Source organism: Gordonia sp. (in: high G+C Gram-positive bacteria) (genome assembly GCF_047606305.1).
Lineage (GTDB): Bacteria > Actinomycetota > Actinomycetes > Mycobacteriales > Mycobacteriaceae > Gordonia.
Map to the genome: position 1 here is coordinate 1 of NZ_JASGER010000009.1, position 55697 is coordinate 55697.

Below are 55697 nucleotides of genomic sequence, written 5' to 3' on the forward strand. Positions count from 1 at the left end.
CCGTGGCGACCGTCCCCGAACCGGTTCCCGCGCCGCCCGCCCCGCCGGCACCCGAGCCCGTTGCCGCTCCGACGCCGCCTCCCGCTCCCGCGCCCGCCCCGGTCGCGGTGCCCGAACCGGTCGCGACGCCGGTTCCGACGGCGACCACGACCACGACTCCCTCGCCGGAGCCCGCGCGCACGGTCGCGCTGCACGCCGAGGACCTCGTCGCGGCCAAGCGCGAGGTACCGACCGGGATCGTCAAGGTCCACAAGAAGGTCGTCGTCGACAATGCGTCGCTGGACGTCGATGTCTTCGAGGAAAAACTGACCGTCAACCGCACAGAATTGAATGATGACGTGGTGGATCCCAATTACAGCTTCGAAGAAGGCGTGTTCGAGATCGAACTGCACGGCGAAGAGGTCGAGGTCGGCAAGCGCGTGCGCCGCATCGGCCAGGTCGAGTTCGGCAAGGAGCGCCAGACGCGCACGCAGCGCGTGACCGGCCAGACCCGTCGCGAGGAGCTCGAGTTCGACGAGCAGCCCTACGGCGGCGCCGCTGCCGTGTGGGTGCGCCGCGACGGCACCTCCGTCCCGCTGCCCAAGGGCGCGCACCTGCCGTTGCCGGGCAACGCCGAGCCCAAGGGCTACCCGATCAAGGGCAACGAGGACTCGGGTCTGTTCCACACCCCCGCCTCGCGCGCCTACGCGCCGACGATCGCGGAGATCTGGTTCGCGACCGAGGCCGACGCCGAGGCCGCCGGATTCCGCAAGTTCGAGTGATCGGCTGAACCTGCGACTGTGGCCCGGACCGAAAGGTCCGGGCCACAGTCATATCCGGGGTGGGACGCGCAATCCGCGCTGGGGCTGATGAGAAAATTGTGACAAAAGTGCTTGATGTTACGGCGCGCCTTCGTGCGTTGACCCCCGGTTCGACCCATGATGTGCCGTATGAAGATGCCTGCCGTACTCAGCCGCTCCCATGCGAATCTGCCTGGCACCACGGGAATCGCCAGGATCGACAAGAACACCAAGCGACTACTCGAACGCGTCGGTCCGGGTGACATCGTCATCCTCGACGAGGTCGACCTGGACCGGGTCACCGCCGATGCGCTGGTGAAGGCCGAGGTCGAGGCCGTGGTCAACGCGTCGCCGTCCATCTCCGGCCGCTACCCGAACCTCGGTCCCGAGGTGCTGGTCGCCGCCGGCATCAAGCTGCTCGACAACGTCGGCGCAGAGGTGTTCAAGAAGGTCCGCGACGGCTCCAAGGTCCGCATCTTCGACGACCGCCTCTACATCGGCGACCGGCGCGTCGCGCTCGGTGACGAGCTGATCGAGACCGATATCGCCGACCTGATGCTCGATGCCAAGACCGGTGTCGTGGACCACCTCGAGGCATTCTCGGGCAACACCATCGAGTTCCTCCGGAGCGAGTCGCCCCTGCTCATCGACGGCGTCGGCGTGCCGGACGTCGAGGTGGACCTGGACGGCATGCACGTGGTCGTGGTGGCCGACGGGCCGGAGAACGCGGCACAGCTGCGCGCACTCAAGCCCTTCATCCGCGAATACTCGCCGATCATGGTCGGTGTCGGGACCGGTGCCGACGTCCTGGTCAAGGCCGGCTACACCCCTGCGCTGATCGTCGGCGACCCCGACGAGATCTCCCGCGACACCCTGCGCAGCGGCGCCCAGCTCGTCCTGCCCGCCGATACCGACGGCCATGCCGCCGGGCTCACCCGGATCCAGGACCTGGGCGTCGGTGCGATCACCTTCCCGGCGGCCGGTTCGGCGGCCGACCTCGCGCTGCTCCTGGTCGACCACCACGGTGCCGACCTCATCGTGACCGTCGGTTTCAGCGGGGGATTGGACGACTTCTTCGACCGCTCCCGCCGCGAGAGCAACCCCTCGACCTTCCTCACCCGGCTGAAGGTCGGACCGAAGCTCGTCGACGCCCGCGCCGTGTCCTCGCTGTACCGCTCCCGGGGGACCGGCGTCGGCATCGCCCTGCTGGTGCTCGCGGCCCTCGTCGCGGTGATCGCCACGCTGATGCTCTCGGGCAGCGGCGCCGGCATCGTCGACTACCTGGTCGTGCAGTGGCACCACCTCACCGCGTGGATCTCCGGTCTGGGCAGCTGACCGTTGATCTCCCTGCGCCAACACGCCGTCTCGCTGGTGGCGGTCTTCGCCGCCCTGATCATCGGGCTGTTCCTGGGCACCGGGTTCATCGGTGACAAGGTCAACTCCCTGACCGGGACCAGCCGCGACCGCATCGGCGACCTCAACGACCAGCTCGACGAGGCCAATGCGGCCCGCAACGCCTCCGACGGCTTTGCGCACGCGGTCGCGCCGCGCCTGCTGAACGACCAGCTCAAGGATCGCAGCGTCGTGGTCGTGACCGCCCCGAACGCCGCCGAGGACGACGTGACCGCCGTCAAGGAGTCACTGTCGGCCGCGGGTGCCAAGTTCGCCGGCCAGCTCGGACTCACGACCCTGCTCCTGCAGGATCGCGAGGGGGAGAAGCTGCGGTCGATCATCGACCAGTCGATCCCACCGGGGAAGAACCTGCGCCCCGAGCTGACCGACTCCGGCGGCCGCCTCGGCGACCTGCTGGGCCTGCTGCTGCAGCAGGGCGTCGGGCGCGGCACCATCCCGGGCAACGAGTATGACGCGGCGCTCGCCTCGCTGCGCGAGGGCGGATTCATCACCTTCACCGACCGGGCGCTCAACCCCGGCCAGCTCGGCGTCGTCGTCACCGGCGGTGCCTTCCCGACCGATTCGGGTGCCCAGGGCCAGCTCGTCGGCCGATTCGCGGGCTCCTTCGCGGCCCGCGGCCTCGGCGGCGTGCTCGCCGGGCGCGTCGGCTCGGCCAAGGGCGGATCGCCGGTCGCCGTCGTGCGATCGGACCCGTCGCTGGGCAACTCGGTGGCCACCGTCGACAACGTGAACGAGCCGATCGGGCGGATCACGACCGTGCTCGCGCTGCGCGCGGCCAACCAGGGAAAGCCGGCCGCCTACGGCACCGGCGCGGGCGCCACGGCGATCACACCGCCACCCTGAGCCGCCGACACTCCGTGCGCGACGCGTGAAATGGGCGATTGGCCCGTCGAGGTGTTACCGTGAAGTCCCGTAGGTAACCGGGGTTTCGACCCCCGGATCGATACCGATCGGGAGAGTCCGCTTGCGACCACTGCGCCACGGAAGTGCTGGCACCAAACACATCTTCGTCACCGGTGGCGTCGCGTCGTCGTTGGGCAAGGGCCTGACGGCCTCGAGCCTGGGACAACTTCTCACCGCGCGCGGTCTGCACGTCACGATGCAGAAGCTCGACCCGTACCTGAACGTCGATCCCGGCACCATGGACCCGTTCCAACACGGTGAGGTCTTCGTCACCGAGGACGGCGCCGAGACCGACCTGGACGTCGGCCACTACGAGCGCTTCCTCGACGTGAACCTCTCGCAGGCCGCCAACGTCACGACCGGCCAGGTGTACTCCACGGTGATCGCCAAGGAGCGCCGCGGCGAATACCTCGGCCAGACCGTGCAGGTCATCCCGCACATCACCGACGAGATCAAGCGCCGCGTGCTGGACATGCGCGAACCGGGTGCCGACGGGGTCCGCCCCGATGTCGTCATCACCGAGATCGGCGGCACGGTCGGCGATATCGAGTCGCAGCCGTTCCTGGAGGCCGCTCGCCAGATCCGGCACGACGTCGGTCGGGACAACGTCTTCTTCCTCCACGTCTCCCTGGTGCCGTTCCTGGCGCCGTCGGGCGAGCTGAAGACCAAGCCGACCCAGCACTCGGTCGCCGCCCTGCGCAACATCGGCATCCAGCCCGACGCGCTGATCCTGCGCTGCGATCGGGAGGTCCCCGAATCGCTGAAGCAGAAGATCGCGCTCATGTGCGACGTGGACATCGAGGGCGTCATCTCGACGCCAGACGCCCCGAGCATCTACGACATCCCCAAGGTGCTGCACGCCGAGAGCCTCGATGCCTACGTCGTGCGCAAGCTGGGCCTTCCGTTCCGCGACGTCGACTGGTCCGTGTGGGGCGAGCTGCTGCGCCGCGTCCACGAGCCGCAGGAGACCGTCCGCGTGGCCCTCGTCGGCAAGTACGTCGACCTGCCCGATGCCTATCTCTCGGTGACCGAGGCGATCCGGGCCGGCGGCTTCGCCCACCGGGCCCGCACCGAGATCGTCTGGGTCCAGTCCGACGAGTGCGCCACCGACGCCGGGGCGCAGCAGGCCCTCGGCGACGTCGACGCCATCCTCGTTCCGGGCGGTTTCGGCATCCGCGGCATCGAGGGCAAGGTCGGCGCGATCCGCTACGCCCGCCGGCGCGGCATCCCACTGCTCGGCCTGTGCCTGGGCCTGCAGTGCGTGGTCATCGAGGCCGCCCGGTCGGTGGGCTTCGACGACGCGAACTCCGCCGAGTTCGAGCCGGACACCAAGCACGCCGTGATCTCGGTCATGGCCGATCAGGAGCAGGCCGTCGCCGGCGAGGCCGACCTCGGCGGCACGATGCGGCTGGGCTCCTACCCGGCGGTGCTGGGCGAGGGCACCCAGGTCGCGCAGGCCTACGGCGAGACCGAGGTCACCGAACGCCACCGCCACCGCTACGAGGTGAACAACGCCTACCGCGACAAGATCGCCGAGGCGGGCCTGGTGTTCTCTGGCACGTCCCCGGACGGCCGCCTGGTCGAGTTCGTCGAGTATCCGCGCGATCAGCACCCCTTCCTCGTCGCGACGCAGGCCCACCCGGAACTCAAGTCGCGCCCGACGCGGCCGCACCCGCTGTTCAGCAGCCTGATCGCCGCCGCCATCGAGTACAAGGCCGCCGAGCGGCTCCCGGTCGAGATCCCCATGCGCGACGACGAGCCCGTCGCCGCCTCGGAATAGCGCCATGGCGCACGAGTTCACCGTCGCCGATTCGCAGGTGCGCTACGACGGTGCGATTCTCGTGCTGCGCATCGACGAGGTGACCATGCCCGGCGGTGACACCGCGCGCCGAGAGGTCGTCGAGCATCCGGGTGCGGTGGCCGTCGTCGCCCTCGACGACGCCAATCGGGTGGCTCTCGTCGAGCAGTACCGACACCCGGTCGGGCAGCGCCTGGTGGAACTGCCGGCCGGACTCCTCGACCAGCCCGGCGAGGCGCCGGTCGACGCCGCCCGTCGTGAGCTGGCCGAAGAGGCCGACCTCGCCGCCGATCGCTGGGAGGTCCTGGTGGACCTGGCGCTGTCGCCGGGCTTCACCGACGAGGCGCTGCGGGTGTATCTGGCCCGCGGACTCCACGAACTGCCCGCCGCCGAGCGCGTCGACGAGGAGGCCGACCTGCGGTTGCGGTGGCTGCCGCTGCCGGAGGCGGTGGACCTCGCGCTGTCGGGCGGCATCGTCAACGCCACCGCCGTCGCCGGCCTCCTGGCCGCGGCCCGCGTCGTCGACGGGGCGCCTGCTCGGCCGGTGGACGCGCCGTGGCCGGGCCGGCCCACCGCCTTCGACGAGCGCAAACGGGGTGAGCGGGGCTGACCGGGGACAGTCTCGCCGAGCAGGTGGACCGCTACCTCGACCACCTGGTGGTCGAGCGGGGCGTCGCCGCGAACACCGCGGCGTCCTATCGGCGCGACCTGCGCCGCTACCGCGAGTACCTGCAGTCGCGCGGGATCGGCGACCTCCGGGACGTCGCCGAGGCGGACGTGCGGGAGTTCCTCGTCGACCTGCGCTCCGGGAGGGACGGCGCCGCGCCGCTCGCCGAGAGTTCGATCGCGCGCACCCTGGTCGCCACCCGCGGCCTGCACAAGTTCGCGGTGGCCGAGGGGATCGCCGAGGTCGATGCGGCCCACGGCGTCCGACCGCCCAAACCCGCGCAGCGGCTGCCCAAGGCGCTGACCGTCGACGAGGTGGGCGCGATCCTCGCGAACGCCGGCGGCGACGATCCGCGCGGGCTGCGCGACAGCGCCCTGCTCGAGCTGCTGTACAGCTGTGGTGCCCGCATCTCGGAGGTCACCTCGCTCGACATCGACGACCTCGACCTGGACCATCGCACGGTCCTGCTGCGCGGCAAAGGCGGCAAGCAACGACTCGTCCCCGTTGGCGGGCCGGCGGTGGAGGCGGTGCAGGCCTATCTCGTGCGCGCCCGCCCGGCGCTGGTCGGGCTGCGCAGCGGACCGGCGGTGTTCCTCAACGCCCGCGGCGGACGGTTGTCGCGGCAGAGCGCCTGGCAGATCTTGGCCGACGCCGCCGAGCGCGCCGGGGTCAGCGCGGCGGTGTCCCCGCACACCCTTCGGCACAGCTTCGCCACCCATCTTCTCGACGGCGGGGCCGACGTGCGCGTCGTGCAGGAACTCCTCGGCCACGCCTCGGTGACCACCACGCAGGTCTACACCCTCGTGACCGTGTCGACGATGCGCGAGGTCTACGCCACGGCGCACCCGCGTGCCCGCTAGGGTGGACCTCATCCATCGCGCGGAAGAGGGGAGGAGCGGTCTGTGAGCACGCCGGAGATCGACAAGTACCGGCTGTCCGTCAGCAGCCCCGGCGCTGACGAGGAGGCCGACTCCACCGTTGACGAGGGGAAGCTCGGGCCCACCGGGCGCCCGCTGCGCGCCATCCCCACGCCGAAGCCGCTCAAGTCGCACGGCCCCGCGACGATCATCGCCGTCTGCAACCAGAAGGGCGGCGTCGGCAAGACGACGTCCACGATCAACATCGGTGCCGCGCTGGCCGAGTACGGCCGCCGCGTCCTGCTCGTCGACCTCGATCCGCAGGGGGCCCTGTCCGCCGGTCTGGGCGTGGCCCACCACGAGCTCGAGGAGACGGTCCACAACCTGCTCGTGCCGCCGCTGGCGTCGATCGACGACGTGCTGCAGCGCACCCGGGTCGAGGGCATGGACCTGTTGCCCAGCAACATCGACCTCTCGGCCGCCGAGATCCAGCTGGTCAACGAGGTCGGGCGCGAACAAACGCTCGGACGTGCGCTGCACCCCGTCGTCGACCGTTACGACTACATCCTGATCGACTGCCAGCCGTCGCTGGGCCTGCTGACCGTCAACGCCCTCGCCTGCGCGGACAGCGTGCTGATCCCGATGGAGTGCGAATACTTCAGCCTGCGCGGGTTGGCGCTGCTGACCGACACGATCGACAAGGTCCGCGAGCGGCTCAACCCGAAGCTGGAGATCGGCGGCATCCTGGCGACCATGTTCGACCCGCGCACGGTGCATTCGCGCGACGTCATGGCGCGCGTGGTCGAGGTCTTCGGGGACGTCGTCTTCGACACGTCGATCAACCGGACCGTGCGGTTCCCGGAGACGAGTGTCGCCGGCGAACCGATCATCTCCTGGGCGCCCAAGTCGACCGGCGCGAAGGCCTACCGCAACGTCGCGGCCGAGGTCATCGAGCGCGACGCCGAGCGTCGATGACGGTCACGACACCGGAGGACGACGCAGACCAGGGTTTCCGCGTCCATCTGGACAATTTCGACGGCCCGTTCGACCTGCTGCTGAACCTGATCAGCCAGCACCGCCTCGACGTCACCGAGGTCGCGCTGCACGAGGTGACCGACGACTTCATCGCCTACACCCGGGACATGGGCGAGCACATGGACCTCGAGCAGACGACGGAGTTCCTCGTCGTCGCGGCGACGCTCCTGGATCTGAAAGCGGCCCGCCTGCTGCCCTCCGGCGAGGTCGACGACCCCGAGGACCTGGCGCTGCTGGAGGCGCGCGACCTCCTGTTCGCCCGGCTGCTGCAGTACCGCGCCTACAAGCAGGTGGCGGGGCTGTTCGCCGAGCTCGAGGCCTCCGCGCTCCAGCGCTATCCACGCGCGGTCGCGCTGGAGGACCACTTCGCCGAACTGTTGCCCGAGGTGACCCTCGGCGTGGACCCCCTCGGGTTCGCCGAGGTCGCCGCGACCGCGCTCACCCCCAAACCGGTCCCGACCGTCGGGCTCGACCACCTGCACATCCCGAAGGTGTCGGTGCCCGAACAGGCCAAACGGCTCTCGGTGCTGCTGCGTGACGCTCCCGAGGGCACGATGACCTTCGCCCAGCTGGTGGCCGAATGCACCAACGGGCTGGAGGTCGTGGCCCGCTTCCTGGGTCTGCTGGAGCTGTACCGCGAGCGCGCCGTCACCTTCGTGCAGGAGGAGGCGCTGGGGGAGTTGACGGTCACCTGGTCCGGTGACCGGGAACCCGAGGAGTTGAGCATGGATCGAGTGGAGGACTACGGATGAGTGACGAGGCGGCCCAGACCACCCTCGAGCACGAGGGCGCGATCGTCCTCGACGACCACGAGCTCCGCTCGGCCCTCGAAGCGGTGCTGCTCGTCGTCGACACCCCGGTGTCGGTGGAGGAGTTGGCCACCGCGACCGAACAGGACCGACTGCGGGTCAAGGAAATGCTCGCCCGCATGTCCGACGAGCTCACCGAGGCCGGCAGCGGCATCGACCTGCGGTACACGGCCGACGGGTGGCGCTACTACACCCGCGCCGAGTTCGCGCCCTACGTCGAACGGCTGCTGCTCGACGGTGCCCGCACCAAGCTGACCCGCGCCGCCCTCGAGACGCTGGCCGTCATCGCCTATCGCCAGCCGGTCAGTCGGGCCCGTGTGTCGGCTATCCGCGGCGTCAACGTCGACGGCGTCATCCGCACCCTCGTCGCGCGCGGGTTGATCAACGAGGTCGGCACCGACCCGCAGACCTCGGCCACCACCTACGGCACCACCGAACTGTTCCTGGAGCGCCTGGGGCTGGCCTCCCTCTCGGAGCTGCCCGATCTGGGGCCGCTGCTGCCCGACGTGGACCTGATCGAGGACCTGTCCGACGAGCTGACCTCCGATCCGCGATTCGCCAAACTCTCCGCCGGCCGGGCAGAATCGGACGACACGGCAGCGCCGGTCGCCGAGTCCGAATCGGCGGCCGCGACAGAAACGGACGAGTAGGGCTGACATGGCGAAACCGCGCAAACAATCGCGGGTGAACGTCGAGGCGGGCAAGGTGCGGCTCAACAACGCCAGGCCCGCCAAGGCCCAGCGCCCGCGCGAGGACGGCGAGTTCATCGGCACCACCCCCGGCGGCGACGATCCGTACGACCCGAGGGGCACCCGCCTGCAGAAGATCCTCGCCTCGGCCGGAGTGGCCTCGCGCCGCGGGGCCGAGGAGATGATCGCGGCCGGGCGCGTGAGCGTCGACGGCGTCGTGGTCACCGAACAGGGGATGCGCGTCGATCCCCACCGCGTCATCGTGCGGGTCGACGGCGTGCGGGTCCTCATCGACGAGGACATGACCTACCTCGCACTGAACAAGCCCGCTGGCTACCACTCGACGATGGCCGACGATCAGGGGCGCCCCTGCGTGGGCGATCTCGTCGCCGAGCGCGTCATGGCCGGACAGCGGCTCTTCCACGTCGGACGGCTCGACGCCGAGACCGAGGGCCTGCTGCTGCTCACCAACGACGGGGAACTCGCCCACCGGCTGATGCACCCGTCCTTCGAGGTGCCCAAGACCTACCTGGCGACGGTTCGCGGCGAGGTGCCCCGCGCACTGTCGCGCAAGGTGCGCGACGGCGTCGAACTGGACGACGGCCTGGTGCAGGCCGACGAGTTCGTGCCGCTGCAGGTCCATGACGGCGCGTCGCTGGTCCGGATCACGCTGCACGAGGGCCGCAACCGCATCGTGCGCCGCCTCATGGACCACCTGGGCTACCCGGTCACCCGACTGGTGCGGACCGACGTCGGTCCGATCGCCCTGGGCGACCAGCGCCCCGGCTCGATCCGCGTGCTCGGCAAGGACGAGATCGGCGCGCTCTACCAGGCGGTGGGCCTGTGACCGACGACGAGACGACGGTCGTGGCGATCGACGGACCGGCCGGAACCGGCAAGTCCTCGGTGTCGAGGCTGCTCGCCGACGAGGTCGGCGCCCAATACCTCGACACCGGCGCGATGTACCGTGCCGCAAGCCTGGCGGTGCTGCGCGCCGGCATCGATCCCGACGACGTCGACGCGGTTGCCGAGCTGGTGCGGGGCCTGTCCATCGACCTGCGCGACCGGGACGGCGACACCGTGGTGCTCCTGGACGACGAGGACGTGTCCACCGCGATCCGCGCCGACGACGTGACGAACGCCGTGTCGGCCGTCGCCGCCAATGCCCGCGTGCGCGAGCAGATGGTCGAGCTGCAGCGGCAGGTCGCCGCCGATCGGTTCGTCGTCGTCGAGGGACGCGACATCGGCACGGTGGTCTTCCCCGACGCCGCACTCAAGGTCTTCTTGACCGCGACCCCGCGGGCGCGGGCGGAGCGGCGGCACCGCCAGAACCTCGAGGCGGGCCGGACGAGCGACCTCGACGAGGTGCTGGCCAGCGTCAACCGGCGCGACCACCTCGACTCGACGCGTGCGGCCTCGCCGCTGCGCCGGGCCGATGACGCGGTGGAGCTCGACACCAGCGATCTGTCCCTGCCGCAGGTCCTCGCGGCGCTGACCGACCTGGTGGACCAACGGATCGGAGTGCGTCGGTGACCGACGAAGTGGTGGGAGCCGGAGCCGAGTCGCTCCCCGGCGACGGAGTGTGGACCGACGAGTCCGATTGGGAGGTCGTCGACGCGGTCGGTGATGATGCCGCGCTCGACGGCGCCGCGGCGCTGCCGTCGGTGGCGATCGTCGGCCGGCCCAACGTCGGCAAGTCCACCCTGGTCAACCGCATCCTGGGTCGACGCGAGGCCGTCGTCGAGGATCTGCCGGGCGTCACCCGCGACCGGGTCGCGTATCCGGCGAGCTGGAACGGCCGCAACTTCATGGTCGTGGACACCGGCGGCTGGGAGTCCGACGCAAAGGGCCTCCAGCAGGCGGTGGCCGATCAGGCCGAGCGGGCGATGAACGCGGTGGACGCCATCGTCCTGGTCGTCGACGCCACCGTCGGGGCGACCGCCACCGACGAGGCCGTCGCCCGGGTGCTGCGCAAGGCCACGGTGCCGGTGTTGCTGTGTGCGAACAAGGTCGACAGCGATCGGGTGGAGGCCGACGCCGCCGAACTCTGGTCGCTGGGCCTGGGGGAGCCGCATCCGGTGTCGGCGGCCCACGGCCGCGGGGCCGGTGACCTGCTCGACGAGATCTTGAAGGTCCTGCCCGAGCACACGCGTGTCGCGGCACCGTCGGGCGGACCGCGCCGTGTCGCGCTCGTCGGCAAGCCCAACGTCGGGAAGAGTTCACTGCTCAACAAGCTCGCCGGCCAGGAGCGGTCGGTCGTCGACAATGTCGCCGGCACCACCGTCGACCCGGTGGACGAACTCATCGAGCTCGACGGCAAGGTGTGGCAGTTCGTCGACACCGCCGGTCTGCGGCGCAAGGTTCGCACCGCCACCGGCCACGAGTACTACGCGTCGCTGCGGACGCGTTCGGCACTCGAGGCCGCCGAGGTCGCGATCCTGCTCATCGACGCCTCCGAGCCGCTGTCGGAACAGGATCTGCGCATCCTCGGAATGGTCGTCGAAACGGGTCGCGCACTGGTCGTCGCCTTCAACAAGTGGGACCTCGTCGACGAGGACCGGCGGTACGCGCTGGAGAAGGAGATCGACCGCGAGCTCAATCGCGCGGCGTGGGCGTCGCGGATCAACATCTCGGCGATGACCGGACGCGCGGTGCAAAAGCTCGTACCGGCACTCGAGGAGGCGCTCGAGTCGTGGGACAAGCGCATCGGGACCGGACAGCTCAACAACTGGATCAAGGAGGTCGTCGCGGCGAACCCGCCGCCGGTGCGCGGCGGGCGCCAGCCGCGCATCATGTTCGCCACCCAGGCGGCCACCCGACCGCCGACGTTCGTGCTGTTCACCACCGGCTTCCTGGAGGCCGGCTACCGCCGCTTCCTGGAGCGGCGACTGCGCGAGGATTTCGGTTTCCACGGCTCCCCGGTGCGGGTCAACGTGCGAGTGCGGGACAAGCGGGAGCAGCGCCGCAAGCGTTGAGCAATCGTTCGTCGTTAGGATGTCCTTAGCCCGACGCCGCAGCGGCGCCGGCGGAGGAAAGGAAGACTTCATGAACCGTCGCATCGCAGGCGTGCTGATCGCCCTGCTCGCCGCCCTCGGCCTGCTCGGCGCCGCCGGTTGCTCGTCGAGTGACACCCTGGAGACCGCGAAGGCGCAGGAGATCCTGCGGACCATCGTCGACCCGGCCACGACGCCGGAGGCGGCCGCTGCCCTGGTGAACTCGCCGGATCCGGCATGGGGCCCCAAGCTGCACGGTTTCGCCGAGGGCGCCGCACACGGCGGCTACACCCCGGACAAGTTCACCGTGAAGTCGGTGAAGGCCGAGGGGGACGACAAGGCCGTCGCCCAGGTCGAGGTCGCGAGCCCGCATGCCCCCGCACCGGTCACCGTTCCGTACACGTTCGCCAAGGTCGGCGACACGTGGAAGCTCGCGCCGGAGTCGGCCGATGCGCTGGTCGGCATGGGTTCGGCCCACGCCCACCACTGATCACCGGTCGAGACACATGATTGCACGACGCCGGCGCGGCATCCCCACGATGCTCGCCGGCGTCGTCGCGTCGGCGTTGGTGGCCGGGTGTACCGTCGCTCCGCTCGACGTGGGCGGCTCGTCGGTGGCCGCGGCCGTGATCCCGCCCGGCCCCCGCACGGCCACGGTTCCCGCCGATCCCACACCGGTCACCGGCGACCCCGCACCCGCACTCCCGACGACCGTTCATTCCTTCGACGGCCCGGATGTGACCGTCACCGATGTGAGCCGGATCGTCGCGCTCGACCGCTTCGGCACGTATGGGACGACCGTGTTCGCGCTGGGGCTGGGCGCCAACCTCGTCGGCCGCGACATCGCGACGAAGTTCCCGGCCGCCCAGCACATCCCGGTCCTCACGCCCGACGGCAGCAATGCCAATCTCGAGGCCATCCTCGCCCTGCGCCCGACGGTGGTCCTCGCCGACGCGTCACTACCGTCGGTCGCCACGCTGGCCGTGCGGCTGCGCGCCGCCCGCATCCCCGTCGTGCTCGGCGAGCCCGCGCGCACGATGGACAACACGGGCCAACAGCTGCGGACCACCGCCGACGCGCTCGGCGTCGCCGCCGCCGGGGAGGAGCTGGTCAAGCGCACGGATCGGCAGATCGCCGCGGCGCGGGCCGCGGTACCTCCTGTGCGGTCGAAGCCGAAGATCGGGTTCCTGTACGCGCGCGGCACGGGTCTGATGATCCTGGGCGGCCCCGGTTCGGGTGCCTCGGAGATGATCGAATTCCTCGGCGGCGTTGACGCCGGCACCGCCGCCGGGCTGAAGGAGCCGTACACCTCGCTCACCGCCGAGGGGCTGATCAAAGCGGCTCCCGACGCACTGCTCATGATGACCGACGGGCTGGCGTCCGTCGGGGGCATCGACGGACTCCTGCGCGTGCCCGGCGTCGCGCAGACGCCGGCCGGGCGGTCGCGCACCGTGATCGACATGGCCGACGGACAGATGTTGACGTTCGGCTCCCGCACCGGCGAGGTCGCGCTGGCGTTGGCCAAGGCGATCTACGGTGGGTGAGGCCGTGACAGTCGGGAAGTCGTCGGCGGGGGAGATCCGGCGCGTGCGCGCGGGCGTTGCTCTGCTGGTGTTGAGCGCCGTGACCGTGCTCATCGCGCTGTACTCGATGGCGATGGGCCAGAACCCCGTTCCTCTCGGTCAGGTCGTCGGCTCGTTGCTGCACCACGTCTCGATTCCGCTCGGCTCGCTGCCCGACCAGGCCGACGAGGACACCCTGTGGCAGGTGCGCGTGCCACGGGTCTACCTGGCGCTGGCCGTCGGGGCCGCGCTCGGGTGTGCTGGTGCGGTGCTGCAGGGCGTCTTCGCCAACCCCCTCGCAGAACCCGGTGTCATCGGCGTTTCGTCGGGTGCGGCCGCCGGTGCCGCCGCCGTGATCACCGTCGGCGGATTGGGCGCGGCGGGCTACTTCGTCGCCGGCGGCGCCTTCGCCGCAGGTCTGGTCACGACGCTCTTCGTCTACTTGGCCTCGCGGTCGGCGGGACGCACCCAGGTCGTCAGCCTGGTCCTCACCGGTATCGCCGTGAATGCCTTCGCCGGCGGCCTCATCGCCTTCTTCACCTATCGCGCCACCCCCGCCGCGCGCGACCAGATCGTGTTCTGGCAGATGGGCAGTCTCAACCGCGCGACGATGAACCAGGTGCTTCTCGTGGCCGTCCTCGTCGCGGTCGGGTTGGCCGCCTCGATGCTGTTGGCCCGCCGCATCGACCTGCTGTCCCTCGGGGAGTACACGGCCGGGCACCTCGGCGTCGACGTGGAGAAACTGCGCCGGGCGGCGGTCGTCATCGTCGCGCTGCTGACCGCGGCGGCGGTGAGCTTCTGCGGCATCATCTTGTTCGTCGGCCTGGTGGTGCCGCACTTCATGCGCCTGATCGTCGGGCCGCGCCACGCCGTGCTGATCCCCGCCAGCGCCATCGCCGGCGCGGGGCTGCTCAGCGCCGCCGACCTCGCGTCGCGCACCATCGTCCCGTACGGCGACCTGCCGCTGGGGATGATCACCAGTCTGGTCGGCGGCCCGGTCTTCCTCTGGCTTCTCCGCCGGGAGATGAAGCGCGGGGGATGGCTGTGACCGTGCTGCGGATCGATCGGTTGAGTGTCGCCCGTGGGGGCCGAACCGTGCTCGGCGACGTGTCCCTCGAACTCGCATCGCGGGAACTGCTGTGCCTGGTCGGCCCCAACGGCGCGGGCAAGTCGACGCTCCTGTCGGCGATCGCCGGCACCCTCGAGCCGACATCGGGCTCGGTGGAGTTGATGGGCGATCGGCTCGACGGGCTGTCGAAGATCGAGCAGGCCCGTCGCCGCGCGGTGCTGCCGCAGGAGCACACGATCGGGTTCTCCTTCACGTGCGCAGAGGTGGTGCAGATGGCCCGCCACGCCTGGTCGCGAACCGCGAAGCGAGACGACGACGAGCGGGCCGTCGCCGAGGCCATGGCGGTCTGCGACGTGACCGGGTTCGGGCAGCGGAGCTTCGGCAGTCTCTCCGGCGGTGAACGCGGCCGCGTCGCACTGGCCCGCGTCCTGGCGCAGGGCACCCCGATCCTGCTGCTCGACGAGCCGACCGCGGCGATGGACCCCCACTACCAGGAGCAGGTCATGGCGATTGTGCGGCGGCAGGTCGACGACGGTGCCGCCGCGCTGGTCGTCGTGCACGACCTGAATCTGGCCGCCGCCTACAGTGACCGGGTCGCGGTACTGGCACCCGACGAGCGGGGGACCGGTCGCCTCGTCGCCGTCGGAGCCCCGCGGGACACCCTGACGCAGGAACGGGTGAGCCAGGTGTACGGCTTGCCGATGCGTGCGCACGACATCGACGGTCAGCACGTGGTGCTGCCGGACCGCAAACGTCCCTAGCCGACGCGCGGCGGGCGATTGGTTCGCCCGGCCCCGGGTGCGATAAGGTGATTCTCGCTCCAACGAGCGACGGGCTGTGGCGCAGTTTGGTAGCGCACCTGACTGGGGGTCAGGTGGTCGCAGGTTCAAATCCTGTCAGCCCGACAAACAATCGAGAGCCGCCGGCCGTGCCGTGCGGCTCTTGTTGTCGGTGACGGTTGAGGAGGTCGGGGATGTCGCTCGACGCTGAGGAGACCCGACGGACCGGCGACGAGCTGCGCGCGAACATGGCGCTCAGCACCCTGAACGTCACACAGGTCGCCGACGACCTCGACTGGGACGTCGGGCGGGTGGCGGACACGTTGGCCATGTCGGGCGGTCAGGATCCCGCTGACGTGTGGGAGTTGCGCGACTACCTCGTGCAGGCGATTCGGGACCGGGGTGAGAAGCCGGTGCCGTTCACCGTGCTCACCGACCAGGGGCGGTTGCAAGCCGACCGGTGGTTCGGACTCCGTCAGGCACCGAGTCACGACTGGGATCAGCACCGCGAATGAACTGCTCTTCGGGGTCGCCGGACCCGCGTTAGGCTTCGGGCGTGACCGACACCGAGTTCCGGGACCGGTGCGTCGTCAGCGACACCGCCCGACGCGCGACGGTGACCGAGGTGCGCGGGCAGCGCCTGGTCTTGCTCGCCTCCTACGCCGCCGCGGCAATTTGCCTGGGTTTCGCGACCTCGTCGCTCGTGGCGGGCGGACCGCAAACCCGCATCGGCCTGATCAATCTGGCGATGGCGGCGGCATTCGCCTCGGTGCCGTCGTTGCGGCGCTTGGCCCCACTCGCTCCGGCGATCGGGTTCTGGCTCGTCGCGATGGTGGCGCTCTCGGTGATCACCGTGCTGCTGGGCACCTCCGCAGGCATGTCGCTCTACTTCGTGATCATCGCGGCCGGGGCGACGATGGTCGTCGGAGTCCGGCGTTGGCCCCTCATCCTGGTCGCGGTGCTCACGTCGATCGCCGCCGTGGCGATCCTGCACCTGACCGTGCCGGCGACCACCGGCCGGGTGCCCGAGTGGTTCATGAGGACGGGGTACATCGTCAACGCCGCCGGTGCCTGCCTGCTGGCGGTGGGGATCGTCGGATATGGCCTGTTGCAGATCCAGCGGGCCGAAGACGCGCTCGAGCAGGAATACGACCGGTCGGAGGCACTGCTCGACAACATCCTGCCGCGCAGTATCGCCGCGCGGCTCAAGGACCCGGCGCATGAGGACATCGCCGATGCCTACGACGATGCGTCGATCCTGTTCGCGGACATCGCCGGCTTCACGGCCATGTCGAGCAAGACGCAGCCGGCCGAGGTGGTCCGCTTCCTCAACCGGCTGTACACCGCACTGGATGCGCTGGTGGACCGGCACGGGCTGGAGAAGATCAAGACCACCGGTGATTCGTACATGGTGGTGAGCGGCGTGCCGCAACCCGATCCCGCCCACCTGGAGGCGCTGGCGCTCTTCGCCCTGGACATGCGCGCGGCGTGTGAGGCGGTGACGACCGCGGACGGTCAGCGACTGCCGATGCGCATCGGCCTCGCCTGCGGGCCGGTCGTCGCAGGCGTCGTCGGGTCGCGCAAATTCTTCTACGACGTGTGGGGTGACGCGGTGAACCTGGCCTCGCGAATGGAGTCGACGGGGATCCCTGGACGGATCCAGGTGACCGACGAGGTGCGGACACGATTGGCCGGCCGGTTCGAGCTTGAGGAACGGGGAGCCGTCGAGGTGAAGGGCAAGAGCGAGCAGCAGACCTGGTTCCTGGTGGGGCGAGCGCTCACCACACGCCCGACGGACGGAACTGAACGCTGATCCGCGGACCGGCGCCCTTCTCCTTCGGCACCGCGTGATCCCAGGTCCGCTGGCAGGAGCCGCCCATGACGAGCAGGTCACCCGAGCCGAGGGGAAAGCGCCGCGACGGACCGCCCCCGCGCGGCCGCATCATCAGCGTGCGCGGCGCACCCAAGGACACGATCGCGATCAGCGTGTCCGAGTGCTTGCCGCGGCCGATGCGGTCACCGTGCCATGCGACGCTGTCGGCGCCGTTGCGGTAGAAGCACAAGCCCGCGGTGGCGAAGCCCTCGGGCAGCTCCGGCGCGAAACGAGCGGACAACTCCTCGCGCATCTCGACCACCGTCGGATCCGGTAGCGCATCCCCTTCGGCGTAATAGGCGGCCAACCGCGGGACGTCGACGACCCGGTCGTACATCTGCCGCTGCTCGCTGCGCCACGGCACGGAATCGACCAATCGGTCGAAGAGTTGCGCGGAGCCCGCCAGCCATCCCGGCACCACGTCCACCCAGGCGCCACCGGTGAGCATGATGCGCTGCCCCCGGGCGGACCGGCTGATCGCCGGCGTCTCGTCGACGGCGCCGAACAGGGTGTCCTGGAAGCCGGTGCTCATTCGTCTAGCCTATCGCACAGAGTCGAACAATTGTGCTAACTCGTCGTCGGGGGGCTGGTAGAAAGGCATCATGACCGAACATGCGAGAGACGCGCGGTGACCGCCCGGCGCTACCGTCCGTTGGCGCCGGAGGAGGCCGCTGCGCTGGCGCCCGCGCCGTGGCACGTGGTCGACGGGCGGTTCGTCGCCGCCTTCCGGCCCGGGTCGATGGTCCGCGGCCTCGAGTTCGTCTCGCGAATCGTCGCGGCGGCCGAGGCGCTCGATCACCATCCCGATATCGACTTCCGCTATGCGACAGTCGCACTCGAGTTGAGTACCCACGCGATCGGCGGTCTCAGTGACGCCGACGTGGACCTCGCGACGACGATCAGTGGCATCGCCGACGAGTTGGGGGTCGCCCCGGCCTGAGTTGCGGGTCCGCGGCGCGCGACCGCGTTACCGTTAGCCCATGGCGCACCAACCGGTCATCGGCGTCGTCGGAGCGACGACGAACAATCTGCGCAACATCAGCGTCGAGGTGCCCAAGCTGGCGTTCACCGTCGTGACCGGGGTGTCCGGGTCGGGGAAGTCGTCGCTGGTCCTCGACACCATCGCCGCCGAAGCCGGGCGCCTGGTCAACGACTCGTACTCGGTGTTCGTCCGCAACCGACTGCCGCAGATGCCGGCGCCGGAAGTGCAGTCGATGTCGGGATTGACCTTCACCGCATTGATCGACCAGCGCCGATTCACCGGCAACGCCCGTTCGACCGTGGCCACCGCGGCCGATATCGCTCCGCTGTTGCGGCTGGTCTTCTCGCGCATCGGCGAACCGTGTGCCGGGTACTCGCCGGCGTACTCGTTCAACGACCCGGCGGGGATGTGCCCCACCTGCGAGGGGCTGGGCACCGTGGTCGACATCGACGTCGACGAACTCATCGACCCGGAGAAGAACATCGATCAGGGTCCGGTCCGCTTCAGCCAGTTCCGACCGGGCGTCTACCGGTGGAAGCGGTTCGCCTACTGCGGGCTGTTCGATCGGAGCAAGCCGCTCAAGGACTACACGCCCGAGGAGATGGATCTCTTCCTCTACGCGGACCAGCTGAAGCTGCCCGACCCCGATCCGGAGTTCCCGCAGACCGCGCGATTCGACGGCGTCGTCACCCGGATGCGCGACGTCTACGTGAAGAACCATCCGAAGACCAGTGCGTCGGTGAGTGCCGAGCTGGACCGGTTGATGACGCGTCGCGCCTGCCCGGACTGTGGCGGGGCGCGGTTGAACGCGGCCGCTCGGGCGAGCCTCATCGACGGGCGGTCCATCGTCGACTGGTCGGCGATGTCGGTGGCACGCCTGCGTGCCCTCGTCGAGGAGTTGAACGAACCGCGCGTGGCCCCGGCGCTGGAGAACATCCGCCGCACGCTCGATGCACTGCTGTCGGTGGGGCTGGGCTATCTCTCGTTGGACCGCCAGTCGGGCACGCTCTCGGGCGGTGAGGCGCAGCGGGTGAAGATCGTCCGGCATCTCGGCAGCGCGCTGACCGACGTCACCTATGTGTTCGACGAGCCGTCGACGGGGCTGCACCCGGCCGACGTCCAACGGCTCAACGCCCTGCTGCTCCGCCTGCGCGACGCCGGCAACACGGTTCTCGTCGTCGAACACCACCCGCAAGTGATCGCCGCCGCCGACCACGTCGTCGACATGGGCCCGGGGGCGGGCGCCGCCGGTGGTGAGGTGCAGTTCGAGGGCACTCCGGCCGATCTGCGGCGCAGCGACACGCTCACCGGCCGATTGTTGGCCCGACCGCTCGAGGTGAAGGCGAAGGTCCGCCGACCCACCGGGTCGGTATCGGTGATCGGCGCGACGGCGAACAACCTGACCGGCTTCGACGTCGACGTCCCGCTGGGCGTGTTGACGGCGGTCACCGGTGTGGCCGGCTCGGGCAAGTCGTCGCTGGCGACGGTCGAGCTGCCGCGCCAACACCCCGACTTCACCGTCGTCGGGCAGGACCCGTTGCACGGTGGCGTGCGCTCGACCTCGCTGAGCATCCTGGGCGTCGCCGACGAGGTGCGCTCGGTGTTCGCGAAAGCGTCGGAGCTGGAGCCGTCGTGGTTCAGCTTCAACTCCAAGGGGGGTTGCCCGGCCTGCAAGGGCAAGGGGTTCATCACCACCGAGTTGGCCTTTCTCGACGATGTGTCGACCCCCTGCGACGTCTGTGGCGGCGCCCGGTTCAACGAGACCGCACTGGCCGCGCGCCTGGACGGGAACTCAATCGCCGACGTGCTGCACATGGCGGCGCCGGAGGTCGCCGACTTGTTCGCCGATCATCGCGACATCGCCGCCGCCATGTCGTGGCTCGAGGGGGTCGGACTGGGCTATACCGCCGTCGGTCAGTCCTTGGACACCTTGTCCGGCGGCGAGAAACAACGGCTGCTGTTGGCTCGGCACCTGAGTGCCTCGCCGGAGCTGGCCGATGAACGGATCGTCCTGGACGAGCCGACCACCGGATTGCATCCGAGCGACGTCGATCGCATCAACGCGCTGTTCGACGACCTCGTCGACGGGGGAGCGACGCTCGTCGTCGTCGAACACAATCTTCGCGTCGTGGCGCGGGCCGATCATGTGATCGACATCGGGCCGGGCGCCGGTGCCGACGGTGGCCGATTGGTGTTCACCGGGGCGCCCGCCGACATCGAAGGGGATGTGAACTCGCTCACCGGCCGCGCACTGGCCATCGCGGCCGGGGTGGCGTGAGGGTCAACCAGCGTCGATGACGGCCTGCAGCCGTGGGCCGAAGGTGGCGACGAGCTCGTCGACGGTGGGGGAGGTGAACGCCGGCGCGCCGACGAGGTAGCGGAGGGTGGCCAGTCCGAACAGCATGCTGCCCGCAGCGCGCACAGTATCGATCGGGACGCCCAACTCGCGCGCCGCCAGCGGCAGCATCTCGTCGGACAGGAACTCCCCGAAACCCCGGCCGGCGGTCTCGTCGGTGGTCGCCGAACGCAGCACGCCCTGCATCGCCGTCCCGGTCGCCGGGTCGTCCCACGTGGTGAGGAAGGAACGGGCGATGCGTGTGCCGAGTTCTGCGCGTGGACCGGCGGCCGCACGGCGGATGACGTCGCCGGGGTCGACGGGGATCTCCATGGCGGCGACGAAGAGGCCGCGCTTGTTGCCGAAGTAGTAGGGGATGAGGGCGACGTCGACGCCCGCCAGGGCCGCAATCGCGCGCAGTGGCGTCGCGCCGAACCCGCGCTGGGCGAACAGCTCTCGCGCTGCGGCGATGATCTGCTCGCGAGTGTTGCTCTCGCCGACACGGCGCCCCGTCTTGTCTGCCACACAGCCAAGCGTACTGGATTTCAACGGTTGTTGACATTACCTGTGCGTGGCCTCTAGGCTCGCGCTCAACAATCGTTGAAAGGTGTCCGTCGTGTCCGACAACCTGTTTCGCAAGCTCATCGGCCTCCTCCTCGGTGCGTCCGTCCTCGTACCGCTGATCCTGCTCATGTTCATCGGCCCCGCGTCGCGGGGCGCGCCGCACGACCTGCCCATCGGGGTCGCCGGACCGGTTCCCGCGGTGGCACAGGTGTTTGCGGCCTTGGCCCAGCGTCAGCCCGGCACCGTCGAGGTGCACCGCTACGCCGACGTGCGTGAACTGGAGCAGGCGACGCGCGACCGCAAGGTCTACGGCGGGATCGCCCTCGGCCCGCAGCCGACGACGGTGATCGCCTCCGGGGCCGGTCCGGCGCCGGCGCAGCTGATCACCCAGCTCGGCGCCCAGGTCGGAGCCGCGCAGGCGCCGTCCGCCCCGCCGATCGCCCCCAAGGTCGTCGACGTGGCGCCGCTTGCCGCGGACGATTCGCGCGGAGCGGGATTCGGCGCGATGGTCATGCCGGTCTTCATGGCGGGTGCGATTCTCGGGGTGGCCATTCCGCAGCTCACACGACGCGCGAAGCTCACGGCCGCGCTGGTGCCCGTCGGTGCGGCCTTGGTCGCGGCGACCAGCGTGGGCGCTGCGATGGCGATCGGTGTGCTGCCCGGTGGCTTTTGGGCGCAGTGGCTCGCGATGGCCGCCGGAATCCTCGCGATCGGAGCGACGGTCGCCGGTCTCGTGACCCTCATCGGCGCGGGCGGAGTCGGAGTGGCGGCCCTGCTGTTCATGCTGATCGGCATGCCCCTGGCCGGGATCGGTGCACCCCCGGAGTTCCTCCCCGGCATCTGGGGCACGGTCGGTCAGTGGCTGCCGCTGGGCGCGACCGGGACGGCGTTGCGCAGCGCCGCCTACTTTGCGGACGATCGGCTCGTCGGGGCGGGCGCCGGGCACGCGTTCGGCGTGCTGGCCATGTGGATCGTCATCGGATTCGTGCTGATCGGCCTGGGCATCCTGCGGCGCCGTCACGTGGTGGCCGAGGTCGTCCGGGCGGAGGGCGTCGCCACGTAGTCGGCTCCCGTCCGCGCCCCAGCGTTTCGGCGAGGAAAACTGGTCGTTACGAAGCTGTTGAGCGCACCGATCCCGTTTGCCGCGGTCGACGTCGCACCGACAGAATCGAGGGCATGACCGACTCCGTCCGCGAGGCCGCCGTGGCCGCGATCGCCGCGGCGACCGGTCCGGACGCGTTTGTCGAGGCCGTGGATGCGGCATGTGCCGCCGTGCCGGCACACCGGATCGACGCATCGGCGGCGGCGGACTGGTGGTCGGGGATCGTCCGGGCTTCGGTCGCCGGGGCGGCACGACTGATCGGACCGCCCACCGGAGTGGACTGGCAATGGTTCGTCACCGGCAGTTGCGGCCGACGAGAAGGTCTACCCGGCGCCGATGTCGAGACCCTGGTCGTCTTCGCCGGCGACGAGGCGCACGGGCCGCAAGTGCGCACTGCCGCCGCCCACGTGCACGATCTGCTGGAGCGCGCGGGCCTGCCGCCGGACGGCAACGGGGCGATCGCCAGCCGCGCTCGTTGTTGTCGCACGGCCGAGCAGTGGTCCGCCGTCATCGACGAGTGGGCCCAGCACCCCGAGATCGACCGCGGCGTGGTCATGGCCGGGCTGACCCTGGATGCGAGTGCGGTCGACGAGGGGGGCGGTCCGGACGTCGACCTCGCCGCCGAGATGCGGGCGGCGGCAGCTGCGCACCCGCAGCTCGCGCGCGCGATGGCCCAGGACTGTTCGGCGGTCCGCGAGGCGGTGCCCGCCCGGTTGTCCGTGCTGACCCGTCGCGCCGACAGCGTCGACGTCAAGCGCGCGATCCTCGATCCGATCGTCCGGCTGGCGCGCCTACGGGCCGTGCTGGACGGGGCGGGAGTCCAATCGACCCACGGACGGCTGTCGGTCGCCGGTGCCGCACTGCCGCAGATCGATTGGGCGGCCCTCGCTCGCGCCCATGTCGAGGGCACGTCGATCCGGTGGTCGCTGCGACGCGACGGCTGGCCCGACCGCCGGCTGTCCTCGGACCTGGTCCCACTGCGCGACCTCGCCCCGCACGACCGCGCCCGGGTGCGCAGCGCCGGTCGTGAGGTTCTCGGAGCGCAACGGGTGCTGCGCTATGTCGCGCTCGAGGAGACGCGATGACCGGCACGGCGGCGATGGAGCGGGCGATCGCGGTCACCGCGTGGGCCGTCGCGGCGCAGCGCCTCGAAGGGTGGAATCCCGAGCAGGAGGAAATCGCCGCGCTCGCGATGCTGGCGACCGATCGCATCGACTTCCGCGAATACCTCGGCCGCTGTCGGCGGCGGTTCGTCGACACCGAGACGTGGCATCCGCCGGTGCTGGCCCGTCGACGCCCCTATCTGATCCGCGGCTCCGACGTTCTCGCCAACAACCTCGGGTTGCACACGGCCCCGACGTTGGCGCGCGCCGAGCACGCCATCAGTGCGGGTCGCACGGTGGGTCTCCTGCGCCGGCCGCCGCAGACGTGGACGGTGCCGGATCTGCATCGCGCGCTGTTCGCCGACGTCTACCCGTGGGCGGGCGAGCCGCGTGTCACCGAGGTGGCCAAGCCCGGCGTGCGCTTCGCCACCGTGCCCGAGATCGAGGCCGGGCTGACCCGCACCCATCGCGACGTCGATGAAGCACTCACCTGCGCCGAGGGCTACGGCACCACCGCTCTGGCCCATCGGTTGGCCCGCATCTACGTCGACTACAACCTGGTGCACCCGTTCCGCGAGGGCAACGGCCGTACCGGAACCCTGCTGATGCAGCTCATCGCACTGCGCGGCGGTCGCTGGCTGTCGCTGGACGCGGTCGGTCGACGCGAGTGGGTCGACGCCTCGCGGGCCTCGATCAACGGCACCACCGTGGCCGGCCCCGATGCCGAGCCGGTGCGTCTGCTCGTCGAGGCCGGGCTGCGCGATGCCGCCAGTGGGACCTTCGGCTTCGAGATGCCCGATCGCCCTGCGGTATGCGACATCAGGCATATGATCGGGGAATGAGCAAAGAACCGAACGGCTGCGCCAACCCGAAGTGCACCTGCGCGAACTGCACGTGCGGCCCGAACTGCACGTGCGGTTCGAACGCCAGCTGCGGCTGCGGCAAGTAGCCCACGCCCTCAATCGCGTGCGGCCAACCACCTCAGATAGGTGCTGCCGCGCGGTGATAGCTCGTATCCGACGTCGTGGCTGATCGTCAGGCCGAGCGCCTTGAGCTTGCGAATGTCGATCTTCATCGCCGCCCGATCGACGTCGCGCTGCTCGGCCAGACGCGTCGACACCACGCGCGGATTGTCACCGATCCATTCCAGGATCTCCCGCGTCCACGGACCCGACTCCCGGCGGTCCAACCTCGCGAGTCGGGCCGCGATGTCGGCGCATTCGTCGTCGGACGGCACCCGCTGTCGCAATTCGACGCGCGGATCCTCGCCGACCCACGTCACCTCGACGCGATACACCCCGTCAGCGCGCCGACTCTTGGCCAGCGCGGTGCGCAAGGCGTCGGCGTCCGCCATGCCGGCGGCCCGGGCCTGCGCGTCGGTCAGTGAGGCAAGGTCGTCGATCCGAGTGACGGCGGTGAACCGGACGACGCCGGCCGGCGTGATCTGCGTCCCTCCGACCTTCACTCGCGGTTCGTCCCAGCGCCGGTACTGGGCGGTGATGCTGCCCGCACGGATGCCCTCGGCGACGGTCCATTTGATGAGCACACACCAGATTCTGGCACCGTCTGGCGGGCGTTGTCGCCCGATGGCACCGGGCGTAGCGTGAGGTCATGTGCCGCAACATCCACACCCTGCACAATTTCGACCCGCCTGCCACGAGTGACGAGGTCACCGCTGCCGCGCTCCAGTACGTGCGCAAGATCGCCGGCACCACCTCGCCGTCGAAGGCCAACCAGGAGGCCTTCGACCGCGCGGTCGCCGAGATCTCCCACAGCACCCAGCACCTTCTCGACGCGTTGGTGACGTCGGTGCCGCCGAAGAACCGTGAGGTCGAGGCGGCCAAGAAGCGGGAACGGGCCATCGCCTCCGGACGCTATGCCGGCTGAGCTCATGCGCGCCCTCGTGGGAGGGGCAGGACCCGTCTGGGTCCACCGGGAGGTCCCGACCCCCGCGCCCGCACCCGGCCAGGTCCTCGTCCGTGTCGCCGCGATGGCGACCAACAACGCCGACCTGGGCATGCTGACCGCCGCCGACCCGACGACCGGCGGTAGCGGGGAGTCGTTCGTCGCGGGTTTCGAGTACGCGGGCGAGATCGCGGCCGTGGGTGAGGGCGTGACCGGCTGGCAGGTCGGTGACCCGGTGATGGGCACGGCACCGGAGTCCTTCGCGGAGTTCGTCCCCGTCGACCACCGATTCGTGCTGCCCCGTCGCGTGCTCGAGCCGGCGACGGCCTGCGCGCTGCCGACCGGTCTGCTCACCGAGCACGGCGCCCTCGACGCCGCGGGCTTCCAATCCGGTCAATCGGTGCTGGTGACGGGCGCCTCGACGGGCATTGGTCTGATCGGTTGCCAGGTGGCGAAGGCACTGGGCGCCTCGACGATCATCGGGACGACGCGATCGGCGGCGAAGGCCGCCGTCCTCCGCGAGGCCGGAGTCGACACCGTGGTCGTCCCGCCCGCCGCTCTCACCGACACCGTGCTCGCGGCCACCGGGGGAGAGGGTGTCGACATCGTCCTGGACCACCTGGGCGGACCGGTCTTCGCCCAGTGTCTGCCCGCGACCAGACAGTTCGGCCATGTGGTCAACATCGGCCGGTTGGCGGGCGCACCGTCGACCATCGATCTGGACTCGCTGTCCTACCGGAACCTCACCGTCCACGGCGTCTCCTTCGGGTTCAGCAGACCCGACCACATGGCCGACGTAATCGCCGCACTCCTGCCCGAGGCGTTGCCCGCCGCCGAATCGGGCGCGGTCCGCCCGGTCATCGACACGACGGTGTCGTGGACCGAGCCCGCACGCGTCGTCGAGCGGCTCGGCGCGCCCGATTTGACCGGCAAAGTCGTCATGACGCTCGACTAGCCCATAGGATCGCGGCATGAAGATGCACGAGGTGTTCGACGGCGTCGCGACCGCATTCGAGGCACTGGGCGTCCTGTCGATGATCATCGGTTTCCTCATCGCGTTCTTCCTGGCCGCCCAGCGGATGCTCGACGGCGAGACGGGGGCCTTCCAACTGCTGCGGACCTCGCTGGGCGGGGCGATCCTGCTCGGCCTGGAAATCCTGGTCGCCGCGGATTTGATCCGGACCGTCACCTCCGAGCCGTCGTTGGAGAACGTGGCCGTCCTCGGCGTCATCGTGCTGCTGCGAACGATCCTGAGCATGTCGATCCAGATCGAGATCGACGGCACGCTCCCGTGGAAGCGGGCGCTGACCGAGTCGGGGGCCTCCGTCGTCTCCAAGACTGTCACCGCCGAGCGCAACCGGCACCGCGCCGCCACCGCACGACGCGCGACGGCCAAGAAGAAGCCCGCGAAGAAGGCCGCGCCGCGCACGGCCGCCCGGGCGTCGGCGCGAAAGCCCGCGAAGAAGGGCTCGCCCCACACGACCGTGCAGGCACAGGCCGGCCACAAGTGAGGTCGACGTCGGGCTCCGGCGACGACTAGCGGCGCAACTGTTTGCCGGCGTCGAAGCGCTCCTCGCGGTGGCCGAGGTGCCAGGCGTGCCAGCGCCGCCAGCGGCGCACCTGACCGTCCTGCCACCGCCGGTCGATGGCGGGTGACAGGCGCCGGGCGAGCTCGACGACGGCGACGAGGGGCGCCCGTCCGATCAGCACGGCGAGTCCGGGCAGGCCGGACGGCAGGCGGTAGCGGCGACGGTTCCAGGGGAGCATGAACAACCGCGTATAGCCGGCCTGCAGCAGCAGGTGGTAGTTCGCCCGGAGACGGGCCGGTCCGCGCACCGAGTCGTCCGGTGCGAAAGACGGCACGAAGCCCTCGACGAGTTCGGCGCCGAGCGGGCCCGAATCGTGTTTGCGCGTCGCATCGAAGAAGTAGAGGAGTCGGACGCCGTCGGCCACTGTCGCCGGGTACATGTCGTCGACCTGACAGCCGACGAGGTGACCGAGGTAGCGGTTGAAGTGGAGTACGGCCCGCATTTCGGCAGGTGAGGTGAGAAAGCCCAGCGAGAAGAGGCCGAGCGCCGGTCCCACACTGCCGCCGAGCAGGGTGAGCATCATTTCGCTCTGGCTGATGGGCAAGCCGTGTTCGGCGGTGTTCCACTCGGGGTGTTCGGCGACGCGTGCGCGCACCGAGACGTGCATGACGCGGACTTTGAGTGACAGCTCGCGCGCTGTCGAACCGGGGGTGAGCACCGCACCGGGGCGACATACCTCCAGCCACCAGCGGCTCGTCTCGAGGTAGCGGTGTAGGGCGCTGGCGCCGGCGTAACCGCCGGACAACGACAGCGGCACCGCGAGGGAGGCCTCGGTGTAGGTGTCCATCGTCCCGGCGTTGCCGACCGCACCCAGGCTGTACGCCCACCGTCGCCAGACGGCCGCGCCGCGTTCGACGAGGTCGGGCTCCAGCCAGTCGGGGACCGACTCGAACTCGGCGAACAACGCGCGCATCGACTCCGGCGCGCCGGGGACGTTGTCGACGCCCACGCGCAGGGCTTCGTCGAGCAGCTCGCGGGACCGTTCGGGCCCCAGCTCGCCGTGATAGGTCTCGGCCACGAAGCGTTCGGCCACCGGGTCGCCGGTGGTGTGATGGTCGGCGAACGCCCGCTGCACGGCGGGAGTGGGGAGCAGGTCGAACCGAGTGACGCGGTGGAGGCGGTCGCGCAGGCGCCGGTGGGCGGGGGAGACGGCCAACTCGACCACGACGGCACCTCCGGTGGATCCGGCGGACCCACCGGGTCCGATTGCCGTCAACAGTAATCCGTCCGGCGTGCACGCGGCCGGTGGACGCCCTGCGAGAGCTCGACAGCGGAACTGATGCGCGGCTACTTGTCGCCTCCGGACACGCGCAGTGGCGACTGACATGTCCCACTGAGTCCGCGGCTTCGAACCTCGACCAGTCCTCGGGCGCGAAGAGCGGGGAGCAGCTCGTCCAGAAGGCCGGCCGCGGAGACCGACGGGTCGGCCGGACGCAGGGTCACCCCGTCGGCGACGCCCACCGCGGCGATGTCCCGCAGGAGTCCGATCGCGGTAGCCGCCGTTCCCGCGTGCAGGAGGGTCTCGCCGGTCGCCCCCGGCCGCCAGCCGGGCCGCGCTCGCCTCAAGCCGGCGAAGGCCTGCGGAACCGACTCGGCGAGGTACAACTCGATGTCGACGAAGGCCGGCCGGTCGCTGCTCGCGGTGCGCCGCGCCGCCTCGCGCAGATCCGGGGCCCGAAAGCGATGGATGTCGCCGGTGGTGCCCGCAGTCAGCTCGACCCATCCGGCATCGCCCTCGACGGCGATGTGCAAGGCGGTCATTCGTGGTCCTGGCGGTCGATGCGCCGGTAGCGACTGCGGTGGAAGACGAGTGGCTCGGCGGTCGTGGAGCCGAAGTGGTCGTCCACCTGCAGGAGGGCGATCGCGTGGTCGCCGGCGGGGATCACGCGCTGCAACCGGGTGGTGAATCCGGCGGAGGCGCCGTGGAGGTGGACGGCGCCGTCGACCGTCGAGCTCCAGCCGAGTCCGGCGAATCGCTCGGAGGCCGGCAGCCGGAACCGATCGGCGACGTCCAGTTGGTCCTCACCCAGCACGCTGATTCCCCAGTGCGGCTGGGCGCGCAGGCGCGGCAGGCTCGACGAGGAATGGGCGATGTTCACCGACACGAGGGCCGGGGCCAGCGAGACCGAGGTGAACGAGGAGACGAGCACGCCGACCGGGCCGTCGGGGCCGAGGGCGGCCACGGCGACCAGCCCGGACGGGACGTGGGCGAACGCCCGTCGCAACTCGGCCGGGTCGGTCGCGGGGCGGAGGGAATCGGTCAGCGTCGTCATGCCGACCAGTGTGATCGGGAACCGGTTGACACGGCACCGTTGGATTCACCCTGGTTCTGGCGCGGGCCTACCCGACGTCGTCGGCGCTGATGGTCCGGCGTCGCGCGGCGACGAGCTGGACCTCCGGCCGGGCGGCGGCGAAGCGCTCGACCTCGTCGAGGACGTCGACGAGATGCCGCTGATCGGGCCCGACGAGACCGACGCCGATGCCCGCGCGACGGTGCAGGTCCAGATGATCCACCTCGGCGGCACTGACCGCGAAGCGCCGCTTGAGCTCGGCGACGATCGGTTTGACCACCGAACGCTTCTGCTTGAGCGAATGCACGTCGCCGAGGAGGAAGTCGAACTCACACCAGCCGATCCACATAGCCGCTCAGACTACGGGCGGTCGACTGCGCGCGGCCAGCACATTTCACGCCAGGCGGGTGATGCGCACCGCCACGTCGAGCGCGGACTGTCCGCTGCCGGTGTAGATGCCCTTGATGGGGGTGAGATCGGCATAGTCCCGCCCGGTGCCGACCGAGACGTGATGATCGTCGATGAACTTGTTGTTCGTCGGGTCGATGCCCCACCAGCCCCCGGTCCACACCTCGATCCAGGCGTGGCTCTCGCCCTCGACCGCTTCACCGATGTCGGCGTTGTCGAGCGGGTGGAGGTATCCCGAGACGTATCTCGACGGAATGCCCAGGCTGCGCAGCATCGCCAGGGTGATGTGCGCGTAGTCCTGGCACACGCCCTTGCGGTGGTGCCACGCGTCGGCCGCCGTCGAGTGCACCTCGGTCGTGCCGCGCTCGTAGGTCATCGCGTCGTGTACGCGCGCCACCACGGTCTCGGCCGCCGCCGCCGGTTTCAGCCCGTGGGCGGCGCTCCGGGCGAAGTCGGCGAGCTCGGGGGTGTGCGGTGTGTAGACCGTCGGGCGCAGCATCTCGTCGTATTCGTCGACGACCGACCCGTGGCGCAGTTGGACCCAGTCGACGGCCGTGGTCTCGGCGGCCCGTGCCTCGTCCTCGGTCTCCACCACGGCCGTGCCCACCACTTCGAGCCGGTCGTGCGGGGAGTGCAGGTCGAACACGGTGACCGCGGTGCCCCAGTAGTCGGTGTAGCGGAACTGCCGGGCGCCCGGCGAGGTGTCGACGTGGTCGACGATCACGCTCTGCCGCGCATCGCTGCGCGGGGTGATGCGCGCCTCGTTGAACGACGAGGTGACCGGGGCTGTATAGGTGAATCCGGTGGTGTGGACGATGCGCAGGCGGGCGCTCATGGCTGTTCCCCCGGTTGGCCGTGCTCGGTGATGTCGGAGAGTCCGGTGTCGGTCCACGACACATAGGGCTCGATGTGGAAGTGCTCCTCGGCGATGGACTCGCTCACCGCCCGGCAGGTGTCCTGCAGGTCGCTCAGGTAGCCGGGGAGGTCGCGCACCATCTCGGCGCTGCCGATGAACTCGATGGAACTGCGCGCCCGCCCCAGGAGCGTCAGCGCCGTCGACTGGGCGCCGACCCGATCGGGGCGGTTGTCGAGCTCGGCGAGATAGCGTTCGGCCACGCGCAGCGAGTTGAAGACCGACCGCGGGAAGAGTCGGTCGAGCATCATGAACTCGACGACGTTCTCGGTGTCGACGGCGCCACGGTAGGCGCGGATGTAGGTGTCCTGACCGCCGGCCGCGACCAGCAGGCTCATCCAGGACAGGGCGTCGCGCCGGTAGGCCGAACGGGACATCAGCAGGCGCACGGTCATGTCGACGCGCTCGATGGAGCGCCCGACGATGAGGTAGCTGTACCCGTCGTCGTGGCTCAGCGTCGAATCGGTCAACCCGGCGAACATCGCCGCGCGCTCCTTCACGTAGGTGAGGAAGGCGTGCGGCCCGAGGAGCCGCGCTCGGCGCTCGGCGTCGTCCAGGCCCATGTAGGTGGCGTTGAGGCACTCCCACATCTCGCTGGAGATGACCTCGCGCGCACCGCGGGCGTTTTCCCGCGCGGTCTCGATGAGGCCGACGATCGACTCGGCGGAGTCCCGGTCGTAGGCCACGTCGTCCACCAGCGTCCACACGGTCTGGGTGGACTCGGAGTCGGGGGCGAAACCGAGCACGGCCATGACGTGGCGGACCATCTCGTCGGTGTCGACCGTGGCGTCCTCGAGCAGTTGTTGAACGGCGACGTCGAGGATGCGCGCCATGTCGTCGGCGCGCTCGACATAGCGCCCGATCCAGTACAGCGAGTCGGCGTTCCGGGCGAGCATCAGCGGTCCACCCCCGATCGGTCGGTTCGGGTCGCGGCGACCTGCTGTTGCTGTTGCTGCTGTTGATGCCGGTCACCGGCGCGGGTGAGAGGGGTCTCCACGTCCGGCGCGGGCAGCGTCGCGGGCGGGATGTCGGCGTCGACGAGTTCGTCGTCGTTGACCTCGCCCGGTGCCGCAGCTGCCGACGTCGCTAGCACCCAGGTGTCCTTGGACCCGCCGCCCTGCGACGAGTTGACCACCATCGAGCCCTCTTCCAGGGCCACCCGGGTCAGCCCGCCCGGCAACACCCACACCGATTCCCCGTCGTTGACGGCGAAGGGCCGAAGGTCGACGTGGCGGGGCTGCAGGGTGTCTCCGAGAAGAGTCGGATTGGTCGAGAGCGCCACCAGCGGTTGGGCGATCCAGCCGCGCGGGTTGGCCCGGATCTGCCGGGCCACGCGCTCGAGTTCGGCGCGCGTCGCGAAGGGGCCGAAGACGATGCCGTAGCCGCCGCTGCCCTCGACCGGCTTGATCACCAGCTCGTCGATCCGTGCGAGGACCTCGGCGCACTCCTCGGGCAGCCAGCAGCGCAGCGTCTCGACGTTGTGCAGCAGCGGTTCCTCGCCGAGGTAGTAGCGGATGATCTCGGGCACGTAGGTGTAGACCAGCTTGTCGTCGGCCACCCCGTTGCCGACCGCGCTGGAGATGACGACGTTGCCCGCCCGCGCCGCGTTGACCAGGCCCGCGACCCCGAGCATCGAGTCCGGGCGGAACTGCAGTGGGTCGAGGAAGGCGTCGTCGATCCGGCGGTAGATGACGTCGACGCGGGTCTGCCCGTCGGTGGTGCGCATGTAGACGACGTTGTCCCGGCAGATGAGGTCGCGCCCCTCGACGAGCTCGATGCCCATCTGCCGCGCCAGCAGGGAGTGCTCGAAGTACGCGGAGTTCGCGACGCCCGGCGTGAGGAGCACGACCGTCGGGTCGCTCACCGCCGGAGGGGCCGACGCCTGCAGCGCGCGCAGCAGGTGCCGGGGGTAGTCGCGCACGGCACGCACGCGGTGCGTGGCGAACAGGTCGGGGAAGACGCGCGCCATCGTGCGGCGGTTCTCCATCACGTAGGACACGCCGGACGGGGAGCGGACGTTGTCCTCGAGGACGCGCAGGTCGCCGTGTTCGTCGCGGATCAGGTCGATGCCGGCCACGTGGATGCGGACGCCGTTGGGCGGTCGGATTCCGGCGGCCTGGCGGTGGAAGTGTTCGCAGGAGTTGATCAGTCGGCGCGGCACCACGCCGTCGGCGAGGATGGCCTGTTCGCCGTAGACGTCGTCGAGGAACATCTCCAGGGCCCGCACGCGCTGGGTGATGCCCGCCTCCAGCCGCGACCACTCGGTGGCGTCGATGACCCGAGGCACGGGGTCGAGCGGAAACGGGCGCTCCTTGCCGGATAGCGAGAAGGTGACGCCCTGGTCGATGAAGGCCCGGCCCAATGCGTCCAGGCGCGCGCGCAGGTCACCGGGGTCCATCGCGCCGAGCGCCGCGGCGATGCCGCGGTACGGACTGCGCACGGTGCCGTCGGCACGGAACATCTCGTCGACGGCCCGTTGGTCGATACCGCTTCGATAGTGCCCGAAGGCGGCGGGCCCCGGCGTCGGCGGCGCGGTCGGTGTCATACCCCGAATGGTCCTCATCCAGTGTTTCGGGATTGCGCACGCCATGTTGCCCGGGCGTTACGCGCGGGCAAGTGGCAGACTGAGCCGGTGTCCGATTACATGACCTATGAGGAATTTGGCCGCCGCTTCTTCGAAGTCGCCGTGACCGAGGAGCGCATCGGCGCCGCCTTCGCGTCCATTGCGGGCGAGAGCTTCGACGTCGGCCCCATCCCGACGGGGCCGGGCGGAATGGTCAAGGTGTTGGCGCACGTCAGCATCGACGAGCCCGACATCAAGCGCTCGGTCGAAGATCTGATCCGGTTCACCGTGCGGCTCCCGCTGCGGATCCGCATCGAGATCGATCTCAGGCTGGACCGGCTGAAATACGACGTGGACGGCCTGGTCATCCTGCCGCTGACCTGTCACGCCGTCGAGCCGCTCAAGATCGAGTTCGACGTGCAGGCGCCGAAGCCGGCCGACGTGCACGTCGACGTCGCCTCCCACAACATGCGCGCCGAACTGGTTCGCAACCTGGCCCAGGTCGACGACGAGGTGCGCCGCGTCATCGCGAAACAGGTGGCCCGTGAGATCGAGAAGCCCGAGGTGCGGGCCGCGCGCGTCATCGACGTCGACGCCCAGCTGCGCGCCGCGATGGATCCCAAGCCCGACCGCAAGCGCCCGCGCGCCGACGAGGCCGACGACACCGTCGTCGAGGCCGTCGAGTCGGTGGAGTCCTAGACGTCGGTGGAGTCGGCGGCCTCGCTGTCGGCGATCGCCTTCTCCACGTCGAGGTCCTTGAGCTGACCGATCAGGTCCTCGAGGGCCTCCGGCGGGAGGGCGCCGGGCTGGTTGAAGACCAGGTAGCCCTTCTTGAACGCCATGAGTGTGGGGATGGACCGGATGTTGGCCGCGGCGGCGAGCTGCTGTTCGGCCTCGGTGTCGACCTTGGCGAACAGGATGTCGTCGTGCTTCTCCGAGGCGCGCTCGAAGACGGGGCCGAACTGGCGGCACGGGCCGCACCAGGACGCCCAGAAGTCCACCAGCACGATGTCGTTGTCGGTCACGGTCTGGTCGAAGGCCGCGGCGGTCAGGTCTGTGGTTGCCATGCACGGTTCAACGCGGCGGTGGCCGGATCTGTTCCATCGGGCCCGAACGGGGCCGCTGTAACGGCGGTTACAGGGGCGCGAATGGATTTCGGGTCGGCCCTGCCGGGCCCGTAGACTCGACAGGACATGATCACCGCTACCGACCTCGAGGTTCGCGCGGGCGCCCGGACCCTGTTGTCGGCGCCCGGTTCTGCCCTGCGCATCGGTCCGGGCGACCGGATCGGCCTGGTCGGACGCAACGGTGCCGGCAAGACCACCACGCTGCGCATCCTCGCCGGTGAGACCGAGCCGTATGCGGGAACGGTCATCCGCAGCGGCGAGATCGGCTATCTGCCGCAGGACCCCAAGGAGGGCGACCTCGCGGTGCTGGCCAAGGACCGCGTCCTGTCGGCCCACGGCCTGGACACCATGCTGCGCGACATGGAGAAGCAGCAGATCCTGATGGCCGAGCTGGTCGACGAGGCGGCACGCGACAAGGCGGTCCGCCGCTACGGTCAGCTCGAGGAGCGCTTCTCCTCCCTCGGCGGCTACGTGGCCGAGTCCGATGCCGCGCGCATCTGTCACAACCTCGGTCTGCCCGACCGGGTGCTCGCCCAACCGTTGTCGACGCTCTCCGGTGGTCAGCGCCGCCGGATCGAGCTGGCCCGCATCCTCTTCGCGGCCTCCGACGAGGGCGGCAAGTCGACGACGACCCTGCTGCTCGACGAGCCCACCAACCACCTCGACGCGGATTCGATCACCTGGCTGCGCGCCTTCCTGCAGAACCACGACGGTGGGCTGATAGTGATCAGCCACGACGTTGACCTGCTGGCGGACGTGGTGAACAAGGTGTGGTTCCTCGATGCCGTGCGCGGCGAGGCCGACGTCTACAACATGGGTTGGAAGAAGTACCTCGACGCCCGCGCCACCGATGAGGCCCGTCGTCGACGGGAGCGTGCGAACGCCGAGAAGAAGGCGGCCGCGCTGCGCACCCAGGCCGCCAAACTCGGTGCCAAGGCCACCAAGGCCACGGCCGCGCAGAACATGCTCAAGCGGGCCGACCGGATGCTCGACGCCCTCGACGAGGAGCGGGTGGCCGACCGCACCGCCACGATCCGCTTCCCGGAGCCGGCGGCCTGCGGCAAGACGCCCCTCATGGCGAGCGGGCTGAGCAAGTCCTACGGCTCGTTGGAGATCTTCAGCGGTGTGGACCTGGCCATCGACAAGGGCAGCCGCGTCGTCGTCCTGGGTCTCAACGGTGCCGGCAAGACCACCCTGCTCAAGCTGCTGGCGGGGGTGGAGAAGCCCGACGCCGGGCAGCTCGAGCCGGGCCACGGGCTGAAGATCGGGTACTTCGCGCAGGAGCACGACACCCTCGACGACGCCGCCACCGTGTGGGAGAACATCCGCCACGCCGCGCCGGACGCGGGGGAGCAGGACCTGCGCGGACTGCTCGGTGCGTTCATGTTCACCGGGCCCCAGCTCGAGCAGCCGGCGGGCACGCTGTCCGGCGGCGAGAAGACGCGCCTCACGCTGGCCGGATTGGTCTCCTCGGCGGCGAACGTGCTGCTGCTGGACGAGCCGACCAACAACCTCGACCCGGTCTCGCGCGAGCAGGTGCTCGATGCGCTGCGCAGCTACACCGGCGCGGTCGTCCTGGTCACGCACGACCCGGGCGCGGCGGCCGCCCTCGACCCCCAGCGCGTGATCCTGCTGCCCGACGGCACCGAGGACCACTGGTCCGACGAGTACCAGGAGCTCATCGAACTCGCCTGACGGTCGTGGTCAGGCGCGGGCGTTGGTGCGCACCGACGCCTCCACCAGGTCGAGTACCGCTTCCAGGTTCGCGGTGGACTCGCCGGTGGCCAACCGGTTGATCAGCCCGTCCATGACGAGGTCGAGGTAGGTGACCAGCACCTCGGCCGGCAGGTCGTCGCGCAGCCGACCGGCGGTGCGCTGACTCTGCAGGCGCGACAGCGTCGCCGAGTCGAGCTCGGCCGACCGGGCCCGCCACTCGTCGCGGAAGCCGGTGTCGGTGCGGATCTTTCGGGCGATCTCCAGCCGGGTGCCCAGCCAGTCGAAGTCCTGCGGCCGGGCCAGCATGTCCCGCATCACCTGGACCAGGCCCTGCTCGGCCGCGACGTCGGCCATGCGGTGCGCGTCCTCGTCGGCGAGCGCCAGGAACAGGGCTTCCTTGTCGCGGAAGTGGTGGAAGATCGCGCCCCGGGACAACCCGGTGGCCTCTTCCAACCGCTTGACGGTGGCGCCGTCGTAGCCGAAGTCGGCGAAACACCGCCGCGCGCCGTCGAGAATCTCCCGACGACGCGCGGCAAGGTGGTCGTCGGAGACCTTAGGCATCAGCCTTCAGCATGTTCCGCAGGACGTACTGCAGGATGCCGCCGTTGCGGTAGTAGTCGGCCTCACCGGGCGTGTCGATGCGCACGACCGCGTCGAACTCGACCTTCTCGCCGTCCTCCTTGGTGGCCGTGACGTGCACGGTCTTGGGGGTGACGCCCTCGTTGAGCTTCTCGATGCCCTCGATGTCGAAGACCTCGGTGCCGGTCAGACCCAGGGTCTTGGCCGACTCGCCCTCGGGGAACTGCAGCGGGACGACGCCCATGCCGATCAGGTTCGACCGGTGGATGCGCTCGAAGGACTCGGTGATGACCGCCTTCACGCCCAGCAGCACCGTGCCCTTGGCGGCCCAGTCGCGCGAGCTGCCCGAGCCGTACTCCTTGCCGCCGAGGACGACGAGCGGGGTGCCGGCCTTCTGGTAGTTCATCGCCGCGTCGTAGATGAACGACTGCGGGCCGCCCTCCTGGGTGAAGTCGCGGGTGTAGCCGCCCGACACGCCGTCGAGGAGCTGGTTCTGCAGGCGGATGTTCGCGAAGGTGCCGCGGATCATCACCTCGTGGTTGCCGCGACGGCTGCCCAGCGAGTTGTAGTCCTTGCGCTCGACGCCGTGGGCGTCGAGGTACTGCGCGGCCGGGGTGCCCGGCTTGATCGGACCGGCGGGGCTGATGTGGTCGGTGGTGACCGAGTCGCCCAGCAGCGCCAGGACGCGCGCGCCCTTGATGTCGGTGACCGGCGACGGCTCGAGTGCCATGCCGTCGAAGTACGGCGCCTTGCGGACGTAGGTCGACTTCTCGTCCCACGCGAAGGTGTCGCCGTCCGGGGTCGACAGGTTCTGCCAGCGCTCGTCGCCCTTGAAGACGTCGGCGTAGGACTTGCGGAACATGTCCTCGTTGATTGCGGCCTTGATGGTGTCGTCGATCTCCTGGGCCGACGGCCAGATGTCCTTGAGGTAGACGTCGTTGCCGTCAGAGCCCTTGCCGAGCGGCTCGGACTCGAAGTCGAAGTCCATGGTGCCGGCGAGTGCGTAGGCGATGACTAGCGGCGGGCTGGCCAGGTAGTTCATCTTGACGTCGGGGGAGATGCGACCCTCGAAGTTGCGGTTGCCCGAGAGGACGGCGGTGACGGTCAGGTCGTTGTCGTTGACCGCCTTGCTGATCGCCTCAGGCAGCGGGCCGGTGTTGCCGATGCAGGTCGTGCAGCCGTAGCCGCCCAGGAAGAAGCCGAGCTTCTCCAGGTAGGGCCACAGGCCGGCCTTCTCGTAGTAGTCCGAGACGACCTGCGAGCCGGGTGCCATGTTGGTCTTGACCCACGGCTTGGTGGCCAGGCCCTTCTCCACGGCGTTGCGGGCCAGCAGGCCGGCGCCGATCATGACCGACGGGTTCGAGGTGTTGGTGCACGAGGTGATGCCGGCGACGGCCACCGCACCGTGGTCGAGCACGAAGGTGTTGCCGTCCGAGTTCACCGTGACCGGTTTGCTCGGGCGCCCCTCGGCGCCGTTGGCGGCCGAGGCGACCACCGCATCCTCCTCGGCGAAGGACAGCTTGGCCTCGCCGGCGGAAACGGCGACCGGGTCCGAGGCCGGGAAGCTCTCGTCCAGGCCCTCGTCGAGGCCGTTCTTGGGAGCGGGGTGCTGCTCCTCGACGTAGTTGTGGATGTCCTTGCGGAAGGCGACCTTCGACTCCGACAGCAGGATGCGGTCCTGCGGGCGCTTGGGGCCGGCGATCGACGGCACGACGGTGCTCAGGTCGAGCTCGAGGTGCTCGGAGAACTCCGGCTCGCGGTCCGGGTTGTGCCACATGCCCTGCTCCTTGGCGTACGCCTCGACGAGGGCGAGCTCGTCGGCGGTGCGGCCGGTCAGGCGCAGGTAGTTGATGGTCTCCTCGTCGATCGGGAAGATCGCACAGGTGGAGCCGAACTCGGGGCTCATGTTGCCCAGGGTGGCGCGGTTGGCCAGGGGCACCTCGGCGACGCCCTTGCCGTAGAACTCGACGAACTTGCCGACCACACCGTGCTGGCGCAGCATGTCGGTGACCGTGAGGACGACGTCGGTCGCGGTCACGCCCGGCTGGATCTCGCCGGTCAGCTTGAAGCCGACGACGCGCGGGATCAGCATCGACACGGGCTGGCCGAGCATGGCGGCCTCGGCCTCGATGCCGCCGACGCCCCAGCCCAGGACGCCCAGGCCGTTCTCCATCGTGGTGTGCGAGTCGGTGCCGACACAGGTGTCCGGGTAGGCCTGGCCGTTACGGGTCATGACGACGCGGGCCAGGTACTCGATGTTGACCTGGTGGACGATGCCGGTCCCGGGCGGGACGACCTTGAAGTCGTCGAAGGCGCCCTGGCCCCAGCGCAGGAACTGGTAGCGCTCGGAGTTGCGCTGGTACTCGAGCTCGACGTTGCGCTCGAAGGCGTCGGCGCGGCCGAAGACGTCGAGGATGACCGAGTGGTCGATGACCATCTCGGCGGGCGAGAGCGGGTTGACCTTGTTGGGGTCGCCGCCGAGGGCCGAGACGGCCTCACGCATGGTGGCGAGGTCGACGACACAGGGGACGCCGGTGAAGTCCTGCATGAGGACGCGCGCCGGGGTGAACTGGATCTCGATGCTCGGGTCGGCGCTGGGATCCCAGTTGCCGAGGGCCTCGATGTGCTCGGAGGTGATGTTCGCGCCGTCTTCGGTGCGCAGCAGGTTCTCGGCGAGGACCTTGAGCGAGTAGGGGAGTCGCTCGGTGCCCTTCACGGTGTTGATGCGGAAGATCTCGTAGGACTTGTCGCCCACCTCAAGGGTGCCGCGGGCTCCGAATGAATCAATACTCACGTGGAAACATCTCCTCTTGTGTCCTCGGTGCGCTGACGAAGGCTGGTCAGCGCGGTCCGACGGGCTGTGTCGGGTCGTTCAAGGTCGAGCGGCGCCGAGGGGCTCGGCGCGACCACCCCAGTCTAACAGTACGGACGTACTGTTACCACACCGGGGTGCGAGCGCACCGCACGGCGCGCGCCGGTTCCGCGGGTTGGTCGGTCGGCGCCCGCTTATTGTGTCGTACTCTTGCGCAGGCGGACGGTCCTGCCCGGAAAGTCCAGAAGAATTCTTGTTGCCCGGCTGAAAGGCGCAGTGATGAGTCCCGAGCCCTCCTCGGCGGTCCCGACGATCCCGTACGGCGCGAGCGTGCCGGCGAACATCGACGTCCCGGCCATCGTGCGCGACCTCAAGGCGCAGGGCGTGTCAGGACCGGCCGCGCAGGTCCCGGCGCTGCAGGCGGTCGTGGCCGACGCAAAGGCCAAGGGACACGACATCAAGGTCGTCGTGGTCACCGACAAGCAGCCGTACTTCACCTACTACCGCGACATCGCCCTCGCCGTGCAGCCGCAGACCGGTGGCACCGTGATCGTCCTCGGCCCCGACTCGGTCGGCAGCTCCGGACCGGAATTCCCGCGCGTCGTGCAGGAAGAGGCGTCGCAGAATCTCACGCTCACCGATCCGCCCGGCGCGGCCCGCCAGATGGTCGACCAGCTCACCGGACCGCAGACCAACTGGAGCGTCATCACCATCGTCCTGACGCTGCTGGTGCTGGCCGCGGCGGTGGGCGCCCGGCTCGTCTCCAAGCGTCGGAAGGCCGGTGCCCACGCGAGTGGCGCATCGGTCCCGGCACCGGCCGCGACCGGCGCGGATGTCCACGCCGAGGCCGACGACGCGGTGTCCGGCGACGGGTCGCCGCGCGACTGAGCGACGCCCCACGCCGATGTTGCAAAAGTGAGACATCGGGCCGAACGGCGGCTTTTCCGCTGATCACAGCATCGCCGCAGGTAATCCCACGTTTGTAATTCTGTTCCTGGTGTTTCCCATGCTCACTGATGTGACGTACGGTGCAGATGTCACAGGTGAGGTTCCTGTGACATGTGTTGTCCACCTCGCGGATAGAGGAGTTACCGGCGTGAGGCGAAGCCAGAAGCCCAGTGCACCCCGAACGAGTCACCGGGTCGCCGCGATGCTCCGCGGCGGCGTTGTGGTGGCGTCGGTCGCCGTGTCGACTCTGGTCGCCGGCGTCGCCGGCGCGACCCCCGAGCAGAGCCAGAAGTCGGTCCAGGTCTCCCGCCTGGTGAACCAGATCGCGACGAGCGATCAGAGCCTGACGAACCTGGACAACACGCTGGCCACCAAGCGCGAGGCCGTCAACCGCGCCCTCGTCGACTTCCAGAACTCGATCGTTGCCGAACGACTCGCGACCGTCGCCTCGCAGGGCGCCAAGAAGTCCCTGCTCGATGCCGATCGCCGGCTCGCCGACGCGCAGAAGTCCTTCGACGGATTCGTGGCCAGCGCCTACCGACGCGGCCCGGCGGGCTCGATGCGCGACTACGTCTCCTCCGACGACCCCCAGCAGGTGCTCGAGCAGGTCAGCGTCCTGGACCGTGTCTCGGCGCAGCAGCGCTCGCTGATCGACAAGCTCAAGGTCGCCCGCAACCAGAAGGCCAACCGCGCCGCCGCCGCCGAGGCATCGCGGGTGCAGGCGGCCTCGGCCGTGCGCAGCGCCGCCGCCCGTCGGGGTGACGCCGTCACCGCGGTCCAGACCGCTCAGGCCGCGATGCGCGACGAGCAGCGCCGCCGCAACGAACTCCTGACGCAGCGCGCCGCGGCGCAGACGCAGCTGAACAAGCTGCGCGGCACCAACGTGCGCGTCGATGCCCCGGTGATCCCGGGCCTGCCGCCCATCACCACCGACGGCCTGGACAGCAAGGCCGCGCTCGACGCGGCCGCGGCCGCCGCCAAGGTGGGCATGGACATGGCGCAGAAGGTCCTCGCCGGCGTCGTGGGTTCGCACCAGATCCCGCAGTCCGCACTGTTCGACGAGCTCGGCCTGTCCGGCAGCGACCTCACCGGCAGTGGCGGCAACAGTTCGTTGTCGCGTCTGTCGACCGGCTCGCTGGGCGCCCTGTTCGGCAGCACCGGCAGTTTCAGCGGCGGCGGCCAGGTCCGTCCGGGTCTGCGCGGCCCGCAGGCCGTGGAAGTCGTGGTCAACCGCGGCATGTCGCAGCTGAACATGCCGTACGCCTGGGGTGGCGGCGACGCCAACGGACCGACGAAGGGCATCCGCGACGGCGGCGTGGCCGACGCCCACGGCGACTACAACAAGGTCGGCTTCGACTGCTCGGGCCTGATGATCTACGCCTTCGCGGGCATCGGCTACGACCTGCCGCACTACACGGGCTACCAGTACACCTCCGGTCCCCGGGTGCCGATCTCGCAGATGGCGCGCGGCGACATGATCTTCTGGGGCGCCAACGCCAGCCAGCACGTCGCGCTGTACCTGGGCGACGGCAAGATGCTGGAGGCTCCCGAGTCGGGCAGCGTCGTCAAGGTGTCGCCGGTGCGCATGGGCGGCGCGATGCCCATGGTCGTGCGCCTCTGGTGAACCCCGCGACGGGTGCGCCGGGCGCGTCGATCCACCGATTGACGCGCGGGGCGCCCGTTATCGCCTAACCGCGTTCGCGCCGCTAGGCTGGGGCAGACCGTTCCACCCACCAGCCTGCCGATCCGTTTGGCGATCGAGCATGACACCGACGACAGGAGTTGGGCTTTGACGTCGCAGCCCGCCAACGGCAAGAAATCGTCCGCATCGCTCAGTGAGGCCGATTCCAAGCTGCTCGAGAAGGCCATCTTCGAGGTCAAACGAGTCATCGTCGGCCAGGACCAGCTGGTCGAGCGCATCCTGGTCGGGCTCCTGGCCCGCGGCCACATCCTCCTCGAGGGCGTGCCGGGCGTGGCCAAGACGCTCGCGGTGGAGACCTTCGCGACGGTCGTGGGCGGCAGCTTCGCCCGCGTGCAGTTCACCCCCGACCTGGTGCCCACCGACCTCCTCGGCACCCGCATCTACCGCCAGGGCCGCGAGGAGTTCGACATCGAACTCGGCCCGGTGATGGTCAACTTCCTGCTCGCCGACGAGATCAACCGCGCGCCGGCCAAGGTGCAGTCGGCACTGCTGGAGGTCATGGCCGAGCGGCAGGTGTCCATCGGTGGCAAGACCTACCCGCTGCCCAGCCCGTTCCTGGTCATGGCCACACAGAACCCGATCGAGAACGAGGGCGTCTACCCGCTGCCCGAGGCGCAGCGCGACCGCTTCCTGTTCAAGGTGAACGTCGACTACCCGTCGGTCGAGGAGGAGCGCGAGATCGTCTACCGGATGGGCAACATCCCGCCGACCGCGTCGCAGGTCCTCGATCCCGAGACGATGATCCGCCTCCAGGAGGCCTCCGCCAACGTCTTCGTCCACCACGCTCTCGTCGACTACGTGGTGCGGCTGATCAACGCGACCCGTCGCCCGGCCGACCTGGGTATGACCGAGGTGGCCTCCTGGCTCGCCTACGGCGCCTCGCCACGCGCCACGCTCGGCATCATCGCCGCCGCCCGCGCCCTGGCGCTGGTGCGCGGCCGCGACTACGTGGTGCCCGCCGACATCGTCGAGATCGCGCCGGACGTCCTGCGCCACCGTCTCGTCCTCACCTACGACGCGCTGGCCGACTCGGTCGACGCCGACGACGTCATCGCCCGGGTGCTGCAGACGGTCGGGCTCCCGCAGGTCGTGGCCGCCCAGGCCGGTGGCGCCGGCCAGCCGCCGGCGGGCCAGATCCCGGCCATCCCGAACCCGGCGCCGGCGGCCCCGCAGGCGCAGGTCACGCCGCATGCCGGCCAGTAGCACCCCGCTCCCGTCCTTCGACGACGGGCTGCTGAAGGACCCGGCGCTGACGGCCGCGCTGCGCAACCTGGAGCTGACCGTCCGGCGCAAGCTCGACGGCGTCCTGCAGGGCGACCACCTCGGTCTGATCCCCGGTCCCGGTTCCGAGCCGGGGGAGGCGCGCGCATACGAACCCGGCGACGACATCCGCCGGATGGAGTGGTCCGTCACCGCGCGCACGACCGTGCCGCACGTGCGGCAGATGATCGCCGACCGCGAGCTCGAGACCTGGCTCGTCGTCGACGTGTCCGGCAGCCTCGACTTCGGTTCGGTCGAGCACCGCACCAAACGCGACCTCGCGGTTGCGGCGTCGGCCGTGATGGTCCACCTGACCGCCGGCGGCGGCAACCGGATCGGTGCCGTCATCGTCACCGGCGACGAGATCGTGCGCGTGCCCGCACGCGGCGGTCGGGCGCATGCCCAGAACCTCCTCAAGAAGATCGCCACCACCCACCGCAGCTCGCCGACCGTGCGCGGCGACCTGCGCGGTGGCATCGAGGCCCTGCGCCGTCCCGAGCGCCGTCGCGGCCTCGCCGTGGTCATCAGCGACTTCCTCGGGCCGATTGACTGGGACCGCCCGATGCGAGCCGTCGGGGCCCACCACGAGCTGCTCGGCATCGAGGTCCTCGACCCGCGCGACCTGGACCTCCCGGCGATCGGCGATGTGCGACTGGCCGATGCCGAGACCGGCGAGATCCACGACGTCGTCATCACCGAACAGGTGCGCGCCGACTTCGCGGCCGCCGCTGCCGCCCACCAGGCCAAGGTGCACAAGACGATCCGGGCGTGTGGGGGGCCGGTGATGACCCTGCGCACCGACCGGGACTGGGTGGCAGACACCGTCCGGTTCGTGACGAGCCGGCGCCGCGGACTCGCGGCGGGGGTGGGCTGATGCTCGCGAATCCGTGGTGGCTGCTGGGCCTGCTGGTGGTCGCGGCCCTGGTCGGCCTGTACGTCTACATCCAGCGCAAGCGCAACGCGCGGGCGATCCGATTCGCCAACCTGGACATCCTGCGGTCGGTGACGCCCAAGCGCACCGACCGGTACCGGCACGTCCCGTTCGCCATCCTGGCCGTCGCGCTGGTCCTGCTGACGATCGCGTTGGCCGGTCCGCAGGCCGACCGCAAGGTGCCGCGCAACAAGGCGACCGTGATGCTCGTGATGGACGTGTCCCGGTCGATGAACGCGACCGACGTCGCGCCGAGCCGCATCAAGGCCGCCCAGTCGGCGGCCAAGCAGTTCGCCAAGGACTTGACCCAGGGCATCAACCTTGGCCTGATCTCCTTCGCCGGGACCCCGACGACCCTGGTCAGCCCCACCCCCGACCACACCGCGACCGAGAAGGCCGTCGACAAGCTCCAGCTCGACGACAAGACGGCGACCGGTGAGGGCATCTTCGCCGCGCTCGAGCAGATCCGCACGCTCAACTCGCTGCTCGGGGGCGACGAGTCGGCCCCGCCGGCGCACATCGTGCTGCTCTCCGACGGCAAGCAGACGGTGCCCGACAGCCAGGACGCACCGCGGGGCGCCTTCTCCGCGGCGCGCAAGGCCCGCGAGCGCAAGGTGCCCATCTCCACCATCTCCTTCGGCACCCGCAGCGGCGTCGTGGAGTTGGAGGGGGAGCGGGTCCCGGTGCCGGTCGACGACGCCTCGCTGAAGAAGATCGCGCAGCTCGGTGCGCCGGGCGGCCGCTTCTTCACCGCCTCGAGCCTCGAAGAGCTGAACGCGGTGTACAAGTCGCTGCAGGAGCAGATCGGCTACGAGACCACGCGCGGCGACAACTCCCACCCGTGGGTGTTGGCGGGCACGTTCCTCGCACTGCTCGCGGCCGCGGGCGCGCTGCTGCTCAACCAGCGCTTGCCGTGACGCGGCGCAACCGCACCCGCTTCCCCTCCGACCGACCACGACACGATAGGTTTTGTACCCATGACTACATCGCGCTCCGTACTTGTCACCGGCGGTAACCGCGGCATCGGCCTCGCCATCGCCCAGCGCCTCAAGGCCGACGGCCACAAGGTCGCCGTCACCCACCGCGGCTCGGGCGTCCCCGATGGCCTGTTCGGCGTCCAGTGCGACGTCACCGACACCGAGTCGGTCAACCGGGCGGTCGCCGAGGTCGCCGAGCACCAGGGCCCGATCGAGATCGTCGTCGCCAACGCCGGCGTCACCGAGGACACCCTGCTGATGCGCATGGACGTCGACCAGTTCGAGCGCGTCATCAACGCCAACCTCACCGGCGCCTTCCGCGTCACCAAGGCGGTCACCCGCGACATGCTGAAGAACCGCTGGGGCCGCTTCATCTACCTCGGTTCGGTCGTCGGCCTGATGGGTACCCCGGGCCAGGCCAACTACGCGTCGAGCAAGGCCGGCGTCATCGGCCTGGCCCGCTCGGTCACCCGCGAGCTGGGCAGCCGCAACATCACCGCCAACGTCGTCGCACCGGGCTTGATCGACACCGACATGACCCGGGCCCTGCCGGAGGACTACACGAAGACGGCCGTCGACCAGGCCATCCCGGCCAAGCGGATGGGCCAGCCCGAGGACGTCGCCGCGGTGGTGTCCTTCCTGGCCTCCGACGACTCGGCCTACGTCACCGGCAACGTCATCAACGTCGACGGCGGCCTGGGCATGGGCCACTAGGCCACCAGTACCGACCGACCAACTACAACCACCAGGAGTCAGCCATGGGCATCCTCGACGGCAAGACCGTACTCGTCACCGGAATCATCACCGACGCCTCGATCGCGTTCTCGACGGCCAAGGTCGCCCAGGAACAGGGCGCCAAGGTCATCATCACCGGCATCCCCGAGCGCCTGCGGCTCATCGACCGCATCGCCAAGCGGCTGCCGCAGGAGGTGCCGCCGGCCATTCCGCTCGACGTCACCGACGAGGAGTCGCTGGGGGCCCTGGCCGACAAGGTGCGCGAGCTGGCGCCCGAGGGGGTCGACGGCCTGGTGCATTCGATCGCCTTCGCCCCGCGCACCCTCATGGGCCCGGACGCACTGCCGTTCCTCGAGGGCCCCGGCCCGGATGTGGCCAAGTCCTTCGAGATCTCGGCGTGGAGCTACGCATCGCTCGCCCGCGCAGCGCTGCCGGTGATGAACGAGGGCGGCTCGATCGTCGGCATGGACTTCGACCCGCGCACCGCGCTGCCGGACTACAACTGGATGGGCGTGGCCAAGGCCGCCCTCGAGTCGGTGAACCGCTACGTCGCCCGCGAGGTCGGCTACGCCAAGAAGATCCGCTCGAACCTCGTCGCCGCCGGGCCGATCAAGACGCTCGCGGCCAAGGCCATCTCGGGCACCGCGACCGACGACGCCAAGAAGCTGAACATGCTCAACGACTACTGGAACGGCGCTTCGCCGATCGGTTGGGATGTCGACAACCCGACCGTCGTGGGCACCTCCGTCGTTGCCCTGCTCTCGGACTTCCTGCCCGGCACGACCGGCTCGATCATCTACGTCGACGGAGGCGCCAGCCACAACACGTGGTTCCCGGAGGACTTCATCAACGCGCAGTGACGCCGCGATGACCGAGCCGTTCACCGCGCTCCTGTTCCTGTCCTTCGGGGGACCGGAGCGGGCGCAGGACGTGATGCCGTTCCTGGAGAACGTGACCCGGGGCCGCGGTGTGCCCCGCGAGCGGCTCGACGAGGTCGCCGAGCACTACCACCATTTCGGCGGCGCGTCGCCGATCAACGCCCTCAACCGGGACATGATCGCCGCGCTGACACCGGCGATGTCCGGACGGGGGCGTGACCTGCCGATCTACTTCGGCAACCGGAACTGGGGCCCCTACGTCGAGGACGTCGTGGAACAGATGTACCGCGATGGTCATCGCCGCGCCCTGGTGTTCACCACCTCGGCCTGGGGCGGGTATTCGGGGTGCAAGCAGTATCACGAGGACATCGGCCGGGCCGTCGCCGCGTTGTCCGAGCGGATACCGGCAGCCGCCGACGAGCCGCTGCTGCTGCGCAAGCTGCCGCAGTATTGGAGCCAACCGGCATTCCTCGACGCACAGGCCGACGCGGTGCGGCGGGCGGTCGCACTGTTGCCCGATCCGCAGGCCGGTGCCCGGTTGGTGTTCACCGCGCACTCCATCCCGACCCGCGCCGATCAGGCGGTCGGCGCGGGCCTCTACGGTCGCCAGGTCGCCGACGCGGCGGCCGCGGTGGCGCGCCGTCTGACGGCCGACGGGATTGTGGACGGCGACGAGCCCGGTCGTGACTTCGACCAGGTGTGGCAATCCCGCTCCGGTCCGCCACAGGTGCCGTGGCTCGAGCCCGACATCCTCGACCACCTCGCCGCGCTGGCCGCCGGGGGTGCCCGACAGGTGGTCGTGGCGCCGATCGGCTTCGTCTCCGACCACCTCGAGGTCGTCTGGGACCTGGACAACGAGGCCGCCGAGCGCGCCGCCGAACTGGACCTGGGCTATGTGCGGGCCGATACCGTCGGCACCGATCCGCGGTTCATCGACATGGTGGCCGATCTGGTGGACCGCTATGCCGAGGGCGGCGGCGACCTGCAGGCGCCCGGCTGCGGTGACAACGGGGCGGGGTGCCGCAGCGGTTGCTGCGGCTAGGACCCGCTATCGGCGCGTGTAGTCGTCGACGACCCGGTTGACCGCGGTCGCCAGTGCGCCGTGGGCCGCGGCCGACACCTCGCGCAGCGTCGCCTCCGAGTGTTGGGCGTCCGCTGTCGCCAGCCCGAAACTCGCGCGCCGGGCGCGCGCCAGGTCGAGAGTTCCCAACACCTGGGCGGCGAGTCCGGCGACGTCGACCGCGCGCCCGTCGACCCCCGGCGGGAAGACGGGGGAGTAGCGGGTCACCCGCCGGGCCAAGTCGCCGCGCAACGTCGCCGGATCCCCGTCGGAGGAGCCGGGGAGCGCCGCCAGGGCGGCCGTCGCCTCGCCCATCGACTCCAGGAGGGTCGCGCGAGCCTCGCCGAGACCGGTGGTGGGCTGCTCGGGCACGAGGGGAACGCGATGGGCGACCCAACTCGTCGGCTCGTCGGGGCCGCGGGTCGGCACGATGACGCGCGGACCGTGTTCATCGGCGAGTACCAGTGCCTCGCCGACGTGGGCGGCCGCCGATCCCGCCGGACCGGGCGGGAGGCCCGCGGGATCGCCCGGCGCGGGGAGACGGATCGAGATCGCGGTCGCCGCGGCGGCCGCCTCCAACCAGGTGGTGCACTCGCCGCTGTCGGCGTCGACGATCTGCGCCGGCGCGTCGAGCGCCCGCAGCTCGTCGAGAAGGTCGTCGCCGGCGCAGGCACGAGCGAGGAATGCCCCCACCCACGGGCCGACGGTGGTGAGCAGAAACGCGGGCTCGTCGGTGAGCACCGGCTCATTCGATTGCGGCATGGCGTTCATGATCAATCCAGCCTAGTGGCCCTAGTCTTGACAGCCATGAGCACCGGATCGGGCGATCGTTATGGCCGCGACGTCCTGGCGTCGCCGCGTCGCCGCGAACCGCGCTATCGCCTCGTGCCGGCCGAACGCGGCCTCGTCGTCGAGGACGCCGCGAGCGGCTATTGCGGGGCGGTCGTCGGATTCGAGAAGTCCTACGACGGGCTGTTCGTGCGTCTGGAGGACCGCCACGGCGCCACCCGGATCTTCGCCATGCGACCGGCGGCCTTCCTGATCGACGGTGAGCCGGTGACGCTGGAGCGTCCGACGCCCGCCGCGTCGGCACCGTCGGACCAGCGCACCGCCTCCGGGTCGCGCAAGGCACCGGTGTCCCGGGCGCGGGTGGCCCGGGCGAGCCGCCTGTTCGTCGAAGGCGTGCACGACGCCACCCTGGTCGAACGGGTGTGGGGCGACGACCTTCGGGCCGAGGGCGTGGTGGTCCAGAGCCTGGACGGTCTGGACAATCTCGCCCGGGCGCTGGTCGACTTCGAGCCGTCGCCGACGCAGCGCGCCGGAGTCCTCGTCGACCATCTGGTGAGCGGCTCGAAGGAAGAGCGGTTGACCCAGTCGCTCGGCCCGCACGTCCTCGTCGGTGGACACCCCTACATCGACGTGTGGCAGGCGGTGAAGCCGGCGTCGGTGGGCATCGAACAGTGGCCGACGATCCCACGCGGCACCGATTGGAAGACCGGGATCTGTGCCGCCCTGCGGTGGGGTTCCCCGTCGGACGGGTGGCGGCGGGTGCTCGCCGGTGTGCGGGACTATCGCGACATCGAGGTTCCGCTGCTGCGGTCGGTGGAGGAGCTGATCGACTTCGTCACGGCTGCGCCGGAGTAGCGGACTGATCGTCGGCGCTGTCGTCCGGCACGGGTAGTGCCGCGTCGAAGACGAGGCCGGCGATGCCCAGCGCGAAGAAGAAGACGGTGGAGGCGATCAGCCACGGATTCGGTCCGCTGGTCACCGTGTGGCCCAGCAGGACGACGGCGGCGGTGCCGGGGAAGACGCCGAACAGGGTCGCGATCGTATAGGGGATCAGCCGCACCGAAGACAGCGCCGAGGTGTAGTTCGCCAGGGAGAACGGGCACGCGGCGATGAAGCGCAGCGATCCCACCGCCAGCCAGCCCCGCCGCGCCAGACGCGCCTCGATGGCGCGCACCACCGGCTGCTTCAGGTACGGCTGCACCTTCTCGCGGCCGATCACCCGGATCCCGATGAACGAGGCCACCGCGGCGAACATGGTGGCGCTCATCGCTCCCGTGAGTCCGAGAGCGGCCGGAAAGAGGATCCCCGACGAGAAGGTGAAGGCCGAGCGCGGCACCGGGAACATCGTGATGATCGCGTAACAGATGAAGAAGATGATGGGGAAGGTCGGACCGAGGCCCGACCGCCACGACTGGATTGAGTCGACGATGCCCTTGGTGGGGATGATGTAGGAGCTCACCATGATGACGGCGATCATGATGCCGACGACCACGAGCCGCCGGATGACCGTGCCGCGGATGTCGGCCTCGAGGAGTTCCTCGCCGCTGTGCGGGTGCTCGTGGTCGTGCTGCTCGTCGGGGCCGCTCACCCGCGCGATGTTACCCGTCGCGCGAGAGCGCCGAGGCTCGCGACCAGCTCGTCGACCATCGTCGACGTGTCGGCCTCGGTGACGACGACGGCGTTCGGCGGTCCGAGCATCCCGCGCCGGTCGGCGACGGTCATCGCCCGGGTGAGCGCACCGGTCAACTCGACCTCGACATGCGCGGCCACGCCGGTGACCCGCCGAGGGTCGAGTGCCACCATCGCGGCGAACGGGTCGTGCGCGTAGGCCAGATAGCCCTCGTCCTGTGATCGGTGGAATTCGAAGTAGAACCGCAGCGCCTCCGCGAGGTGGTGGACCAACGGGGCATCGGCGGCGCACTCCCGCAGGCGCTCGACGTCGGCGGGCCGCAGGATCATCTGTTCGGTGACGTTCAGGCCGCACACGATCGGATCGGGCGCGTCGGGGCGGTCGAAGGCGGCGAAGACCTCGGCGGCCGACTCCGGGTCGACGACCAGATTCCACTCGGCCACCGGTGTCGTGTTGCCCGCAGCGCCGAAGGCGCCGCCCATGATCACCAGCCGCTTCAGCTTCGTCGGGAGGTCCGGATCGGCGCGCAGCGCCAGGGCCAGGTTGGTCGACGGTCCGATGACCAGGCCGATCAGTTCGCCGGGGTGCGCGTCCGCGGCGGCGAGCCAGGCACCGGCCGCATCGACCGACGACAGGGCGGTGTTCGCCGGCGGCAGTGAGGCATAGCCGACGCCGTGGGGCCCGTGGGTGTCCTCGGCGGTGCGCAGCGCGCCGGCGAGGGGGACGGGGGATCCGAGGTGGACCGGCACGTCGTCGCGGCCGCACAGGTCCAACCAGGCGAGGTTGTTGGCGGCGACCACGTCGGCGGGCACGTTGCCGGCGGTGGAGGCCACCCCGACCAGCTCGACGTCGCCGCGGGCCAGGAGATACAGCAGCGCGAGCGAATCATCGATACCGGTGTCGCAGTCGAGGAAGAGTCGACTCTTCTCGTTCAAGTGTCCGAGGGGGGACTTGAACCCCCACGCCCGTTAATAGGGCACTAGCACCTCAAGCTAGCGCGTCTGCCATTCCGCCACTCGGACTCAGTGCGTCGATAACAGTAGCCGAGGACGAGGGGATTGCCCAAATCCCCATAATGGGAGGGTGACCACCTCCCGCGCGCTCGACGAAGTCGTCGATCTCATCGCCGAATTGATCCGTTTCGACACCTCCAACACCGGCGATCCGTCGACCACCAAGGGCGAGGAGGACTGCGCGAAATGGGTGGCCGACCAGCTCGCCGACGCCGGCTACGAGACCACCTACGTCGAGTCCGGCCAGCCCGGTCGCGGCAACGTCTTCGCCCGCCTGCCGGGAGACCCGGCGAGCACCGCGGGGGCGCTCCTGGTGCACAGCCATCTGGACGTCGTGCCGGCCGAGGCGGCCGACTGGTCGGTGCACCCGTTCTCCGGCTCCATCGCCGACGGGTACATCTGGGGACGCGGCGCGGTCGACATGAAGGACATGGCCGGCATGGCGCTCGCCCTCGCGCGCCAATTCGCGCGCGAGGGCACCGTGCCGCCGCGCGAGCTGGTCTTCGCCTTCCTCGCCGACGAGGAGGCCGGCGGGACCTGGGGTTCGCACTGGCTCGTCGAGAACCGGCCCGACCTGTTCGAGGGCGTCACCGAGGCGGTGGGCGAGGTCGGTGGATTCTCGCTCACCGTCGACCGGCCCGATGGCGAGCAGAAGCGGCTGTACCTGGTCGAGACCGCGGAGAAGGGGTTGTCATGGATGCGGTTGCGCACGACCGGCACCGCCGGCCACGGCTCGTTCCTGCACGCCGACAACGCCGTCACCGAGCTGGCGGCGACGGTCGCCCGCATCGGTGCCCACCAATTCCCGCTGGTGTTGAGCGACTCGGTCACCGAATTCCTCGCCGCCGCGTCGGAGGAGACCGGGCTGGACCTGGGCGTGCAGACCCCCGACCTGGAGACGGCCCTGTTCAAACTCGGCGGGCTGGCGCGCATCATCGGCGCGACCCTGCGCGACACCGCCAATCCGACGATGCTCCAGGCCGGCTACAAGGTCAACGTGATCCCGCAGACCGCCGAGGCGGTCATCGACTGCCGCGTCCTCCCCGGGCGTCAGGCCGCCTTCGAGGCCGAGATCGACGCACTCCTGGGCCCGAACACCACCCGCGAATGGGTCACCCACCTCGAGCCGTATGAGACCACCTTCGACGGGCACCTCGTCGACGCGATGAATGCGGCCATTCTCGCCCACGACCCCCAGGGTCGGACGGTGCCCTACATGCTGTCCGGTGGCACCGACGCCAAGGCCTTCGCCAAACTGGGGATCCGGTGCTTCGGGTTCGCACCCCTGCAGCTGCCGCCCGAGCTCGATTTCGCCGCCCTCTTCCACGGGGTTGACGAACGCGTACCGGTGGACTCAGTGTTGTTCGGTACCAAGGTTTTCGAGCATTTCCTGATGCACAGCGCGCCCGCCCCGGGTGTGCGCCCGACCGAGAGGTGAATCCCATGCCCGCTTCTGGCTTCGACCCGTATGCCGCCCTGCCACAGCTGCCCGGCTTCTCGTTGACCTCCACCGACCTTGCCGATGGCGCCGCGCTGGCGCCGGCCCAGGTCAGCGGGATCATGGGAGCGGGCGGGCAGGACGTGTCGCCGCAGTTGAGCTGGTCCGGGTTCCCGGAGACGACGCGCAGCTTCGCGGTGACGGTGTACGACCCGGACGCACCGACCGCATCGGGCTTCTGGCACTGGGCGGTCGCCGACATCCCCGCGTCGGTGACCTCGCTGGACTCCGGCGCCGGCGACGGTGAGGCGGGCTCCTTGCCGCAGGGTGCGGTGACGCTGGCCAACGACGCCTCGCTCAAGCGCTACATCGGCGCCGCGCCGCCGGCCGGGCACGGACCGCACCGCTACTTCGTAGCCGTGCACGCCGTGGACGTGGAATCGCTCGAGCTGCCCGATGGGGCAACGCCGGCCTATCTGGGGTTCAACCTGTTCGGCCACGCGATCGCCCGATCGATCATCGTCGGCACCTACGAGCAGGTCTAGGGCCCCTCAGGCGTCCTGACCGACGACGTCGCAACCGACCGCGTCGGTGATCGATGCGAAGCCGGCGCCGCGGACCCGCGCGGCGAGACCGGTGTGGATCCGATTGGCGTAGAGCGGTCCGGCATAGATGAAGCCGGTGTAGCCCTGCAGCAGCGTCGCACCGGCCCGGATGCGGTCCCACGCGTCGTCGGCGTTCTCGATGCCGCCGACGCCGATCAGGACCAGCCTGTCGCCGACGCGGGCATACAGGCGTTTGAGGACGGCGAGCGACCGGTCCCGCACCGGCGGGCCGGACAGTCCGCCGGCACCGGCGCGCGCGACCTCATCGGCCGGCGAGTGCAACCCGTCGCGGGAAATCGTCGTGTTGGTGGCCACGATTCCCGCCAGTCCGGTTTCGACGGCCAGGTCGGCGACGGCATCGACGTCGTCGTCGGCCAGATCGGGCGCGATCTTCACCAGCACGGGGCGGTCCGTGGCGGTCCGCACGGCCGCCAGGATCGGTCGGAGCTGCTCGACGGCCTGCAGGTCCCGCAGTCCCGGTGTGTTCGGCGAGCTGACGTTGACCACCACGAAGTCGGCGAGCGGACCCAGGAGTTCGGCGCTGCGGGTGTAGTCGGCCGCGGCGTCGGCGAGATCGACCGCCTTGGTCTTGCCGATATTCGCGGCGATCGGCACCGGAAAGGCCGCGCGGCGACGCCGATCGCGCGCGAGCCGACGGGCGGCTGCCTGCGCCCCGGGGTTGTTGAAGCCCATGCGGTTGATCAACGCGTGATCGTCGGGCAGGCGGAACAGCCGCGGCCGGGGATTGCCGGGCTGGGCCTGGCCGGTGACCGTGCCCGCCTCGGCGTGGCCGAACCCGAGTGCGCCCCACGAGCGCGTGGCCGCCGCCTCCTTGTCGAACCCGGCCGCCAGTCCCACCGGGGCGGGGAAGGAGGTCCCGAACACGTCTTGGCGCAGGATCGGGTCGTCGGCGACGAGGGCGCGCCCGACCAACCGGCCGACGCCGGGGATCGTGCCGACCGCGCGGATCACGCGGGACATGATCCGGTGGATCGTCTCGGGGGGAAGGCGGAACATGAGCCAGAGCAGCGGCGGATAGAGGACCGAGTTGGCGGCGGTGACCAGTCGCGAGCGCTCCGGCGGGACCGGGGTCGGGGCGTCGGGCGAGCCGGCCACACGGGCATCGGCGATGCCCATCGCCGCGAGCAGCTTCTGCGGGTGGCGCGTGGACACCAGCCAATAGGGAGTCGGGTCGTCGGGATCGTCGAGGACGAGCAGGGCCATCGGGCGGACCCAGCTGTGGTGGACGAGGAATGCTGCCGGATCGAGTTGGCGGCCCATCGCCGCACTCTTGGCACTGGGCGGCACCGAGGCGCCGCGGCCGATGACGTCGCGAGGCAGGACGGCCGTGCCGGCGTGCAGCTCGCCGTCGGCGGTGACGCGGATCCGGTGGCGGCTCACCGAGATCAGAACCGCGATGAGCAGCACCGCGAGGACGGGGAAGGCCCACCAGCTCCAAGCGGCCCGATGGGCGCCGAGCCGGATCTCGTAGCCGAGGACCGCGGTGAGCACCGCGGCCGCAAACCACCACCAGAGCGGCACCCACAGCCGCTCGACGTATCGGTCAGTCTGGGCGTCACTAGTCACGACGCTCAGCGTAGTCTGCGGGGGTGCCCGATCGAATTCCGTCATCCGTGCCCGCCCTGCGCATCCGCCGTCTGGACAAGGATCTGCCGCTCCCCGCACGCGCCCATCCCGGCGACGCGGGCGTCGACCTCTACTCGACGACCGACGCCGAGCTGGGACCCGGCCGCCGGCAACTGGTGGGCACCGGCATCGCGATCGCGCTGCCGCACGGCACCGTCGGTCTGATCCATCCGCGATCAGGGCTCGCCGCGCGCGCGGGGCTGTCCATCGTCAACACGCCGGGCACCATCGATGCCGGGTATCGGGGTGAGATCAAGGTTTGCTTGATTAACCTCGACACGGACGAGCCGATCGTCATCAAGCGCGGCGACCGGATCGCCCAGCTGGTGGTTCAGCGCGTCGAGTTGCCCGAGCTCGAGGAAGTCGAGGAACTCGACGACACGAGCCGCGGCGCCGGCGGCTACGGCTCGAGCGGCGGTCACGCCGCGCTGTAGGCGATCGGACGACAGGGGAAGCAGAGGAGGCCATCGATGGCAGGACATGCGCGGGTCGGTGAAGCGGCCGGGCCGTACGACATCGGCGATCTGGCGACCACCGCCGAGGAATTGGCCAACTCGCACCTGGATCTGGGCTCGGTGCTCGTCCCGGTCGTCGAGGGCGGCCAGGTGAGTGTCGAGATGTCCGCCGACAACCACCCCGAGGCCGTCTACCTCCTCACACCGGTCGGCCGGGTCACGGTCGCCGCCTATGCCGCACCCAAATCACCCGGTCAATGGCGAGAGGTCGTGCGCGAGCTCGCCGACTCCATCCGCGCCGACGGTGCCGACGCCCGCACCGAGGACGGCCATTGGGGGCGAGAGATCGTCGCCGCCGTCCCGGGCGACGAAACACACCGTTTCATCGGTGTGGACGGGCCGCGCTGGATGGTC

58 protein-coding genes, 2 tRNA genes and 1 pseudogene (1 of these 61 running past the window's edge) are annotated in these 55697 nt (G+C 70.1%); 42 read left to right on the forward strand and 19 right to left on the reverse strand.

Annotated features, from left to right (window positions below):
• The 19 genes from QM634_RS01220 to QM634_RS01310 all read left to right on the forward strand — a co-directional run.
• Positions 1-761 (forward strand): YsnF/AvaK domain-containing protein (locus QM634_RS01220; RefSeq protein WP_415040955.1); only part of this gene is annotated, 761 nt, incomplete at its 5' end.
• Between the two features lie 168 nt (positions 762-929).
• Complete coding sequence (gene steA / locus QM634_RS01225) at positions 930-2114, forward strand: putative cytokinetic ring protein SteA (RefSeq protein ID WP_415040956.1); 1185 nt, start codon at positions 930-932, stop codon at positions 2112-2114.
• 3 nt (positions 2115-2117) lie between these two features.
• Positions 2118-3035 carry a copper transporter gene (locus tag QM634_RS01230; RefSeq protein ID WP_415040957.1) on the forward strand — a complete coding sequence of 306 codons (918 nt, stop codon included), beginning with the start codon at positions 2118-2120 and terminating at the stop codon, positions 3033-3035.
• Between the two features lie 121 nt (positions 3036-3156).
• Positions 3157-4875, forward strand: a complete 1719-nt coding sequence (locus QM634_RS01235; RefSeq protein ID WP_415040958.1) for a CTP synthase — start codon at positions 3157-3159, stop codon at positions 4873-4875.
• A gap of 4 nt (positions 4876-4879) precedes the next feature.
• The gene (locus tag QM634_RS01240; protein ID WP_415040959.1) at positions 4880-5503 is read left to right on the forward strand and encodes an NUDIX domain-containing protein; all 624 of its coding nucleotides are present in this window, start codon (positions 4880-4882) and stop codon (positions 5501-5503) included.
• 23 nt (positions 5504-5526) lie between these two features.
• Entirely contained in the window at positions 5527-6420 is an 894-nt protein-coding gene (xerD, locus tag QM634_RS01245; RefSeq protein ID WP_415040960.1) for a site-specific tyrosine recombinase XerD, read from the forward strand.
• Positions 6421-6462: 42 nt separating this feature from the next.
• Positions 6463-7392 carry a ParA family protein gene (locus tag QM634_RS01250; RefSeq protein ID WP_415040961.1) on the forward strand — a complete coding sequence of 310 codons (930 nt, stop codon included), beginning with the start codon at positions 6463-6465 and terminating at the stop codon, positions 7390-7392.
• Positions 7389-8204 (forward strand): segregation and condensation protein A, encoded by an 816-nt coding sequence (locus tag QM634_RS01255; RefSeq protein ID WP_415040962.1) that lies wholly within the window; start codon positions 7389-7391, stop codon positions 8202-8204. The genes QM634_RS01250 and QM634_RS01255 overlap by 4 nt, the downstream gene beginning before the upstream one ends.
• The gene (gene scpB, locus QM634_RS01260; RefSeq protein WP_415040963.1) at positions 8201-8911 is read left to right on the forward strand and encodes an SMC-Scp complex subunit ScpB; all 711 of its coding nucleotides are present in this window, start codon (positions 8201-8203) and stop codon (positions 8909-8911) included. The genes QM634_RS01255 and scpB overlap by 4 nt, the downstream gene beginning before the upstream one ends.
• A 7-nt stretch (positions 8912-8918) precedes the next feature.
• Complete coding sequence (locus QM634_RS01265) at positions 8919-9797, forward strand: pseudouridine synthase (RefSeq protein WP_415040964.1); 879 nt, start codon at positions 8919-8921, stop codon at positions 9795-9797.
• Entirely contained in the window at positions 9794-10483 is a 690-nt protein-coding gene (gene cmk, locus QM634_RS01270; protein WP_415040965.1) for a (d)CMP kinase, read from the forward strand. Before QM634_RS01265 ends, cmk begins: the two co-directional genes overlap by 4 nt.
• The gene (gene der, locus QM634_RS01275) at positions 10480-11925 is read left to right on the forward strand and encodes a ribosome biogenesis GTPase Der (RefSeq protein ID WP_415040966.1); all 1446 of its coding nucleotides are present in this window, start codon (positions 10480-10482) and stop codon (positions 11923-11925) included. Before cmk ends, der begins: the two co-directional genes overlap by 4 nt.
• Positions 11926-11995: 70 nt before the next feature.
• Positions 11996-12433 (forward strand): DUF4878 domain-containing protein, encoded by a 438-nt coding sequence (locus QM634_RS01280; protein WP_415040967.1) that lies wholly within the window; start codon positions 11996-11998, stop codon positions 12431-12433.
• A 16-nt stretch (positions 12434-12449) separates the two neighbouring features.
• Positions 12450-13487, forward strand: coding sequence for a heme/hemin ABC transporter substrate-binding protein (locus QM634_RS01285; RefSeq protein ID WP_415040968.1), 1038 nt, complete (start codon positions 12450-12452; stop codon positions 13485-13487).
• A gap of 4 nt (positions 13488-13491) precedes the next feature.
• Entirely contained in the window at positions 13492-14553 is a 1062-nt protein-coding gene (locus QM634_RS01290; protein ID WP_415040969.1) for a FecCD family ABC transporter permease, read from the forward strand.
• Entirely contained in the window at positions 14544-15335 is a 792-nt protein-coding gene (locus QM634_RS01295; protein WP_415040970.1) for a heme ABC transporter ATP-binding protein, read from the forward strand. The genes QM634_RS01290 and QM634_RS01295 overlap by 10 nt, the downstream gene beginning before the upstream one ends.
• Before the next feature lie 70 nt (positions 15336-15405).
• Positions 15406-15479 (forward strand) — tRNA-Pro (locus QM634_RS01300).
• A 68-nt stretch (positions 15480-15547) separates the two neighbouring features.
• Positions 15548-15868 carry a DUF2316 family protein gene (locus QM634_RS01305; RefSeq protein ID WP_415040971.1) on the forward strand — a complete coding sequence of 107 codons (321 nt, stop codon included), beginning with the start codon at positions 15548-15550 and terminating at the stop codon, positions 15866-15868.
• Between the two features lie 41 nt (positions 15869-15909).
• Entirely contained in the window at positions 15910-17166 is a 1257-nt protein-coding gene (locus QM634_RS01310) for an adenylate/guanylate cyclase domain-containing protein (RefSeq protein ID WP_415040972.1), read from the forward strand.
• Here QM634_RS01310 and QM634_RS01315 read toward each other — a convergent pair.
• Positions 17132-17758, reverse strand: coding sequence for an alpha-ketoglutarate-dependent dioxygenase AlkB (locus tag QM634_RS01315; RefSeq protein ID WP_415040973.1), 627 nt, complete (start codon positions 17756-17758; stop codon positions 17132-17134). The genes QM634_RS01310 and QM634_RS01315 overlap by 35 nt on opposite strands.
• Positions 17759-17854: 96 nt before the next feature.
• Between QM634_RS01315 and QM634_RS01320 the strand changes: the two genes are divergently transcribed.
• Together QM634_RS01320 and QM634_RS01325 are read left to right on the forward strand one after the other, a co-directional pair.
• On the forward strand, positions 17855-18166 hold the full coding sequence (locus QM634_RS01320; protein WP_415040974.1) for a 4a-hydroxytetrahydrobiopterin dehydratase: 312 nt from the start codon (positions 17855-17857) through the stop codon (positions 18164-18166).
• A gap of 40 nt (positions 18167-18206) precedes the next feature.
• The gene (locus QM634_RS01325) at positions 18207-20486 is read left to right on the forward strand and encodes an ATP-binding cassette domain-containing protein (RefSeq protein WP_415040975.1); all 2280 of its coding nucleotides are present in this window, start codon (positions 18207-18209) and stop codon (positions 20484-20486) included.
• Positions 20487-20489: 3 nt separating this feature from the next.
• Here QM634_RS01325 and QM634_RS01330 read toward each other — a convergent pair whose 3' ends face one another.
• Complete coding sequence (locus QM634_RS01330; protein ID WP_415040976.1) at positions 20490-21068, reverse strand: TetR family transcriptional regulator; 579 nt, start codon at positions 21066-21068, stop codon at positions 20490-20492.
• A 91-nt stretch (positions 21069-21159) separates the two neighbouring features.
• On the opposite strand from QM634_RS01330, the gene QM634_RS01335 reads away from it, so the two are divergent.
• The 3 genes from QM634_RS01335 to QM634_RS01345 all read left to right on the forward strand — a co-directional run bounded on the left by QM634_RS01335 (position 21160) and on the right by QM634_RS01345 (position 24154).
• Positions 21160-22170 carry an ABC transporter permease gene (locus tag QM634_RS01335; RefSeq protein ID WP_415040977.1) on the forward strand — a complete coding sequence of 337 codons (1011 nt, stop codon included), beginning with the start codon at positions 21160-21162 and terminating at the stop codon, positions 22168-22170.
• 113 nt (positions 22171-22283) lie between these two features.
• Complete coding sequence (locus QM634_RS01340; protein ID WP_415040978.1) at positions 22284-23294, forward strand: DUF294 nucleotidyltransferase-like domain-containing protein; 1011 nt, start codon at positions 22284-22286, stop codon at positions 23292-23294.
• Positions 23291-24154, forward strand: coding sequence for a Fic/DOC family protein (locus QM634_RS01345; protein ID WP_415040979.1), 864 nt, complete (start codon positions 23291-23293; stop codon positions 24152-24154). Before QM634_RS01340 ends, QM634_RS01345 begins: the two co-directional genes overlap by 4 nt.
• A gap of 116 nt (positions 24155-24270) precedes the next feature.
• Here QM634_RS01345 and QM634_RS01350 read toward each other — a convergent pair whose 3' ends face one another.
• Positions 24271-24858: an ASCH domain-containing protein gene (locus QM634_RS01350; protein WP_415040980.1), complete on the reverse strand. Its 588-nt coding sequence runs from the start codon at positions 24856-24858 to the stop codon at positions 24271-24273.
• Positions 24859-24923: 65 nt separating this feature from the next.
• Here QM634_RS01350 and QM634_RS01355 point away from each other — a divergent pair, with 65 nt between their 5' ends.
• From QM634_RS01355 to QM634_RS01365, 3 genes are read left to right on the forward strand one after another with little or no spacing between them, the layout of a single operon-like run.
• A complete protein-coding gene (locus QM634_RS01355) occupies positions 24924-25199 on the forward strand; it encodes a DUF2277 domain-containing protein (protein ID WP_415040981.1) in 276 nt (91 codons plus the stop codon).
• Between the two features lie 16 nt (positions 25200-25215).
• Positions 25216-26172: a quinone oxidoreductase family protein gene (locus QM634_RS01360; RefSeq protein WP_415040982.1), complete on the forward strand. Its 957-nt coding sequence runs from the start codon at positions 25216-25218 to the stop codon at positions 26170-26172.
• Positions 26173-26188: 16 nt separating this feature from the next.
• Positions 26189-26728 carry a DUF1622 domain-containing protein gene (locus QM634_RS01365; protein ID WP_415040983.1) on the forward strand — a complete coding sequence of 180 codons (540 nt, stop codon included), beginning with the start codon at positions 26189-26191 and terminating at the stop codon, positions 26726-26728.
• Positions 26729-26753: 25 nt separating this feature from the next.
• Here the strand turns inward: QM634_RS01365 and QM634_RS01370 are convergent, their stop codons facing one another.
• The 7 genes from QM634_RS01370 to QM634_RS01400 all read right to left on the reverse strand — a co-directional run bounded on the left by QM634_RS01370 (position 26754) and on the right by QM634_RS01400 (position 32963).
• Positions 26754-27971, reverse strand: coding sequence for an oxygenase MpaB family protein (locus tag QM634_RS01370; RefSeq protein WP_415041016.1), 1218 nt, complete (start codon positions 27969-27971; stop codon positions 26754-26756).
• A gap of 122 nt (positions 27972-28093) precedes the next feature.
• Positions 28094-28567, reverse strand: a complete 474-nt coding sequence (locus QM634_RS01375) for a hypothetical protein (protein WP_415040984.1) — start codon at positions 28565-28567, stop codon at positions 28094-28096.
• On the reverse strand, positions 28564-29079 hold the full coding sequence (locus QM634_RS01380) for a flavin reductase family protein (protein ID WP_415040985.1): 516 nt from the start codon (positions 29077-29079) through the stop codon (positions 28564-28566). The genes QM634_RS01375 and QM634_RS01380 overlap by 4 nt, the downstream gene beginning before the upstream one ends.
• A gap of 67 nt (positions 29080-29146) precedes the next feature.
• Positions 29147-29446 (reverse strand): DUF503 domain-containing protein, encoded by a 300-nt coding sequence (locus QM634_RS01385; RefSeq protein WP_415040986.1) that lies wholly within the window; start codon positions 29444-29446, stop codon positions 29147-29149.
• A gap of 45 nt (positions 29447-29491) precedes the next feature.
• Positions 29492-30340, reverse strand: a complete 849-nt coding sequence (locus QM634_RS01390) for a transglutaminase family protein (protein ID WP_415040987.1) — start codon at positions 30338-30340, stop codon at positions 29492-29494.
• Positions 30337-31317, reverse strand: a complete 981-nt coding sequence (locus tag QM634_RS01395; RefSeq protein ID WP_415041017.1) for an alpha-E domain-containing protein — start codon at positions 31315-31317, stop codon at positions 30337-30339. The genes QM634_RS01390 and QM634_RS01395 overlap by 4 nt, the downstream gene beginning before the upstream one ends.
• A complete protein-coding gene (locus QM634_RS01400) occupies positions 31314-32963 on the reverse strand; it encodes a circularly permuted type 2 ATP-grasp protein (protein WP_415040988.1) in 1650 nt (549 codons plus the stop codon). Before QM634_RS01400 ends, QM634_RS01395 begins: the two co-directional genes overlap by 4 nt.
• Before the next feature lie 99 nt (positions 32964-33062).
• Between QM634_RS01400 and QM634_RS01405 the strand changes: the two genes are divergently transcribed.
• On the forward strand, positions 33063-33680 hold the full coding sequence (locus QM634_RS01405) for a hypothetical protein (RefSeq protein ID WP_415041018.1): 618 nt from the start codon (positions 33063-33065) through the stop codon (positions 33678-33680).
• Here QM634_RS01405 and trxA read toward each other — a convergent pair.
• On the reverse strand, positions 33677-34048 hold the full coding sequence (gene trxA, locus QM634_RS01410; RefSeq protein ID WP_415040989.1) for a thioredoxin: 372 nt from the start codon (positions 34046-34048) through the stop codon (positions 33677-33679). The genes QM634_RS01405 and trxA overlap by 4 nt on opposite strands.
• A 126-nt stretch (positions 34049-34174) precedes the next feature.
• Between trxA and QM634_RS01415 the strand changes: the two genes are divergently transcribed.
• Positions 34175-35803: an ABC-F family ATP-binding cassette domain-containing protein gene (locus QM634_RS01415; protein WP_415040990.1), complete on the forward strand. Its 1629-nt coding sequence runs from the start codon at positions 34175-34177 to the stop codon at positions 35801-35803.
• A 9-nt stretch (positions 35804-35812) separates the two neighbouring features.
• Here QM634_RS01415 and QM634_RS01420 read toward each other — a convergent pair whose 3' ends face one another.
• Complete coding sequence (locus tag QM634_RS01420) at positions 35813-36385, reverse strand: TetR/AcrR family transcriptional regulator (protein ID WP_415040991.1); 573 nt, start codon at positions 36383-36385, stop codon at positions 35813-35815.
• Positions 36378-39197: an aconitate hydratase gene (locus QM634_RS01425; RefSeq protein WP_415040992.1), complete on the reverse strand. Its 2820-nt coding sequence runs from the start codon at positions 39195-39197 to the stop codon at positions 36378-36380. Before QM634_RS01425 ends, QM634_RS01420 begins: the two co-directional genes overlap by 8 nt.
• Before the next feature lie 297 nt (positions 39198-39494).
• Between QM634_RS01425 and QM634_RS01430 the strand changes: the two genes are divergently transcribed.
• From QM634_RS01430 to QM634_RS01465, 8 genes are all read left to right on the forward strand, one after another.
• Positions 39495-40103 (forward strand): DUF6676 family protein, encoded by a 609-nt coding sequence (locus tag QM634_RS01430; RefSeq protein ID WP_415040993.1) that lies wholly within the window; start codon positions 39495-39497, stop codon positions 40101-40103.
• A 208-nt stretch (positions 40104-40311) separates the two neighbouring features.
• A complete protein-coding gene (locus QM634_RS01435; protein WP_415040994.1) occupies positions 40312-41787 on the forward strand; it encodes an NlpC/P60 family protein in 1476 nt (491 codons plus the stop codon).
• Positions 41788-41952: 165 nt separating this feature from the next.
• The gene (locus QM634_RS01440; protein ID WP_415040995.1) at positions 41953-43068 is read left to right on the forward strand and encodes an AAA family ATPase; all 1116 of its coding nucleotides are present in this window, start codon (positions 41953-41955) and stop codon (positions 43066-43068) included.
• Positions 43055-43999 carry a DUF58 domain-containing protein gene (locus QM634_RS01445; protein ID WP_415040996.1) on the forward strand — a complete coding sequence of 315 codons (945 nt, stop codon included), beginning with the start codon at positions 43055-43057 and terminating at the stop codon, positions 43997-43999. Before QM634_RS01440 ends, QM634_RS01445 begins: the two co-directional genes overlap by 14 nt.
• Positions 43999-44973, forward strand: coding sequence for a VWA domain-containing protein (locus QM634_RS01450; protein ID WP_415040997.1), 975 nt, complete (start codon positions 43999-44001; stop codon positions 44971-44973). Before QM634_RS01445 ends, QM634_RS01450 begins: the two co-directional genes overlap by 1 nt.
• A gap of 60 nt (positions 44974-45033) precedes the next feature.
• The gene (fabG1, locus tag QM634_RS01455) at positions 45034-45747 is read left to right on the forward strand and encodes a 3-oxoacyl-ACP reductase FabG1 (protein WP_415040998.1); all 714 of its coding nucleotides are present in this window, start codon (positions 45034-45036) and stop codon (positions 45745-45747) included.
• Between the two features lie 44 nt (positions 45748-45791).
• The gene (gene inhA / locus QM634_RS01460; protein WP_415040999.1) at positions 45792-46628 is read left to right on the forward strand and encodes an NADH-dependent enoyl-ACP reductase InhA; all 837 of its coding nucleotides are present in this window, start codon (positions 45792-45794) and stop codon (positions 46626-46628) included.
• Positions 46629-46635: 7 nt separating this feature from the next.
• Positions 46636-47688 (forward strand): ferrochelatase, encoded by a 1053-nt coding sequence (locus QM634_RS01465; RefSeq protein ID WP_415041000.1) that lies wholly within the window; start codon positions 46636-46638, stop codon positions 47686-47688.
• Between the two features lie 6 nt (positions 47689-47694).
• On the opposite strand, the gene QM634_RS01470 is transcribed toward QM634_RS01465, so the two are convergent.
• Entirely contained in the window at positions 47695-48468 is a 774-nt protein-coding gene (locus QM634_RS01470; RefSeq protein ID WP_415041001.1) for a hypothetical protein, read from the reverse strand.
• Positions 48469-48513: 45 nt separating this feature from the next.
• Here QM634_RS01470 and QM634_RS01475 point away from each other — a divergent pair, with 45 nt between their 5' ends.
• Positions 48514-49350 carry a DUF3097 domain-containing protein gene (locus tag QM634_RS01475; protein ID WP_415041002.1) on the forward strand — a complete coding sequence of 279 codons (837 nt, stop codon included), beginning with the start codon at positions 48514-48516 and terminating at the stop codon, positions 49348-49350.
• Here the strand turns inward: QM634_RS01475 and QM634_RS01480 are convergent.
• The 3 genes from QM634_RS01480 to QM634_RS01490 form a co-directional block, all read right to left on the reverse strand.
• Positions 49331-50083: a TVP38/TMEM64 family protein gene (locus QM634_RS01480; RefSeq protein ID WP_415041003.1), complete on the reverse strand. Its 753-nt coding sequence runs from the start codon at positions 50081-50083 to the stop codon at positions 49331-49333. The genes QM634_RS01475 and QM634_RS01480 overlap by 20 nt on opposite strands.
• Complete coding sequence (locus tag QM634_RS01485) at positions 50080-51060, reverse strand: nucleoside hydrolase (protein WP_415041004.1); 981 nt, start codon at positions 51058-51060, stop codon at positions 50080-50082. Before QM634_RS01485 ends, QM634_RS01480 begins: the two co-directional genes overlap by 4 nt.
• 1 nt (position 51061) lies before the next feature.
• A tRNA-Leu gene (locus QM634_RS01490) sits at positions 51062-51147 on the reverse strand.
• Positions 51148-51208: 61 nt separating this feature from the next.
• On the opposite strand from QM634_RS01490, the gene QM634_RS01495 reads away from it, so the two are divergent.
• A complete protein-coding gene (locus QM634_RS01495; protein WP_415041005.1) occupies positions 51209-52576 on the forward strand; it encodes a M20/M25/M40 family metallo-hydrolase in 1368 nt (455 codons plus the stop codon).
• A 5-nt stretch (positions 52577-52581) separates the two neighbouring features.
• Positions 52582-53121 (forward strand): YbhB/YbcL family Raf kinase inhibitor-like protein, encoded by a 540-nt coding sequence (locus QM634_RS01500; RefSeq protein WP_415041006.1) that lies wholly within the window; start codon positions 52582-52584, stop codon positions 53119-53121.
• A gap of 6 nt (positions 53122-53127) precedes the next feature.
• Here QM634_RS01500 and QM634_RS01505 read toward each other — a convergent pair whose 3' ends face one another.
• On the reverse strand, positions 53128-54246 hold the full coding sequence (locus QM634_RS01505; RefSeq protein ID WP_415041019.1) for a quinone-dependent dihydroorotate dehydrogenase: 1119 nt from the start codon (positions 54244-54246) through the stop codon (positions 53128-53130).
• 81 nt (positions 54247-54327) lie between these two features.
• Positions 54328-54813 (reverse strand): annotated as a pseudogene (locus QM634_RS01510) (DUF3093 domain-containing protein); the annotation flags it as partial.
• 2 nt (positions 54814-54815) lie between these two features.
• On the opposite strand from QM634_RS01510, the gene dut reads away from it, so the two are divergent.
• Together dut and QM634_RS01520 are read left to right on the forward strand one after the other, a co-directional pair.
• Positions 54816-55262: a dUTP diphosphatase gene (gene dut / locus QM634_RS01515; RefSeq protein WP_415041007.1), complete on the forward strand. Its 447-nt coding sequence runs from the start codon at positions 54816-54818 to the stop codon at positions 55260-55262.
• A 36-nt stretch (positions 55263-55298) separates the two neighbouring features.
• A protein-coding gene (locus QM634_RS01520; RefSeq protein WP_415041008.1) for a DUF3710 domain-containing protein crosses the window boundary here: on the forward strand, positions 55299-55697 show its 5' portion. 354 nt of this gene lie beyond the right edge of the window; the window shows 399 of its 753 coding nt (coding positions 1-399); its start codon is at positions 55299-55301; the stop codon falls past the right edge of the window.

What these genes read in the sequence shown, in the direction of transcription:
- QM634_RS01240 (WP_415040959.1), top strand. Translation starts at nt 4,880, where the DNA reads ATGGCGCACGAGTTCACCGTCGCCGATTCGCAGGTGCGCTACGACGGT.
- QM634_RS01265 (WP_415040964.1), top strand. Translation starts at nt 8,919, where the DNA reads ATGGCGAAACCGCGCAAACAATCGCGGGTGAACGTCGAGGCGGGCAAG.
- QM634_RS01315 (WP_415040973.1), bottom strand. Translation starts at nt 17,758, where the DNA reads ATGAGCACCGGCTTCCAGGACACCCTGTTCGGCGCCGTCGACGAGACG.
- steA (WP_415040956.1), top strand. Translation starts at nt 930, where the DNA reads ATGAAGATGCCTGCCGTACTCAGCCGCTCCCATGCGAATCTGCCTGGC.
- QM634_RS01430 (WP_415040993.1), top strand. Translation starts at nt 39,495, where the DNA reads ATGAGTCCCGAGCCCTCCTCGGCGGTCCCGACGATCCCGTACGGCGCG.
- QM634_RS01285 (WP_415040968.1), top strand. Translation starts at nt 12,450, where the DNA reads ATGATTGCACGACGCCGGCGCGGCATCCCCACGATGCTCGCCGGCGTC.
- QM634_RS01445 (WP_415040996.1), top strand. Translation starts at nt 43,055, where the DNA reads ATGCCGGCCAGTAGCACCCCGCTCCCGTCCTTCGACGACGGGCTGCTG.
- QM634_RS01380 (WP_415040985.1), bottom strand. Translation starts at nt 29,079, where the DNA reads ATGACGACGCTGACCGATTCCCTCCGCCCCGCGACCGACCCGGCCGAG.
- QM634_RS01450 (WP_415040997.1), top strand. Translation starts at nt 43,999, where the DNA reads ATGCTCGCGAATCCGTGGTGGCTGCTGGGCCTGCTGGTGGTCGCGGCC.
- QM634_RS01400 (WP_415040988.1), bottom strand. Translation starts at nt 32,963, where the DNA reads ATGACACCGACCGCGCCGCCGACGCCGGGGCCCGCCGCCTTCGGGCAC.
- QM634_RS01340 (WP_415040978.1), top strand. Translation starts at nt 22,284, where the DNA reads ATGACCGACTCCGTCCGCGAGGCCGCCGTGGCCGCGATCGCCGCGGCG.
- fabG1 (WP_415040998.1), top strand. Translation starts at nt 45,034, where the DNA reads ATGACTACATCGCGCTCCGTACTTGTCACCGGCGGTAACCGCGGCATC.
- QM634_RS01475 (WP_415041002.1), top strand. Translation starts at nt 48,514, where the DNA reads ATGAGCACCGGATCGGGCGATCGTTATGGCCGCGACGTCCTGGCGTCG.
- QM634_RS01345 (WP_415040979.1), top strand. Translation starts at nt 23,291, where the DNA reads ATGACCGGCACGGCGGCGATGGAGCGGGCGATCGCGGTCACCGCGTGG.
- QM634_RS01470 (WP_415041001.1), bottom strand. Translation starts at nt 48,468, where the DNA reads ATGCCGCAATCGAATGAGCCGGTGCTCACCGACGAGCCCGCGTTTCTG.
- QM634_RS01255 (WP_415040962.1), top strand. Translation starts at nt 7,389, where the DNA reads ATGACGGTCACGACACCGGAGGACGACGCAGACCAGGGTTTCCGCGTC.
- QM634_RS01280 (WP_415040967.1), top strand. Translation starts at nt 11,996, where the DNA reads ATGAACCGTCGCATCGCAGGCGTGCTGATCGCCCTGCTCGCCGCCCTC.
- trxA (WP_415040989.1), bottom strand. Translation starts at nt 34,048, where the DNA reads ATGGCAACCACAGACCTGACCGCCGCGGCCTTCGACCAGACCGTGACC.
- QM634_RS01355 (WP_415040981.1), top strand. Translation starts at nt 24,924, where the DNA reads ATGTGCCGCAACATCCACACCCTGCACAATTTCGACCCGCCTGCCACG.
- QM634_RS01375 (WP_415040984.1), bottom strand. Translation starts at nt 28,567, where the DNA reads ATGACCGCCTTGCACATCGCCGTCGAGGGCGATGCCGGATGGGTCGAG.
- QM634_RS01385 (WP_415040986.1), bottom strand. Translation starts at nt 29,446, where the DNA reads ATGTGGATCGGCTGGTGTGAGTTCGACTTCCTCCTCGGCGACGTGCAT.
- QM634_RS01420 (WP_415040991.1), bottom strand. Translation starts at nt 36,385, where the DNA reads ATGCCTAAGGTCTCCGACGACCACCTTGCCGCGCGTCGTCGGGAGATT.
- scpB (WP_415040963.1), top strand. Translation starts at nt 8,201, where the DNA reads ATGAGTGACGAGGCGGCCCAGACCACCCTCGAGCACGAGGGCGCGATC.
- QM634_RS01390 (WP_415040987.1), bottom strand. Translation starts at nt 30,340, where the DNA reads ATGAGCGCCCGCCTGCGCATCGTCCACACCACCGGATTCACCTATACA.
- QM634_RS01305 (WP_415040971.1), top strand. Translation starts at nt 15,548, where the DNA reads ATGTCGCTCGACGCTGAGGAGACCCGACGGACCGGCGACGAGCTGCGC.
- QM634_RS01500 (WP_415041006.1), top strand. Translation starts at nt 52,582, where the DNA reads ATGCCCGCTTCTGGCTTCGACCCGTATGCCGCCCTGCCACAGCTGCCC.
- QM634_RS01325 (WP_415040975.1), top strand. Translation starts at nt 18,207, where the DNA reads ATGGCGCACCAACCGGTCATCGGCGTCGTCGGAGCGACGACGAACAAT.
- QM634_RS01415 (WP_415040990.1), top strand. Translation starts at nt 34,175, where the DNA reads ATGATCACCGCTACCGACCTCGAGGTTCGCGCGGGCGCCCGGACCCTG.
- QM634_RS01465 (WP_415041000.1), top strand. Translation starts at nt 46,636, where the DNA reads ATGACCGAGCCGTTCACCGCGCTCCTGTTCCTGTCCTTCGGGGGACCG.
- QM634_RS01405 (WP_415041018.1), top strand. Translation starts at nt 33,063, where the DNA reads ATGACCTATGAGGAATTTGGCCGCCGCTTCTTCGAAGTCGCCGTGACC.
- inhA (WP_415040999.1), top strand. Translation starts at nt 45,792, where the DNA reads ATGGGCATCCTCGACGGCAAGACCGTACTCGTCACCGGAATCATCACC.
- QM634_RS01365 (WP_415040983.1), top strand. Translation starts at nt 26,189, where the DNA reads ATGAAGATGCACGAGGTGTTCGACGGCGTCGCGACCGCATTCGAGGCA.
- QM634_RS01295 (WP_415040970.1), top strand. Translation starts at nt 14,544, where the DNA reads ATGGCTGTGACCGTGCTGCGGATCGATCGGTTGAGTGTCGCCCGTGGG.